Source organism: Paenibacillus enshidis (assembly GCF_042136365.1).
Classification (GTDB): domain Bacteria; phylum Bacillota; class Bacilli; order Paenibacillales; family Paenibacillaceae; genus Paenibacillus; species Paenibacillus enshidis.
Genome location: NZ_JBHHMI010000013.1, coordinates 57,672 through 115,342, shown reverse-complemented (window position 1 = coordinate 115,342; position 57,671 = coordinate 57,672). Strand labels below are relative to the sequence as shown.

The window sequence follows — 57,671 nt, the reverse complement described above, 5'->3', positions numbered from 1 at the left end:
TCCATAACCCATTTATTTTCACTCCTCTTTCGAAATAGAAAGCTAACTGTAACTATTCAGGTTCCTCGTAAACAACAAATCTCTGAAGGAAGCGATGGAGGATGCCGACGTACTGCCGAATTTCCGGGGTACCGCCGTTCACTATGCATGGCCCCGTATTTTCAGCACGACCAATGCGACCATGCGCTCTGCAACGTCCATCATCTGCGGGAAATGATCTTCGTGCTGGAACAGGAGAAGCCGTCCTGGGCCAAAGCGATGATCAACCTGCTTCTGGAATCCAAGGCGGTCGCACAATCCGGAGAAGCGTGGACGACAGAAACGATCTCCCATTTGGCCGCACGATATGATATGATCGCATTCTGGAAGTGGGACGTCTGGAGGATGCGAAACAGAATCTGCGAGTGGTGCAGCCCGTCGGCAAGCGAGGGAAACCGAAGCAGAGCAAACCGAAAAACTTGCTCGATCGGCTTCAAACCCATCGGCTTTCCGTACTGACTTTCTTATGCGACCCGAGTGTACCCTTCGACAACAACCAAGCTGAACGAGAGATACGGATGATGAAGGTACAGCAGAAGATTTCCGGGACGTTACGCAGTGAGCAAGGAGCCAAGGTATTCAGTCGTATTCGTAGTTTCATTTCCACTGCGAAAAAGCAATCCCTCTCCATCATCGATGCTCTTGAACGGGCCTTCCGAGAACAGCCGGTTCTGCAATAACCCTTTCTCGATTCCCGTCGGGGTGCTCCGCACCCCTTATTTGCGTTGTGTCCAACTGAGTACCTGAAAGTTACAGCTTACTTATCTAATTCACTTAAAGAGTTAATTGAAACAGATAACAGTCTAATTAGGCACACACAAATAAATAACTGAGCAATTCAAGATGATATCTACCCGGAAATACATGCTCAGCGATTTTCGTTCGTTTTCACTGGGAAAAAGTTCCTATTATACAGTGGGATAATGGGGCTTTCTTAATTTAAATACACCTCCCCCTACACCATCGTGTAGCACTATAATCCTATCCTGCAGATCCGCCACATATTGCGAAAATTACCCAACTAACGGCAATACTGATGCCCACCAGCAACCGTTTACGCCAGGTAACACTGGCATCGGGTCGTCCTGGTAACAACAAAGCAGCCACAAGTGGCTGCTCCGTTGAAAGCTTCAAACCCGTTCAAAGATTGGTATTTGTTCGTATACAGTTCCACTGACGTCGAGCATAATATATTCACATTCCTGTGCTTCTGCCAGTGTGAATATCTGTTTCAAATCTTCGGGAAGATTTTCAGTAGAGTGTATCACCGGTATAAAAAATCCTCATCCCTCTTTCTCAAACACTAAGATGTCAAGCGAGTTGTCATCTAATAGTTGGATTGTTTTAGAAGAAAGGTGTTCTAAGTTAATCTCAAGCATTTTTAGTATTGATGCTTCCACATGAGAATCCTCCCGATTTATGTTATTAATATTTGAACATATTAATAATCACTAGAAGTCCATAGCAATTTGATCCGTAGATACGCGATAGGTCTTACGTACATTTTGTTTGGATTTTACTGTACTGGATTTGCTGCCGGATACACTTAAATCCACTTTTTGTGAAGGTACCGGCTTACAGGTCAATTGATACAACCATCTACGAAACTGCACTTCGTCGGAGGACACTTGCTCAGCATGCCAGATTAACGCACAGTTTCCATCGTATTGCTGCAACGTAAAACCAACTACTCCTTGTGATACCTGTTCCTCGACAAAATGTATCTGTTCCTGAAATCGATTTAAGGTATCCTGTGGAATATGATCTGCTGCCCAAAGAAGTAAGGCTTCGCGCAAAGTAGCAGTTGTATAACGGACTATTGGGTTCTGATCCTCAGTAGTCGCAACCTCCTGTGCTGTGGTAATAGGTGTAGTCAGATCCAGGGTTGAATGAAAGTACGATGTAAAAGTGGTTTCTTGGAATTCAGCAATCCAATCCTTCTTACGAACAACCCGTTGTCCTTCTTCAGCATGCTGCATGACCATTTCCCGGCGCGCTGGCTTTGGAGTGACTTCAACCTCGGTAAGCAGCACAGCAGCTTTCTCCGCGGGTTTCTTTATCTCAGAAATCATCGAGAAGATGTCATATTCCTCGGCTGCTTGAGCTGCAGGAAGTTCAATTGGTGCAGCAGGTGCAAGAGCCTCTGCATCAATCGTCATGGTCCCCCAGATCGATTCAGCACTTTCTACTCCCTCAACCTGATTACCAACAAACCTTTTGGCCAATTCCGCCGCAATACTGCCTCCGCCGGCAGAACTGGTCAACGCACTTAACCCATCCTGACTAAACTTCCCTTCCAGAGCCATGGCCGTACTCATCTTCGCCGCCATTAGATTCAGCGCCAGCTCCTGCATTGTATTCTTATAAGCACTGTATAGTGTCAAGCAGAGATTCTTTTGACCGATCCGGAAATGCCGTCTTGAAGCTTGGCGAATATCGTTGACTTTATAGCCCGTCTGATAGAAATACAATGTAGGGAAGCCAAGTAAATCAAGTCCTGTTGATACTAACTTAGGGTGCGTAAGTAATACCTGCACCCCTTCTCGCTCTCGAGCGGCGATCCATTCCTCGCGCTCTTTCCCGGGTACTGTAGAACGTAGAATAGCGGTTTTGATTCCTCGCTCCTGCAGCAGCATCTCCAACCGCTCATGAGTCCCACCTTTACCAGTAAATACGGAGAATATACAGACTTTTCGGCCTAACTTTAACTGTCCCTTAACGAATTTGAGCAGCTGCTGCTCTTTAGGATAGATGACCCTATCACTCAATCGATAATGATCAGGTACAATGCAATCCCCTGTATCCGGATGGTAGATTCCATTAAAATTAAAAGGGAGATCCGGATAGCTAAGCAGCGTGTTAACCAGGCTACCTAATAATAGCGACTGTCCTGTGGCTCGAAGATCCTTGTCAATCTGTTGTCTTAACAAATTTTCAACCATGTTCAGATTTGCTTCGAGATACCAGGGCGGAGCTACAAGCCGCATACTTTTACAGATCTTCCGCTTCTTCTTTCCCGCTTTTCGCTCGATTCTGGCCTTGCCGTTCATAAAGGTACGGCTGCCTTCCATCGAGACATTTACAGGCCCTTCTTTGAGCTCTGGTAACACCTCAAAGATATCTCCCATCTGAATGAAACAGGCAACATCACTGAGGAAGTCCGTAAATAGCTGCGGACCAATCGAAGCCAGCTCCTTGACGCTTACTCGCTTCGTTGTACCGTTACTGGAGCTATTTAACGTGTTATCCTTTTTGATCTTGACCGTTCTCTCTCTTACCCCGTACAAATCAATCCATTTGGACACCTCACCCCACCGGAAACCATTCTCGATCATCCGCTGCGGGAACATCCGAAAGAATAATTCAAACAGACTCGAAGCATACCCGTTTGATAAGGTACCCGTCATAGCAAGCGAATACTTGGCACAATTCATAAATACATGAAAGGCATGTGCTTGAGCGCTGCCACCGGCAAGCTCATGGCACTCATCTCCAATACAGAGGTCGAAGGAACGTTTAAAATACCTTTTCATGAGGTCAGCTGGAGATACTCTTCGTGGAGCTCCTCCGGTTGCTCCTACTAACTCTCCGCTTATATTACGTTTATCTCTGTTTTTAGCCTGCCACAACGGGCTGCCGCAAAGTTTTTCTTTAAATTCAACCCGTTTCATCTTCCGCCCATCGGGGTCCACTTCATAGTGAACGGCTGAAACCTTTTTAATTTTATTTGTACATTTCAAATTATAGGTACGACGCACGGGTTTTCCGTGTTTATCAAAGAAATCCTCATCCTCCATAGGAAGTAGACTGTCGTCTACCTCCTTCATGAGTTGTCCACCACATTCCGGGCATACCCAGCCGCTAAAAGCAGTGGTAGGATAAAAGGTGTCTTCAGCGCCCTTGCGCTCTACTTTTTTCTTGTAGGTCCGTTGGACTCGCTTAGCTGCCAGCTCATACGTAAATCCCAGCTTTGCAGTATCTCTAGCAATGATATAGACCTCGATTTTCCGGGGCTTTTGCTTGAACACCCCTGAATCCTTTAGGTTCAGGACGTCCTTGTAGTTATTTAAAAAGGTCACCTGGCATTTGTCTTTCAGCAGCATCTGGATTTCCCGTTTGGTCTTTTTGACCAAGTGATTCGGCACCATGTACAAAACCCGACCTACTCCCTGAAGCATGGTCTGAATTGCAGCATAGAAGACCCCGATGGACACGGACGTTTTTCCCGTCCCCATCTCCCCGCAGACCAACAATCTGCGACTTTTCTGGAATCCTTTATAAAGTGCAGTCACGACATGAGCCTGGGCCGCAAAAAGCGGCCGCTGGATCTCGTCTAGAATAGGGAGATAAGGATCGTTGACTGGGTGGTGAACCGGGATATATTCTTCGTTCAGACGACGGATTAAGTCGTTTCCAAACATCCCCAGATAATCACCGATGTTATCAACCTGATCCCAGCTGGTTAATTGAGTATTCATAGTTATCTCCTTTTCTCTCATCAAATGTGTATAGCTCCGGAACTAAGACCCATGCTGATGATCGTATCCAGGTCATCCTCACTCGCCGTTAATTTATAGGCTTGCAACAATGGATAGTCCTGATCAGAGTCTTCCACATGTAACTGTTTCAGTTTATCTTGCTCACTTAGTTGATCCAGCACGTACGGGATCCACTCAGGAAGCATCGGCGTTTCGTAATGCTGTTCAATACTCCAAAATACCTTTTCGTGGAGCTCTCCATCCCAGACCATCACGATGTATTCATCCCCAATTCTTTCCATTGTCTGTTCTTTAGTAATGATCCCTGTAACAAAGGTGTCATCCTCCCGATGGGACAGATGCTTATAGCTTCCCTTGCTTGTAATGCGAATACCAGGTTCATCCTTCTTTTGTTCACCAATCGCTCTGGCATGTCTCAAGCGAAATGATGCATCCTCTCGTTTAGCATGATGAAACTGCGCAAAGAGAGCTTGAACACGTGAGTCAATATCGATTACGACGGCAAACACCAGTTCACCGCCGTCAGCTTGCTGTTCATATACCATTAGAGACACATGGACTTTAATGAAGATGTCTTTATGAGAAAATTCAACTGTTTTCATTTTGCCGGTCCCCTATCCGTGGATGACTTTGATATTTCCGTTGCGATCCACCAGTTTAAATGTGATTTTAAAGGTTTCGGTCTCCGTTTGGACGATCTCATGATCCGTTTCATCTGGCTCTCCGATCGACGCTACCTTCTTTACAATCCCTTTTAGAACATGGATGAATTCTCCTTGCCCGACTCTTCCGTTCAGTTTTCCAGAAGCCATTCGAAGTACCCGGTGCATCTCTTTGTCTGGAAGAAGGGGCTGCAGCTTCGCAGCCGGTCTTTTCGGGCTGCAAAGCTGCATACTACGTTGAACCAGTTGAGAAGAAAGACAAATCTTCCGCAGTTGATCCACGTCTGCCCTGCTGGAACGGAAAAGCTTCGGCCGGACATTCCCCTCATACACCTGGTACAGGGGAGTATACTCATCAGGAAGCTTGACCAGCGGGATCTCTCCATCCCGAATGGCGATCAATCGTTTAGCCTCATCCGTATCGATAAAAATGGATTTTCGCCTTCTCCCGATGATATACACCTGTTTAAATGTGGAATCGTGGGATTGATACAATCGGATGTTCTCCAGGTTCGCGGCAAGGATGCTCGCGATGCTCTTCTCCAAACGATACAAAGGGATATTGTAAATGAGCACCCCCCCGATACTTAGAGCGGGAAGCAGATGCCTTAAAAACCGCTTCTCCTTCCGTTCAGATTCGCCCTCCTGATCACTGTCGGCATCGTAAGGTGGATTCAAGTACAATAGATTGTAGAAGTTCCGCGTCAGCCGGCATTCTTCATATCCACCGAATAAGGCATGGGTAGCTCTATCGCGGAGCTCCACATATTTGTTCTCATTGGGTTCAATCCCAAAGGTAACGGCGCTGCTCCCCTCAGCTAGTTTCTCAAGTGCCCGACCACTTCCAGCACAGAGGTCAGCAATGGAAAAAGGGCGCTCCGGATAGTTCAGCAGATTCCGTAGACCAATCAGGTCTTCCTCAATGGTTTCAAAATTGCCCATACGAATTTTGTTATTAATAATTCGTGAGAACATGCCTTTCATTTCATTCATGATTGTTGACCTCCATAAAGAAAAGAACTGTTTCCACAGCTCTTTCGTAATTTGGCAAGCTCAGTTTTGGGAGATTGCCTTATATATTTGAATTTGATATTAGATATGCATCAACATATGTCTGGTGAGTACTAAGTATATATCTACCAATCAAAGTTGATTCGAGACTAGCACCCGCGTTTTCGAACAGAGCTCGGACAACACTCTTTTATTGATCCGTGCAGCTGCAAGCTGCTGCTCCATTCGGTCAAGTACCTCGCCAATTTCCTCAAAAGCATGCTGATTTGATTCAACTTGCGACTCATATGATTTAAAGTCGCTATCGACTTTGTGAGCATTAATGTCACTAAGATGCACGAGTTCTTGGACCATTCTCCCTGCCTCATCCCCAATGTGCTTAGTTACAAGCACAACCAAGTCGTTATGGTTCCGTAAAAATTCAAGATTTCCATCAGGCAACCAAATATTCATAGGGTTTGTTCCTTTCTTATAACGAAATTGGACGGATCGGCAGGATAATGAGCTCAATCGACGGCACCTCTGGAAACGTGACAAAGGCAGGATCTAGTGGTCCCTTTACCGTAATGGTGACCTGTTCCGATTCGGTCACAGCTATTGCCTTTTTTGTGAATAGGCCGTTGAAGATGACTTCAGGAAAATCATCATCGAGGAGCACATCTTCAAAAACTTCATTAATTTCAACGTAATCGGATTTCCCAAATATCGAGAATAAGCCCATGTCATTACGCTGGAGCGTTATCCGATTGTCAGAACAATCCATAGATAGTGCCAAATGCAGGGTTTGATAAAGTTCTTCCCGAGACATCGTAACCTGATGTCCTATCTTTTTCTGAGTAAAAGCACGTGCAACATTCGGAGGCGTACCATCCAGCAAGCTTACAAAATACATTAAATTTTCAGCTCGAAGGAACATCCGTCTGTCCGTAAGTACTAATTCAATAGCATCGTTGGATTTGGGGATAACATCCACAAAGCGCTGAAATAACAGTGCCGGGACTAAATACGTCTTAGGCTCATGGCTCCCCCACTCTACATCCGTAATGTAACGATAGACTCGGTAGCGATCGGTGCTTAAAAATGCGATCCTTCCCTCATCGTTGTACAATTGAATGCCGGTAAGTACCGGTACATTGGCATTAGTCCCCGCAAATTCAGCTGCTTCTGCACCTTGACTCAAGTGCTTTAAGCTGAGTTTGTAGGTAATCCCAGTATTAATATCTGGAAGAAGCGGGTACTCATCCGCTGCAAGTACACGCAACTTAGCTGTGCTCTTCTTTTTACTGTGATGGATTTCCAGTTCCATTCCATCTTTTGTAAACTTCATAGTACCTGAAGGTAGCCTTCGGATTAGTTCCATTCCTTCCTTGGCCGGTAAAAGAAAACTGCCATTATCCCCCTGATTAACAATGTCTAGGACCTGTAGAACACCTTGTTCAATATCCATAGCCGTAATAAACAGCTTATCCTGAATGATGTCCAACTTAATACACTGCAACAGAGGTACATGGCTATTTTTGGGTATAACCCTAGCACAAAGCTGAAAAGCCTGACTCAGGCTGTTTTGTTCCACCGAGAAATCAATAACCTGACTCGTTTCTTCTTCCTGTTGTGAGTTTAACTGTTCTAATACTACACTCATTGTTGTCCTCCCTAATTGTGGGCATAAAAAAAGCCGGAAAAATAGAAAAAAGCATACAAATGCATGCTAATCTACTTTTCCGGCTTTGACTGCCTCTGGATTTTTCACACACAGAGTGTCCCTCAGTGTGTTCCTATTCTCTATCACAAAGACAGAGAAAATAAAGAAATCTTAATATTCGGTATTATACCACTTGGTAATTATTTGATACATACGCCTATTACGTCAATTTATTTATATTTTAATCGCAATAAGGTATGTTTTCGTGAAAATAAAGCTTACTGAGTGGTATAAACCATACCTCTTCTTTGCTGAGCTTTACGACAGCTTAAAGTACGCAGTTATTAAGGTTTTTTTTTCTTTTTGATCTGCTCCAGCAGCTCCTTGCGCTTTTTACGTCTTGCTTCAATCAATTCCTCCTGGCTTTTATCTGGAATAAAAACAGGACGCGATATAAACGGTATGACTTTCTTCTTTTCTTTCATACGCTCACTCCCTTCAAGTACTGAATCTAGTACTTTCCGAAAAATGACAGGAATAAACGAAAAGCCCCGGATTTCTCCGGGGCTTTTAAAAGAATTTTTTAAAGTTTACGAATTAATTTCAAGGCAGCTTCAACCTTTTCTTGGGTTATTGCCGACCTTCTTTCCAACTGCGTTAGTCTTTCATGCCGTTTTTCACGACGGCTATTAATAATTTCTTCCTGGGAACGTTCTTTAAGCCATATTGGCATCTGTTTCATGGACATCATGGCCGTCCTCCTTTAGATTAACACGATGAGATTGCAATACCAAACAAAATGCATGTATTAATCTACGAATCTCTTTTGACTCTATTATACCATTTTCGTCATTCAGGAACAATGTGGCAACATAATCATCGTCATCATAGTGGAAACTCCATACCCAATATTCGTCATACTGCATTCTCATCGTGAAAGCGAGAATGTTTCGCCCTGGGTAGGGGGTATGTTTTATTATCCCTTCCTTACTTGGGTTTAGGGCTGCTACAACTGCTGCATACCGAAGCTCGTTGGAATCGTTGATGGACAACGTTTCCTTACTTGCCCCGGACGTTCCCTTGTCCATAATCAGACGAAGCTTGTCCCCATCAATCCAATAAATGGTGAATGGTAGTATAAAGTCCAAGTCGTGAAGGGAAAGACGCTGGTTAACGAGACGATAAACATTCGTATTTACGGATTTTAACAGTTTAACTAAATGAGAAACAGCTTTTTCATATTCGCTTATTTCACCTTCATAGACGCTGATGGAGGCCTTATAGACCTCAATATCAGATTCCTGTGCTTCAATTACATCTTGTAAGGTTTGAATGCTCCCCTTTGCGATCCCTGCAACATGAGATAGAGCTGCATCCGTCATGTTACTCGCAAGTGCATCATATAAACCATTAAACGAAAAGCCGGCATAATCAAAACCAATAAACCGCTCCCAGAATTCGTACTCTTTCGGCCTTAAGGCTTCCAGAGCCCCTAGATGGAAAGCTGGATCATGGATGGTTGCCATTCGCTGCTGATATTTTTTCACTTGGAAATAATAGATACTGAGCAGGAATAGGATTACTACCCCTGCAACACACAAACCAATTGCCCACCAAGGCTGTGCCTTCACATAAGCAACCATCCAGGTTAAGCCACCACCTATAATCGGGAGAGCACTCAGCTTCAATTTGCTCAATACTGTTGCATATTTAAAATTGCCTGCTAAATTTTTAATGGTTTCGGTATACGATTTCTTTTTCCATTCCTGTCGATGATTCATCTGATCCCGCATCTTTTTGATGACAGCATCGAAATCATCCTTAAATTGCCCCAATACTCCATGATAATTGAACTTAGCATCTTCTAACAATCTATTCACCTCTGCATCAGGTTATCAGCCAAATCTAAACCATCATAGCTATATGAACTATCTAACAGTTATTATAGCCAACTCCCTATTAAATCCAAATAGCATAAGAGCAAAATGCTTTTACATTTCCCTTCTTGAATTCGCCACAACGGCCCCTATTGAGATACTTGTTCCAGGCTAAGCAAATATTTGCAGCTACGGAACATTGCTTCTATTGGAGACATGGATACTGGCGCTTTTTGTTGCCCCTTTTCCGTGATAATTGCCCCATACATACGTGGAGCAAGCCAACCGATACTGTCCGCACTGAACCACTCGTACTGTGTGAGTAGTCGGCTGCTACCACCACAGAAATGAAAATTCTGAGATGGGAATAGCTGAAACACTTCATCGAATACTTGCTTCCGCTTTCGTTCGCTCATCCCTACAGTACCTCCAATTCCAATGACGGCATGGTCTTCATTGACCATTTGCCTCAGTACTTCAAGACTACCTCCTGCATGCCAGACGGGTATTGGAGTCAGTCCAGCTGCCCTTAAGTATTCCTCGTTCCTTTTGCTTGAAATTGGATCACCAACAATGTCCAAGTTAAACCAAGCATACAATCTTTCTCGGTTGTCGAATATGAATTTGGCATAATCCTCTAACAAGATGTCTGGACACGGGACCCCTCTCTTCTTCGCCTTCCAATTGGTGAAGGCACCACTATCAAGCAGTACCTTCAGACCTAACTGATCTACATGCCGCTTCCAGGCATGCTGGCTACGAATATGGGCATAAGTCAACAAAATGAACTTCGCTCCTGCAGCTACAGCTACCATCAAATCTTGCACACTCTTATCACAGCCGGCAACAAAGTATCTAACTCCACGCAGTGTAAGGCGAACCAGACCCGTTTTTGACCGTGTTATCTTCCCTTGAGATGCAAAAATTTCGATTAAGACTCCCAGTAAAGCGCTATTTGCACCCTTCGTGTAGACTTCGAGATCCTTTCTGGTCACTGTTCTTTCGTAGTAGGTGAGCTGTAGAGCTGCCCGGATCTGAGTGTACTTCAATACGATGTGCCGTTCACTTCCAGCGGCACGTAACCGCAGCGTGAACTGATCTCTCCCCGCATACATGTTGGCTTTACCGTTCGCCGTTAAAGTCCTTCCTGTTGTTTCTAGCCTGCGTAAGAAGGCTCTTAACGTTGACCTTGCGTTGATCTCATACATCCTGATTCCTCCTCAAATAGAAAGACGCCTTAGACATGTCTTTTTGTCTAAGGCGTCAGTTTGCCGGCCAATTAAGATTGGGCTGGCTTTCTCTGGATAAAGTTTCTTACTTCATCCTTTTGTATGTAGTCCGGCATCATCCGCAGGACCACGGTATTAAAAACGCTTGATATTTCTGTGCTTTCAAACGAGTCTAGCAGCCATGCTGCAATGATGCGTAATTAAAATGGAAGGTCATCATCTGGAATATCAATCGGTTTGCCGTCATCGGAAAACGGATCGTTTTTGCCCTGATCGTGCCCTCTGTTGTTGCTGCCACCATTACTTCCACTGTTTCCACCATTGCGGTTAGACTCCAGGAAACGAACATTGTCAGCAATTACCTCAGTCACATATACACGCTTACCTTCATTGTTTTGATAATTTCTGACTTGAATACGTCCTTCAAGAGCGGTTAATCGCCCTTTCCGGAGATAATTAGCACACGTTTCTGCCAGCTGCCGCCAAACCACAACTGGAATGAAATCTGTCTCTCTTTGTCCACCTTGCGTTTGAAATGGACGATCTACGGCTAGCGTAAATTGAGTTACGGCAACGCCCGCAGGGGTGTATCTCAGCTCAGGATCTTTAGTTAATCGGCCGATCAATATTACACGGTTCATCAATTTAATGACTCCCTCTCTTTAGCTGCTTTAAACAGCAGCTTTATTCGATTTTGACTCCACCAAGCAAATGATCTGAGGGAGGTAGCCGGAATCGGTTAGATCATCTATTCCCTTACCAATTGACATATCCCAGATAGCTAAAGACAGCTTCATGTCGGTTTTTTTTGCGAAATATTCTACACATCGTTCCAAGGTTTCAGCGACTTTTGGGTTTACAGCCGCATCCGCATCAATCGCTAAAACGACATGTTTGCAACCAAGTTCTTTTAAGGGCTCTATCGCAAGTGAATACGCGCCAACCCCAGGTAAACCAATCACAGGCTTTTGAAGAGCATCAGCTGCCTTGTCCGCCTTGATTGGGCCTTCTGTGATCCAAACCTCGTCACAGCTTGCTATATCACTAGCAAGTTCACCAGTCCAGCGATCTAGCAACTGAACCGGCAGTGCCAGGTGATACGGCAGTGGGCCACCAATACTAGAGCCACAAGGCTTATTGCTACTACTCCACCACTGGTATTTGTCTTCCTGTACAAGTTCAATTGAAATAGACTCATACTCTCCCCAGCCTTTAACTGATTTTTTCTCTTTTTCAGTAAGCGTGGCTTTAGTGACTACATTATTGATATGCAGTTCACAATACGCCATTCTAAGTCCGTTTTGAGATTCCATCTCTTCTACTATCGTCCCTTTTAATCCACTGCTCGGGAGTAGTTTAACCTCAATCCCGCTAGGCTTTACACCTTTAAAACGCAAGAATAGACGAGGATGATCCAGACGGATTTGAAAGCCACTTACTTCATTTCTTATTGATCTGAAAGGGATCATCATCCCTTCAGCACCAGCCATAGTCCAATATGGACCGTTCTTTCCATTTGATTGATAAAAGCCAGGAACCCCGAGAAGTGAATCCATATTCCGTAGGCGACCACCTATTCTTATAGGCACCTTGCTTTTAATATCAGCGGAAAGACTACGATACTGACGTACCCGAATCATTTCATCGGTCATTTTTCTCTTCACAGTAAGATTCTCGTAATGAAATGGATTAAGATTCATTTCTGAGAGCATCGTCTGATAAATCAGATCTAGATAAGGAAGATCCTTTTTCTTCACATCCCCGGACTCTTCTGGAGTTATTGGTTCAATTGATGTTTTGTCCACTTTGTGCTTATACTGTCTGCCAATGGTGGAATCGTGATATTCATCTGAAGGAATGCGCATGCAATAGACGATACCTTCTTTAGGGTTTATTCTGCACCAGGTTTTCTCTCCACAAATTGGACAAGATGACCGGATCTCGAACCACCCAGGTCTATTCGTTTTTCTTAGCTTCATATTTTCTATCATTTTGATCACTCCTTTTTAAATGTTGTCCCATCCCGCCAAGAAGGGACAATGAAATATAAAAAGGCCCTCTCCGATGGATTCGAAGGGGCCATTGTTGTCGTGAAAGTAAAAAAAGGCATACCAAATAGGGTATACATTTATCCTTCCATATCTATATGCCAATTACGGCTCTTGTTCTTCGTTGCGCGAAAGGAACGAAGAAAATTCAAAATCAATTAATTAATTCGATTATAGCAGAGATGCAACTAAGGGTAAATAAAAAAAAGGACACTTGAAGTGTCCCTTTTTTGCGTGCAAATATGAAGTTGAATTCATTATAGCATATAGCAAAAGTATAAGACAACAACTATTTAGTTTGACGGTCCCTGCCATAATTTCGCTTGTTTTGTCGGTTACAGGTATGATATATTCTTAGTGCGTGCAGGAGAGTATAGGGCGAACTGTCTGTTCATCCCTTATACCTTTATTTTGCTGCACACATTTAAAATGTGTGTTTTTTTACATTAAAATACATAAAAAAAAGCCCCTAATCGCCAAACATTTAAAGTCTATCGGCCGCCAAGCGTTGGACTAAAAATGTCACAGAGTAGGAACTCACTTAAAAACATTCTATGAGCATTATACCATAAGTCTGTTTGAAAAGTGAAGTCCCTCCTCTTTATTCGATCTGCCTTATTTTATGAATATGAGGAGTTTTGTTATGATGGAACAAAATCTGAAAGGGAATCACTTTAGGTTAAGTTACTATAGATACCGACCTACTGGCGAATCAGAGACAAAGAATCGCCGCGTTGGGGATTCCGAGCAGCTATATACCAAAAAAGAGCTCGAACGGATTTACCTTAAAGAAGAAGATGTTCGTTCATTCAGTTTGGACAAACATGGCCAGACCATCCCATATATGGACGGTAATATTACCCTCCTAAGTAACTATATTTTAGATTACTGGGGACATTTCCTATTCGCCGAAGGGATAGCATTGTATATGCACCTTAAGCGATACTGTTACGGAGAGCTCGATTATTGTTGGCCGGATCTCGACCTCATTGGTAAGAAAATGCACAAGTCCCGCAATACACTCAAAAAGTATTTGGCCCTGCTCGAAAAATATGGATTTGTGGTAATGTTCAACTGCATCAATATAGACAAGAATAATATGGAAGAGAGCCCACTCTTTAAAGTAAGAAAGCAGGTCCCCTTCCTTCCACAAGATTTATACGATGGGCTACCTAATGAGCTCAGAGTGGATCATGATAAGTACATGCAAAAACTGGTGAATCTTACGAACCATCCTGCGGAGCTGGAACGCAGCCTTGATTATAGTGTCATTTACGATCAGGCATTGGAAAACGGAACGGTGGTTAGAAAGCATAGAGGGGATCAGGAGCTAGGTGAACAACGTGAGTCTAGAAAGCGGCTGCTGGAGGATCAGCAGACCGATAAAGATAAAGCGTTATGGGATTCACTTTGTGAACTTCTCCTCACCAAAGTATCAAAACCCAGCTTTGACACTTGGTTCAAGCATTGCTTAATTATTCGGGATGGCCTTACACACACCTTGTTCTGCCCCACTCCATTCGTGACTGAATGGATACAGGCTCGATATGTAAATATGATTACATTATTCCTGCAAGAAATTGATGCAGAATTCAAAGAGCTTAAAGTTGAAACGATTTAGTTACAACTACTCATGACAAAGTCACAAGCTTTTTCGCTGCGATAAAAGAACTCCCAGCAGGAGCATAAAGAATAGAGAGTTTCATGTTCCAAGCAAAAGAGCCTTCCGAAACCGGCAGACGGATTCGAAAGGCTCTTAAAATCTATATGACAAATTTTTGCAAGTCAAAGACTTAATTTTTGTTATTTAACATACCTAAAATAATCTCATCTATACTTCTAGCGAAGATATCTTGTTCAGATAGCCAGTCATTGAATTCCCAGCTCTGTTCACACTCATTACTAAGTTCAAACAATACTTCCAGCAGCTTCTCCATTAAAGGATTATTCATCTGTATCCTCCTCATCTTCAGATGGGTCCACCATCACAGCCTCTACTTGCCCCAATTGGACGAACCCACTCCTTAACGATCAGGTCCTCTACCGAAAAATCTTTCAAACTTACTGTCAATGTAAGAAATAGATTGCTTTAATAGCACTACATCGGTGAATACATCAATCCCCGGAATCGGGATTAACGTGGCAAGCGCAGCTAATCGAGCCTTTCTCTTAATCATTGCTCTGCATTCTTCAACCATTTTCATCTATTCATCTCCTTTTTTTAGACGCAAAAAAGAGACATACGTATTTGTATGTCTCGTGGCGCGCACTTAAATAGACCTATTCATTTTACCTACATGTTCTCCGCTGGATCACTCGTCTGCAGAGAAAACTAATTAATTGTCGTGATGCACATCATTATACCATAAGTCTCTATGAACCTCCACTACTTACGCTTCACTTAGAAGTAAGGTCTCTTACCAGCCACACACTTACTTTCTGCAAACAATTAAGTTGGCTATTTGCTTTCGCTGCCGGCAGCTGAAATCTAACGGGGTGGTTCAGTAAGCAAATCTGTTGCAAGTGGGTGGGCAACATCCGTAGATACTTGATCATTTTCGTTTCGCGAGTATAGGAAATTGTTGAAGGGGGTTCGACAGGGGTAAGACAATTGTTGGGTTTACATATGCTATGGATAGGCAGTAAAATTAAAACACGCAAGGCGGTAGAGTCGAAGCAGCTGAACGCTTATCGGTGATACTACATGGTGCAAAAATTAAAGAAGATAACTTTGATTCTTCAGTGTGCGGCCTGGTCCGCAATGCTTTGTTACTGGCTAATCCGAGTGATTCTTCTTTTGACACTCGGACTCTAATTCGGAAATAAGAGAAGCTTAATCCTCAGCTCCAATCTACCCCGTGTTGGACGTGGATCTAACTTTGGAAGGTGAGTTTCCACGCCCAGATCCTACTCGGCGTTCAGCTAGCGACCAGGGGAGAGGTATTAAGCTTCTCTTTCAAAATTTTTACCCATTACATTCACTTATAAACGCAAAAAGAACCCCTATTGGAAGGTGGGGGTTCTTTTTGTACCGATGATCCTAATGGGTTCGGACTCCGTTAGGATATTTTACAGTTTCATTCTAAACCTTTCTAACCGGTAACGTCAACAGGTTTTGTAAGACAACGCAAGACAGCGTCTTTTCTAGGGTTTTTGCTCATTCTTCTACGGATTAGCATAGGGGATGATGGCCCATCTGCCCCGACTATGACGATCACTTTCTTTTGGGTTTTTCTTATCCGTAGCGATTCCCTGGCGTGTATTGATCTCCGTAGAAACAGTCAAGTTCTCAGAATAGATTACATCCTCGTACGCCCAAACTGGCCTGAAAATCGGTAATATGCGAACAATGTACGGATACGTGATTTCCCATCTGGATGAAGCTTTTGCTGTGGATTTGTTGTTACTACAGCCTGAATCGGAATTCGTTACTCCACCGTTTACCATACAGCCGGTTGATGCGATATTGTTCCCTACGTCCACATCCGGAACGACTCCCTCCGGATCGACGTGAAGGGTCATGTTATGCAGCCGATTTCACGGCCTGTCCATTTCACAGGACCGATGCTGATTTCCTTGTTCGCTGGCATCGATGTAGTCACCGGCTTTGAAGTCCTCACCGACATACTTCCACTTCAACCACAGCTGATTACTATCGGTCAGCGTCAGCTTTGTTGGGATGTAGTCCATGGCCTTCGGTATCTTCGGAAGGCTCACCGTCTGCACCACCGTACGGCCGTAGCCGTCATCCATGACGACATCGATCTCGTCGCCGTACGCTTCAGCCAGCTCCGCATAATCGACCTGAAGCGTGCCGCTGTGGGCTTCTGCTGATGTGTTGATCAGCTTCCCTCCGGTCAGGCTGATGACGTTCTTCAGATCCGGAAACGCGCCTTTTGCGGTCGCTACAATGCGGATGTTTCGTTCAGCTACCCCGTAGCCCTTATAGTCTACCTTCAGCTTGCCGTTGGCCGCTGTCGCCCTCAGTGTCGGCCACGGCGTAACCTCGTACATCGCCTGGCGTTCGTCCTCGCTAATCTTCCGCGTTTCGGTGAACTTGATGCCCATACGTTGCACAATTCCGGAAGTTCGTAAGAATGGCGACATTGCGACAGTGTATAAGAACTGGTTACCATCTTTGAAATCAGGGTCATTCACTGATTGAATGAAGTTATTGCGATAATAGGCCCGCTGATTGTCCCCTACGCTCTGATTGGCCATGATCGCGTCGAACAGATCGCCAAGCGCCGCCTGACTCTTGAAGACCAAGCCAAAGCCGTTTTCCTTGTCGAAATTCGGGTCATCTGCTTTACGCTTCACATTGAACACGTCATAGTTTCCGACCTTGGTCGTAGCTCCGTCCGGAAAGATGATTATCCCTGTCCATCTGGCCAGCTCCCAAGGGACGCATAACCGTAGCATCCAGAGCTGGTATATAGGCATACAGGTTAAAGTTATCTTTTCCGTAATCCCACGCACCAGCTACATAAGGTTTTAGCATCGGTTCTGCAGCTTCTGCAGAGGCCTTAAACGATGAAAAGAGAGTAACAAGTGCCATTATTACAAGGGATATGACTCGTTTCATAGGCCGCTACCTTACAGAGACTGAGCTGCAGCAATGACCTCAGTGAGGGTACCTGCCGTACTGTGCATCTTTCCTTTTTTGGTAATGATATGCGATATAACAACATCGTTCTTTACATCGGTGAACTGGTTGGACAAGTAGTAGCTGTTCACGTCCAACGACAGTCCGTAATTCTCAATATGATCTTCCTTCGCATAGATTTTGGAGAACGAGATCGCCCCGGCTCCAGCAGGATACGTATAGGACTTCCCTGGAACAAGCTTTACTGACTGCTTATTACCTTCAAACGTTGCGTAGGTCCCTTCAGGAACGACAAACGTTACTTGGCCATTTTTGTACTTCATGTTGTTCTTGAACAGGGCTTCGCCCAATTCGGTGTACTCTTCCCATTCAAACGGCTTGAACACGGGCCCTGGTTCCTCAGTCTTCGGTGTGTCCGGGTTCGTGGCTGCGAATCCTGTCGTGATCGTCACCAAGGCTTTGGCTGCGTTCCAGTCCACCTGAGCCCCCAGCGCTTCAGATACAAAGCGCAAAGGAACGTAAGTACGGTTGCTCTTCACTTTAGCCGGCACGTCGAGCAGAATACGCTCAGATCCGCGGGTCACAATTGCACTGTCAATCTTCATAGTGATGGAGTTATCCCCCTGCTTGATCAGCACGGTCTTGTCCTTGTAATCCACTTTTGCTCCAAGAGCTTCAGATACAAAGCGCACAGGAATCAGCACACGGCTTCCGTCCATCACCGGCTTACCATCTGGGAAGACGACTTTCGTTGCATTAACCTGTACCGTTATTGCTTTTTCCGCAGGAGAAGCCACCGATCTTGGGATGAACGTTCATAACTGCGCATGGAGACACGCTTCTTTAGCTGTTATGAGGAATTGCGCTCGGCATGAGTGCTACTCATTGCATTCTCCATAATATGGGAAATCAAACAAGAAAAATCCGCCTCTCAGATTTTGAGAAGCAGCATCTCAAATATTCATACGCCGCTTCTCAAATTTTGAGAGACGGCCTACACAAATTTGAGAGACGTCGATTCTCAAATTTTCAGAGGCGAATTATCCACAGAAATACCGCCTCTCAAATTTTGAAAGACCGTGTCTCAAATTTACATAGTCGGTTTCGCTTCTCAAAATATGAGAGACCTCCTCTCAAAATTTGAGATAGCCCCTCTCAGAATTTGAGATAGCCCTTCTCAAATTTTGAGAACAAATAAATACTTAATTAATTATTCCTTTTTATTAAGGTTTAAAGAATAATATTTACATCACCATCAAAATCATAACCATCCTGGAGAAGGCCAATGCCACCCCAAATAGAATCCTTAAGCTCCAAGAATCTATATAGGATGACTACTACAAAGTATCGCTAAACAGTGAACGAATATGCTTTACTGGTAGTATAGAGAGGTTATCAGCATGTATAGGAGCTTGCATTCCTGCTGGCTGGGGGGGCGAGTGGGAAACGGCTGGCCCTCCCCAACAGCAAAATTATGATTCATTAGCCGTTGGTAGAAGCCCGAGGACATGTATAGGACATCAAAATTAGCGCATAGCGAATCTTTCAGGTGAGGAGCCGGATCATCGAGATTATAGCGAAGCAGGCGGACGTCGTCGTCGAGAGGGATAGCGACCGGGATCGTTTTAGGAATCGTCAGAAATGCTGGCGGACGGCTTGATCGACCCAATCGTTTCCAAGGCTTGGTTAGGGGGGCAGGGTGGAAATAGATTCTGAGCAGGAGCGGCGTGAATTTACCGTCGAATACGGAGACCCGTCTACCGGCGAAACGCACTTAAATCTCGTAACGGCAGCCGATATCGAAGAGGCCAAGAGCTGATTCGCCGCCGGCGCCCCGAAGTTTTCATTCGTGCCGTCACGATTGTTCCGGACGTGAGTCTCTGACGGACACAGCGTACATGTACCTCACCCTCCGCTTAAACTGACACGGCGGACGCTATCGAAAGTATCTTGGAGCGCATGGAATTCTAACGAACACCGATTCAGTCACTTGGCTAGAATGCCCTCTTCTGGCGATGATTCGGAGCAAGTAAGCTCCGTAATGTTCGTTACAGAATTCGGAGGAATCGTTATTTTTTTGAGCTCTGTTGGCAATCGCGTTGCCTGAATAATTTCATTGTGATAACATAAGAATAGAAATAAGGGAGGCCGCTAACCTCCCTCAGGACAACGAGGTGTGCCTCACGGCGCGCGTTTGTTGCTAAGAGCAAGCAAAACCCACCGAAGGCGATCAACCTTTAGCGGTGGGCTTTGCCTTGTCACGTCTTCTTCTGATCCATCTGTAAACTTTGCGAGAGTTAAACCATAGGTTTAACTCTCGCAATTAATCTCAAGATCCAGAAGCACGCATCAAGGGCAGTCATGGCGTCGATCACCTCCTTCATGAGAAGGCTGCGCCGTGACTCCCACCGTTGTCCAATCCAAATTATAACACAAAAGAAGCCTTGGGCAGATCCCCAAGGCTTTTATTTTTTACGTAGCTGCCGAAATAATTACCTCAAGTTTGATCCAGCTAAAATCATCTTCGCCCCGGATAAGCTTGACCTCCCGGAGATTTGTATTCAGTGCAGTAACGATACCAGTCAGCACCTCATCATCAAATGGGTTGAACACAGTCACAGTAACCGGAGTACGGCGGTTATATGACTCGATCAGTGCCTTCTCGATGAGTTGCACCTCCTGGTCATCCAGGACCGGCTTGCCGCGTCTCTCCTGCTCCTTCATATTTGCTAGATATGCTTCCTTGAACTCCGGGAGAATAAATCGTGAACTCTCGAATAAACCATTCCCTTGCATTTTCTTTGACATTACATCTCCTCCTTAGTATTGCGTCCAGTAATCAATGGAACTAGTTGGCTGTTGGAACTTCGGTTTTATTGATTCCCGCTCCCAAGCCTCTATAATCAAAATTTTCTGGGTAGAAGATTTATCTTCCCAGGTAATGTAATTGACCTGTTCCAGCCCTGCGAGAGCCTGCTTAATCTGTTCCGGCCATCGCCCGGTCTTGATCTCAAGCTCGCTTATATTCGGCATGCGCCGGTTCTGAAGAGAAAAATTATTCAGGATTCGCAATAGCTTCCGTTCTATATCTGATAGCATGTTGACCTCCTATGCTGTCTTGGTTATGGGTTTCCATGCCAGCACATTGTCCTCTTTAAAAGTCCGTGGCTGGCCGGTATATTGACACGTTGCCCGGATAAGCCCATCCTTCATACCATGTATCTCAATCCTACGCTGAGACAGCCTCCCTGTCTGATCCATGTAGATAATTTCAACGATCTGACCGATGTATTTAGATGTCATACCCTCATCCCCTCACGAACGTATGTTTTCATTATATACGAACATTAGTTCCTTTATCAATAACAAATATATCCATCCCACAACTTACCGCCTCTATTCAATGCAGTCGAGCGCTATAATTGAATCTGAGGTGTTTCTATTATGTTTTTACAACCAATGTTATTGGAGACAGCGGCAAGGCCGTTCAGTCATTCAGATTACATCTTCGAGCCAAAAGTGGACGGTCATCGTCTTATATTTTCGCAGCAGTCCGGTATTGTTCGACTATATACCCGTCACAACAATGACTGTACAAAACAATACCCTGAGTTGCACTTACCGTTTAATGATGATGTTATCCTGGACGGTGAGGTGGCTTGTGTCGATCCGGCGACTGGTTTAAATGATTTCGAAGCAGTGATGAGCCGCTTCAGCACCAAGCAGTCAAGAAAAATACAACAACTCACATCCACGCTTCCTGTCACATTTGCAATATTCGATATATTGCAGTATCGGGGGAGGGATTTACGAAAGCTTCCTCTTATGGAGCGCAAGGAGATATTGCACGGATTGTCCCTTCCTTCAAGAAATTTTGGCATTATCCCTTATATAGTAGGAGCAGGAGAAGACCTTTTCGCCCAGATCGAGCTTTCGGGCATGGAAGGCATGGTGTGCAAGCGTAAAGACAGCCTGTATGTTAGCAGGCGGTCCAGGGACTGGAAAAAGGTGATTAACTGGACTCATGCTGACGTTTATATCACTGGATTCAAAAAGGCTGAATTTGGCTGGCTTGCAGCCGTTCCCGATCTATCCGGCAAAATGCGTAGTGCTGGAATCATTGAATTAGGAGTTGGACCAGAGCACAAACAGGCTTTCCGTGGCGTCTGCCAGCAGCTCGTGATTGGTGAGGACAAAGACTATGTGTATCTTAAACCGCGAATAAGGGTAAAAGTTAAAATGAGGAACTGGACCAAATCTGGCTTGTTGCGTATCCCAGTTTTTGATCAGTTTATAGTTTAAAATTCCGAAATCCAAAAATTGAATAGTAGTGAAACATAAAAAAGCCCGCCAACCAATTAAGGTCAGCGGGCTCTTACCAATGCTTTAAGATTAACTTATATTACGATAAATTCTACACGGGTGCCGTCCGGGTAGTCCTCCAGTTGATTGCCTACCCAGCTCCCTGCACCACGGTTGTCTGATGGACTTATGTATTCGATATCGGCGTTCTCACCGCCTTCAGCACACATGGCCATCGGCCATTCATCACGATCATAGCCCTTTTTGGTTGGTATACCCTCCAAGGACTCTTTGCGGTTTTCCTCAACTCCGTACCGGTCGATTGTACAGACTGCTTAAGCTCCATCTTCAACAGCATCCTTAATGTGCTTGGCTGTCTCAGGATACCGATCGGCAGGGAATTCGAGTTGCACCGTGTCCTCAGATGAGACAGTAACAGCTGGCTCTTTGGGCTGTGTACCGGATTGCTCAACGAAGAAATCTCCGTTTATTATCGCTATCCCGATACCTACTGCAAATATAATTGCTATGATTGCGTTTTTCCAATTCCCTTTTATATGTCATCCCACCAATGAAATTATGGTTAAATACGCGGATGACTACCCGGACGGCACCCGTGTAGAATTTATCGTTAAGTGAGAAAAAAGCCCGCTAACCAATATAGGTCAGTGGGCTTTTTGTATGTTTCTGTCTATTTAATTTTTGGAATTATAAAGGAAAGTCCATTAAAATCAAGTTCCTCGGTGCTTAAATCCGAGGGCAGTCACTATTAATGGAGGGCGGGAAGTCTCTCAAAAGTTTTCCCGCCCAGGCCGCCCCAGCATAAGGCCTCCGGATGAGGGTTCCTTTTATTACGCTTGACAATCTCCATAGCAGTAGCTATGGCATTTGGTGCAGTAACCGTTCCGGATTTTTGTTTGCAGCTCCTCGCGGTCTGCTTTTGCCGCGGCTTTTCGACGTTCCGCCTTGGCAGACTCGATCCTGTCGTATTCTCCCCAAACCGCTTGATTAACATCGTCTGGGAGTTGGACGTGAATTTTCGTTTTTGTCGCCATGTCGTTGTATAAATGGATACATTGCTGTCCATCTATGTTGGTGCGTTTAAGACCTTGCCCTCTGTATACATTGTCGTTTACGACAACTTTGTCGATAATAACAAAGTTGTCTGGCTTGGAGTGAGTAGTACCCCAATCGTCTGTCCAAGTTGTCTCAGTTACGTGCTTGGTGTGCATCTCGATTGCAGCACCTTTTGCTGTTGTCCAAGTGTTAATTTTCATTCCGTTCATCTCCTTTTTTTATTGGCTTCCGCCCAAGCAAGTCACTGCTTTGCGTGCGGTCCCCCAAGCTCATACCATTACAATGAGATTAACTTATGAATTTGTTATACTGATTCAACAATTGATCGAGCTCCTGTGACAACTTGATCATGACTGGAGAAACCAATTCATGATGCAAGGATGTCGTATGCATTTCAGTTCTTAGCTCCTCAATTTTCTTCTCCAGCAGCGTCTTCCTGCTGCTCGGGAAAAGACAACTGATCAAAACGTCCCACCATTTTTCGAATGCAGCGTGTATACGAACCCGTTCCTCACCCGTTGGATAGGGTCCCCATTTTGTACCGCATACCAGGTACGTATTAGTCATTCTCTTTGCTTCGAGCAAATCCTCGATCCAGGATTCGAACGCTCTTGCAAAAAGTTCCTGCGGGCGGTACCAATAAGCTCCCCTCTCTTTGGCATCAAGGAAGAAATCACTGTAATCCGTTTGGATGAAGTATTGATCCACCTTAACCCCTTCTTTTCGTAGGATGTGTACAAAATAGTTTCCAATTTTTCTTAATTTAACAGAAGTGTACTTAAATACACATCTGATGGCCTCGAGAGCTTCAGTGACATTATTATCGGCTTTGTTCAGATACCGTTTTAACCTTGGATAAGTGTTACTAATCTTCAAATCTTCTGGTACGGTCACTTTCAAGACACCATGGCCTTCTATAATTTTCTCCATGAGTTCTTCATATGCATCAGCAAGTGCAGGGAATGCTGAGCCCATGTCATCAGAGCTGCCAAATCCGGGCTTACCATTCGCATATCGCTGCGATTCTGCATAAGCGTAGCAGTCGATTGCATGGCCCCATTCGTGTGCCAATGACCCGCCCCCCTTGTATTTAGTCAGGTTGATCACTCTAGAGTAAGGCTCGAAGTGCGCTGACGCTGTACCACTACCTCTGGCACCAAAAGCGATGCCCAGTTCAAATAGCGATATTTGATCCCGAGACAACCCGAGAATTTCGGCCAGATCCGTCACGGCATTTCCAAAGCACAGTAGATGGTATCTGCCTGCTTCGTCATCCATCCAGTTCCCAAATTGCGCCCCGCGGAACCGGATCTTCTCAACAAGATCCTCAGGCTTTTTGATACCTGAATCAAGACCAGACAACCGAACGACTTCATCAGGCACCATACGTCTCCAGGCTTCTCTTCTTTCATTCCGTTTGACCTTCTTAAACTCTGACCAAGCCCAATTAGAACCCTCTTCAGAATAAGCCCTCGAGAGAATGAGCGTAAATCCGCTCCTTTCGGAGCGTCGGGAAGCATACAGCATGGACTTGAAGCGTTTGCCTAAGGACATCCATTTCTTGTTGTCATTCAAGTTTTTCCTGCATTCCTCTCGGATGTCAGCTATGACAGTCTCAAGATCCGGTTTACTCCGAACCAAGGACAGCTTTTCAGCAAGAACATGGATCGCCGTTAGATACAATTCTCTTTGCTCAGGTTTGTCCTCTGGGTGTGGAGCTACTCTCGCCCAAAGTAACTTCATCGCATACGCGGTTTGAGAATCAACACCGGCTTTACGGAGCTCTTCCATGTCGAACGTGATCAGGTTCTCCTTACGCACTGCCTTGAATGCAACAGCTGGGTCCTCTAGTTCGGCATTTCTTAACCATTCACGATCAAGTTTTACCCCAATACTTAGGTCTTTCCTTGCTCCATGCAGGTATTCGCCTGCATCATACGAGAAAGATTTCCTCTTTTTGGATGTCTCTTCATTGAAGTTTTCCATTTCCATAGTAAATTGTGTCATTATTTTCTTCCTCCAATAGTTCCCCGCGGTCAGGCGGGGACGTGTAGTTAACACACTCCCCTGACCGGGATCGCCACTGTGGAAAACAAAAAAGGAAGAAATGGATATACGAGTCCCGTATACCTTTTCTTCCTACTTCATTTGCTAGTAGTAGCTTTGTTCTTTGCTATGCGATAGATAGCAAAGAAAATCAATGAATCTTTATTATCTATATAATATATCAACCCTAGTCTTGACACAAGACCTTATAACGTTCAGGATACTGAAGTTGCTGATAGTGATTGAGAGTAGCATCTAACTGCTGAGATTTTTCTAGTACACGAGGATCTTGCAGCCCATATTCGGTAGCTAATTGATTTAACTCAGCCCGCTGCACTTCAATTATTTGTCGAATATCGTTCATATAACAATCCCCCCATTTATCCTTTTTTATTACATTTTACGGATCGTTAGCGAACTTAGAAAAAAATTGTAATTTGAAAGTGAGAGATGGAATGAATTTAGCTGTCCGTTCAATCTACTGGGGAACGATGAAGGCTGGATTGAAATGAGATTTCTGGAGTTTTAGGAGATATAGTAGGCTGAAAATTGTATAACAGGAGAGAAAAAGCATCTGGAAGTACTCCTGAAGGTAGTTGGCATTAAAGCCGACCTTCAGACATTGCTGAACGGACTGAGAAAGCCACACAAGCATAAGAAAAACCACCGGCGGTAGATTGCTCCGGTGGTTTTTCTTATGGTTATCAGCTGTACATTACCGTCTTCAGCTCCGACGACTCTACGATCACACCAACGGACCCCGGCCATCCCGTGGGCCGCTTGCATCTTCCCCCGCAGATACAATTCTGGAGATCCGCGTCGGCGCTTCCGGTGTCTGCAGCTCCCGAAGCCGCCCAAAGATTACTCGGCATGGCCTGGCCCGGGGCACACCCCGCCTATCCTGAGCTTTGGCTAATACACTGAGGGCCGACTTTATATCCAGGCGGGTTCGTGTGACGTATCACTAAGCTTTCCTGATGCATGCACTACCCGCAGAACCGACGACTCCAGACTACGGTACCTACCGCGTTGATCGCTCGTAGAGGGATGCGGCTTGGCTTCCACATTAACTGCGACGTCTCCGGGGAGTAGCAGTGTCACCCTGGAAAATATAGGTGAACACGTCTTCTGGATTGCCGCTTGCCAACTCCGCGGTACTCACAATATAAGCATTTTACAAAAAGAATAAGCCCCTGCGATTTGCAGGGGCCAATGGGTGAAGACAGGTCTTTATGACCCGTCTCCATGAGACAAGGTCGTAATGCTAAGACCGCCCTCCTGAATTGGAAGCGATGGAACAGCGCCACCGGTAACAAACAGAAGAACACTACTTAGAATGCACACTGCTACTAGACGACTCATCCTGCGCTTTAGCATCATTAATAACCCCTTTCATTTTTTCTAAGTACGCCTCCTGCTGCTTCGCACTGGCTTCCTTACGGAAAATCTCCATATAAGCAGCGCTTTTCATGCTCAAGTCTTTGTTGTTGGAGGCTATAGACTTTTCAAACGCTTCAAGTATCCACTCGATGCCATCACCGAACCTTTGTTGATCAAATTCATATACCCCGAGTTCGAAGAACAATAAGCTGGCCCGCCTAATGTAACTGGAGGATTGATAGTAGGTATGATGCAGGCTGGCTCCAGATCGCAGGCCATGAATACGTTCCTGAAACTGAGGGAGAATGTGGTCAACATTCATCTTATGGCGATTAGCAGCCGTCATAATTGTCAGTAATCCTGGCAGCCACTCATCGGGATGCTCATTCAAAAAGTCTATATAATCCAATAATATATTCTGATGCCCTAAAAGGACTAGTAGGTTTAATCTATTTCCTTTTGCAAACATTTGGAAACGTGATACTTCTCTGGCTCCTAAATCGTCCAGATCAGGAAACCAATGAAGGTCTTCATAGCCTGCAATAAATTCGAAGGCTTCCTCGTATCTCTCCATCCACTCTAAAGCATTACCTTTTAACATGAAGCTTTGAGCATAATAAACCACAAGGTGCCGTTCTGTATTCAAAGACTCCTTACTCTTCATATGTACCAGAACGATCTTCTTCATTTCGTCACAAATCTTAAATACCTCGTCCCATCTATGCAATGTGAAAAATACATTGGCCAGCTGCAGCAAGCCATCTAGCATGAAATGGTCAGGTAATCGATTCCGAAACGGGTAATATCGTAAGGCTGACTCAAGATTGTGGCTTAGCTCAACGCCTAGACGTGCTCGGAATAACTTGTATTGGCTAATGGCCAGTCTTTCCGAATGTTGCTTAATCTCGTGAGCGCAAACGCATTCGTAGAATGGAATAGCTGCCTTCTTCTTTCCATCTGCATATAAAGTTTCAGCTAGATCGAAGATATCTTGAACGTGTACAGCAGATTCCATAAGCCGTGATAATACCTCTTGTATAATTTCATTTCGGTCCAGCTCTACACATCGAAGGAGAAAAGCCTTGAGCTTCTTCCAGTGCACCCGACCTTCATCAAAACAGACGATCGTATACAACTCATAGAGCCAGCCTTCTGGCTTTTGAAGAGTAAGGCTAATCAAATCGAGTTGTTTAATCGATAAGCTTTTAGGGGGGATACTTGTAAATGCACTCGTAATGATACCACGATTAATCCCGGATCGTTGCGCCAAATCGTTTAGAGTTAGGTCTTGTCGTTTCAATTCTGCTTCGATTTCTGTAATGAGTGACCCGCTGACTGGGCAATGTAAACCAGGGTATGGATGTTTGTCATTTGTTGAAGTCATCTCATCCCTCTTTTCATCATTTTTAGTATACGTCTTTTCAACAGTAACCGCCATAAATATAAGTTAATGGGAATTGACGTGCCAGCGAAAGATCTTATATGTAAATAGGTTCAATTCCTTTATAAAATTATATTTCAATGGAAAATTATAGCATACATCTATCATCAGGACAATATTTAAAAGAAAAAGTCGTAAAAGAGTACTCCATCCTTCTAATGAGTTCGATTACACTTTCTCTAGAAGGGTCGTGTATAGTTATGTCTTCATCATTTGCAGAACAAATTGGGGCAAAAATTCGTTTTCTTCGCAAATCCAAAAACTGGACACAGGATCAATTGGCAGAGATATCCGGGACGACTGCTTCCTATATCGGTCAAATCGAGCGTGGAGAAAAGGATTTTCGTATACATACTATAGAAAGAATTGCAAAATCATTAGATATGAGTGTATATGATCTATTTGCGACGGGTAATTATAACGAGCTGGAGAAACATAAATGGGTATGGAGTAGCATCTTGTTATTGATGCAGCAGTCAGAGCAAAAACAGTATAAAATCTATCGGGTCATTAAAGAGCTTGCCAATTTTGATGTGGAGCCGGGGGAAGAACGGAATAGCAGTTCGGAGAGTATCGGTCTAGGAAATCATGAATAGTTATTGATAGGTAAACAAAAAAGGTGAAGACTAGATCCCCACCTTTTTATAGTTTACATAATACTAATTATATCAACTTCACTACGATATCTTAAGGCTTTTCCGCTCCCGTTTTTCGGTCCTTCAGCATAGTCTCCCTCTTGAGGCCTTTCAGTAGAACATTATAGGCTTCAAAGGATTTCCCCTCTGTCAGTAGAGCGATAGCCTCCGAATGAATTTCCTGCATATCTTCCAATCTGCAGATTAAGCGATACAATCCCTTCACTCCCAGGTCCTCAGCAGTCGCATCGACCTTTGCTTCATTTATTTCACGTTGTCGAAGCTGCTCTGCGAACTCTTCAAAATCTTCGGTTAGAGAAATATCCCAGCAAGGATCATTCAACCAATTCTCTTTCAAATTTTCGACTTCTTCCTGTGTTTTCATTAGTATGAAATACCTCCGTTTAAGTATAAATTACTGTTTGTTTCAATTCAGAAATCTGCTGAGGGTGCGTACATTTTTGAATCAGAGCTGTAAGTGCACTCGATTGAGATAGAAGGTGCTGGTGACTCTACGTTTGTCCCAGATTTTGATTTCCCATAAGGAATCCTCATAGCTCTTGGAGAGCAATGTAACAGAGTGAACCTCAAAGAATTTTCTTCTATTCACGGCAGAAGGAATGCTCCTTCTGCTATCACATCCATAACGGCAAACCACCATGATGGCTACGCCATGGTGCATAAGCTCCTTAATTTTCCGATTATCTTCACCGCACTGATCGCAACTTCCAATCATTGATATTTCTCCAGAATTATTAGTGGACCCACGATACAACGGGCTCGTCATAGATCATGGATTGAATAACAGGAGATACCCATACCTCATTCCACGTCATTAAGAATTCATTCTGCTCGCTGGCCATGAGTGTGGCCATCATTTGTTCTGCAATAGCTTGCGCAGCTCGGGGTGGAACGGCATTCCCTATCCATTCTCGCCATTTTTGGTCTTTTTTGCTGCCAATGAGCTGGAATGGACGCCCATCTTGTAGATGAGTTGGGAACCCCTGCAGCATGGCCAACTCATAAGTTGTAAGCGGTCGGTGCCAGGTACCATCCTCCGAAATTATGATCCAGATCCCACGTTCGTTGTCATTTGGAGTACGAGGGTCCGCAACGGATGCCGTGCCGGCATGAACATCACAGCTGCCTGTCACCGTCTTACCTGTCTCGTCCCACTCTTGCACACCGTATGTCCCGGCACGAGGACTGCAACCTAATAGCAGGTCCATCGCTTCCTTGGCGGTTCGCTTATCGCTATAAGCCGGCGCTCCGCTGCCAAAACGGGTACCTGTGATACAAGGCGACGGTTCGTTGTTCGGCACGACTCTGTAGACACCTGGATGACGGCTGTCTCTTTCCTTAAGCATAGGATCTGCTATGCAGGTCCCACCATTGGATGGACCAGCTGATCCCGTCACACAGCCCGCAGGTTCGTCATAGCGCTGTACTCGGTAGAGGTTTGTCTTCCCGTTCTCACTGTTGATGTTTAGCTCCATGTTACCTATGTCCACGGATACTGAAGAATCCATGTTGAAAAGACGCAGCTTTGTATAGTCGATCCGTTTCAAGGATCGCCAATCCTCTCCAGCTGGAATAAGAGCCAGACGCAGAGCTGTCTTGAAGGCTAGCTTTTGAATCTTGTGCATAGGGCCACCTGCTACCAAATCACCTGGTAGTGGCAGCTGCTCTAGTACATTGCCAATCGTCTTCAACGGGTGAGCTTCAGGCAAGTGCAAGAAGTTACTCACCTTCGTCGTCAGACGGGCGACAAGGAGAAACCTCTTCCGGGTAGCTCCAAGACCGCCAAACGCTCCGGCATCATATACACGTCGCTCCTGCGGAGAAACCGCATAACCGTGGCTCTCAAGTAGCTTCTCGATCCGCTTAAGAATGAATTTCCCCCGTGTCCTAATGCGCGGGACGTTTTCCAATATAAATAATGAAGGTAAGTCATCCTGAAATGCGTTCAGGCATAACTGAATACCTCTTATGGTAAGTTCATTAAGCGCTTGATATTTAGCGCTCTTTGCTGATCTTTCAGGCAAAAGCCCACTAAACCCTTTACAGGGTGGACTTGTAAAAATGACATCCGGATAAATATAGCCGCAGGCTGCTAATAAATCACGTCCTGTGACCTCTCTCCAGCCTTCCGGCGGCTCTACCCCGTGAAAGGCGATGAATTGCTCCCTGGAGAACAGATCCATGCACACAGACTTTGAGCCGGTGATGGCTTCGTAATTTTGGCAGGCACCTGGATCTGCATCAATCCCGATGATGTTTTCAAAACGACCGGTTTCTCCGCCATATTCAACGAGTGCGTCTTTAAAACCCAGGGAGCCCCCGCCAATGCCGGAAAAGAGCTGAAGATCACGGAAGATACGTTGCCCGTGTGAGTTGTACCTTCTGTTATTAATCACATGGAATCTTTCATTACGACCTTCGTGATAGGATTCCGGGGATACCGGTTGGAAGTTCCAGGACACCTGACTTGTTATCTTCTTTTTCGTTTGTCTCATCGTCTAGTCTGCAGAAAGGGGAGGCGCCTCCCCTAATGCAGAGACACCTCCCTCGTGACTGAGAATGATAACTTTATAATTTGACAGCAATAATTTTTGAAATATCTATAACCATGATGGGTTCCATATAATCCCCGAACCCTGCATAGACAGTGAGTTCCATCAGTCTTGAATCTTCGATGTACATAGAGAACGGCCGAAGCCTTCCTGCGGGGCAAATACTACTAACCGCGTATAGAGTAAATAAGCATTCTTCAATTCTTCGCCTGGATTCGGGGACGTAGAAATCCACCCCCGTAAGCTGCAGCATGCATTCTTTCGTCATGGCAATGGTAGAGATGAACCCCATCCGTGCTGCGAGCCCGCTGATGTCAATGACCGCACCATCGTTTATCTGAGTTTTCCACAAGTACCTACTCATAATGACTGCCTCCAGTGAGCTGGTATCTTATGATGGCATCCGAACGATGTGTCTTCGCGATCAGCGTGACGAACTTCATTTTCCTGTAGTTGGCCAAATTCATCAGTATCGCAAGATCTGCTGAAACCTTAAAGCCAAACAATAGAAGCGGATGGCAACGTCTGATCTGTCCTTGTCGTTTGGCCGTTACCGATGAAAGCATCTCACCGATAAGGATCGTGTCCGGATACCCCGCCTCAAAGACTTCAATAGCCTCGCTAAGCTTCTTGTAAAAGCTTCGGGGTCTGGCGTAGTAAAAGCCATAAGCGGGTTGGAAGCACAACTCATATGTATTGCTTCCCTTCCACCTGCAGATAAACAGGCTGTTTAAATATCTCCCCATTAATCTCGCTAAGATCGTATTGAGATAACTGATAATGGGATACAAGACAATGAGAAGGATCCCGAAATACGCAATATTGAAAATTAGGTTCATGATTTCCTCCTAATAATAAGAAAGAGAACACACTCGTTTAGTACAAGTATGTCCTCTTCTCTTCATCATAATTGCATCATATCCAGACTCATCTGATCGTCTGGAATGATTTTGCCTGCAATGCTGTATTTAAGCTCACTCATCCAGCGGAGATACCGATGATGATGAATGGGGTTGTTGATATCCCGCTGCCGGACCTCAAAGTAATAGAGTCCCCCGGCCACCGGAAACAACGACAGCACATGGCTTTCATCAATTTTCAACCAAATGGATGGACTGGATTCTCTAAAACCACGCGGTTTCCGGACGGGATCCATCTGAATTTTTGCCTGGAACCAGTTAACACACAAGGTAGCGAAGTGCATTCGTATGGTGAAGAACCATTCACTGAGAATGCGTTCCAGCATCTCTGGTGTAGTATCCCCATCAGAGTCATACCAACGTATCCAAAAATAGCTGCAATCCGGAGTATCCATGCGCTGGCGATGTTCGACTTCCAAGGTATGGCGATCAATGTTTTTTGTCCATATCAAATGCTTTCCTTTACGGACGAGCCCGATCTGCAGCAGCACAGGGATAACCTCTTTTGCCGGCCGCTGCACATGCCATTTGAAGGAGAGCTCCTTGATCAGCATGTTCTCACGCCCCGATCCGAAAGCCTTGGCCGATTTGCGTTCCTAACGGAATAAAACCACGATACTTTACGCCAGCTGCCAGGATAACGATATCCTCTCGGGCATGTTCCAGCTGGCTGATCTGTTCGTTCATCATATCGGACCATATCTGCAGCTCTGACCTGGTCAGGCTCAGGACATTGACGGGTACCAAGTGTTGATGCTCAACCAATACCAATCCGTCTCCTGTCATGGAGTAGATCAGGTCCGCGTGCTGCTTGGCAAGCGTAAGACACTCATCCATACGGCTTTCATATCCGCCAAGGTTCATCAATAATATTTTTTTCATCGTTTTTCTCCCCTATGCGATAGCGTTATGCAGACCGATACTCAACGGGACTTGATGCGATTTAAACAGCTCAAGCAGTTGCTCCTCACACCAGTCCGCAAACTCATCGGGTACACGTTTACCTCGGCCACCAACTATTACTTGTAGGGGCTCACCTTTGACAACATCAAAATCAATCACCTTTTTGTTGTTGTCTTTTTTTACGACGGCATACCCTCCCACAATCAGGGAGCGGTTCATTTGAATACAAACGGCTATAATCATCGTTCATAATCCTCCTTTAATACAAAAAAAAGAAGATGCGTGGTATGCACCTTCTTTTCATTGTTCTTATTAAGTTGATTTATCGAGTTGGCCGGAATTGATCCAGGTTGATGTTGGCCTTGAGTGTATCAAAGTCCACAAGCACCTCGCCAAGCACCTTGGAATCTGCAAGATGTCTTGCATATCCGGCGATCAACGCCGCATCACCTACTAAGATTTGTTCGTTTTCAAATGCAGGCACCTGGGTGACAACCAGTGTACCTCCTGTGAAATTTCTTTTGTTGGTCACAAAGAACCCCCCATTTTTCCGATCACGTTGAGACATGTCATCCCTCCTGTGATCTTATTTTATCACGGACGTTCATCATTTTCCAGATATCGCTGGTATCGTTCCCGATCCACAGGGAATACCGTCTTTATGATGAAGTGGCGATCCAATCGTAGAACCACGGCTAAAACAATCCATGGCTCCTTTAACGAAGGACCAATGAGTATCCGCTCTGGATCTTTGTTTCCATTGCGCTCGCCAATATCGTATCCTTCCACGATACGGCCGTTCATGATGGCCCAACAAATATCGAGCTCATCAAAGATGCGATCCTCATACTCATCATTTTGCAGGCGATGCTGCAAGTAATGGTTTGAGATAGTTGTGATGTAGCCGTCCACTTGGTGTATTCCTTTCTGAATCCATTGGAGTTCATCACCCCAATCCTTTTTCATGTGATCCACACGGTGTCAACTCCTTTAATAGTTTCGAAAAAATAAAAAAAGCCCTGAACGCAAAAAAAGGCATCGTCAAATAAAATTGACCATACTCTTTGCTTCAAGGCTTCTTCGATACCACCAAACGGCGGTTTATTGTTCTCTGCTTGATCATGTCAGCAGAGAAAATCAACATGCTTTACTATACTTGCGATTATATATGACTTTCCCACATTCTTCAAGCCACGATGATCGTAGCATCGGTTGTGAGTTTGGTCAGGAACAACTGAGCCTTAACATTGCCTCGCACTTCTGTCATTCCATCGATAAAGACAGGAATGCTTTCCTGCTTGATCTGATATAGTAATTCGGAAAGCTCGAGTGAACAGATGACTTTTTCACTGACGGACAAGGAATAGAAATCTACTCCTCTGTACATCAACTGATACTTGAATAGAATCTGTCCATGACTCTCCTTTTTCGTCATCTGGATGGAGCAATCCTTCAAATGAAGATTGGCTGTGTCAACCTGCTGCTGAGCATACTTGACAGCATCTTCCTTTAAGCTGAGGATTTGCTCCTTTACAGAAGCACCTTCTTCCAGCGCTTCTTTTATATTTTTATAAATTAATTCCATTTGGCCCTTGTTACTGTATTTTTCATTGAGTTTCAATTGATTTTTTAGTTTTTGGATTTCAATTAAGAGTGATTGTTCTTCAGCAATTTGTTCATTCTGAAATTGTGCCAGCTCCTCTTGGTAGTGCATGGTGCTGGATTCAATTTCATCTTTTAACACAAAGCCGCGATCGAGAAGAGATTGACATTCCTTACGAATATCCTCTAGCTTCTGCACCGGACCAGAGTGTTTAAATAGTTCTTGCCATTCTGCAACTAAAGCACGGTATCGCTCTCCCAGCTCCTTGCGTTCATTCTCCATCTCTTGAATAAAAGCAGGCTTTTCCAACGATGATGAGCCGCGAATATCCCTTAGTTTGGCTTCGTATTCTTGTAGTTGACTCTTCAGAAGCTGATCATCCTTCGAGATGGATTGCTGAAGCTTCATCGTTCTGAGTCTATGCTTCCTATCTTTTATATACTCTTCTGTTTCGGATAGCTCCTCCGTCAGATCCTGGAGCTTCATCATGAGGGGTGAGATATCTGCATCTGGAGACGGCAACATAGAAAGAATGACATTACTGAATCTGGCTGCCGGAAGCCCCGATAGGTACCCTGGGAGAAAAACACTCAAAAAGGTATCTATGGAGCCAAAAAGTTCGTCAATGCTTTCTTGTGTGACGACTTGATGATTTCGCCTGATGGTAGTCCTCCTGCTCGCGGAACGGGAGATGACTTCATGCCGGCGTTGCCCGGCATACTGGAATTCCCAATACGTAGTAACCGTCATCATCTTGGTCCCGGTATTTTTGTACCGTTTCGTCACATTGCGTGTGTTACCGCTAAGGTCACAGCCACCTAGGCACCAAACGATCGCCTCTAATAGGGCTGTTTTCCCGCAGCTGCGTTCACCCTGAATGAGATTCTTTAATCCGAAGGTGAAACTGTGGTCAATCAAATTTTTAAATCCAGCAAGTTCAATTTTTTGGAGTTTCATTGGGTTTGCCCAACATGCGGGAGGAAAGCCCCCCATAAACCGTTGGGCTTTCCTCCCTTCTGTTATTTTAAAAATAAAAATGCCCTGATTACAGAGCATGCCAAACAAATGGCACACCTGTCTCAAGGCTCTTCGAATTCATTGTTCTTCGCTTGATCCATGTCAGCAAAGAAAATCATTATGCTTTAGTATTACTGTTAGTATATTACATATTTTTGGGATGGTAAAGTTTTTGCGTTTTTACCAGGCTTCCTTTCGAATGTATCACGATTGTTAGACAGTGCTAGATGGTTATAGTAGAATTATAGCAAGCGATATCGCCGTTTAATGATTCTGTGAAAAAACATGGTAGATTGGCCAAATACGCTGATAGAGTGAGATTTGTACATAACATGATTAAGAAATGGAGAAGAAAACATGAATACAGAAGAGCAGATCCAGGAGCTTTTTGGCGTTCAACTTTTTACTTGGGATGAAGTGGAACCGAGTGAATTGGGGTTTCAATTTAGAGATGTCGTGTTCTTCATCGAAGAGCTGAAACAATATGATCATACATGCCTTGAAATTAATCTTGAGTGGGATATTGATGTTTGGAGTATAGACGGAAAGAAACTCACTTCATTTAACCTTTTCCAGATAAACGAGTTTAGGAAACTGCTTCAACAGGATAATACCAAAACTAAAGAGGTAATGGGACTGATGAACACGGAACTTTTGAAAACTAAAGGTTTCCATCTTAAAAAATTTGAAGACGGGATGTTCTACACTTTAGTCATACATGATAATGAACAGGTCAAGAAGTTGTTCGAACATGTAGGAGAAGACGAAGTAGGTTTTGATTTTGATCTGACGGGTGTTCAATGCACTCTTGACATTAAAGAAGACATGAGTTTGGCTCAGTACCTTTTCTCCGTAGGCGAAGCTTATGAGGAGTGGTTTGTCCACAATGAACTGACGATACCCGAATTTGAAGAGATTCTAAAACTTATTTAGAAAGGGAACAAGATGCACATTAAGTGAATCGATATTTCCGGTTCGAATGAGAGTAACTACTTTGTACGAGGTAGATGAACTAATATAATAACAGCCTGATTTTACGGAGGATTAGCATGTATTATGGTTATCGGTATATTGAGAAAGATGGTCCCTATCATCCGGGAGATAGACTGGAGACGGTAGAGGCTATTCATGAATATTTGCAGCTGAACAAAAGGAGCTATCCGGAAATACGCATTACGGACAAAACAAGCTCGGATCTTCTTGTTCATGTTATTGATGGTTTTATTGAGTTCCCAAAGCAGTGGGCGTTAATGGATATGAAAATGGAATTCATTGATAGGGCTGATATTTTTAACGCTGCACAGTTTGCTGAAAGGATCAGGTTTCTTGGATTTGAATCCCCTGGGCCACCATTAACTCGATTGGATGCGCAGAGGATTTTGTTTGAGTGCTATCAGTCTCTTCCTCAAAATTATTAAGTAACAATCCCCTCCCCTTCTCATTTGTAAGCAAGAAAAAGGTTGATCAGCGATTATTAAACTTGGAAGTCACATCTTCTAGTTGAACAAAAAGGAGTAATTATATGTTAACGGAAAAAGAAACTAAGCTATTAGAATATATGGATTATCAAGTAGTGAACAACAGTATGGATGGTTGGTTGGGTAATCGCGGCTATGACAGAGTTTTTGAGTTTGTTGAGGTTTTAAAAAAGAGAAACTCAGAGTTAGATCAGAAGGTGGCTTCTATTTTCATCAAAGCCACGGTATCTGGATTGGGATATTATCAAACTAAGGAAGCAGCGTTCATTCCTGAATATGGAGAAATGTTCGATGAATACGAGAAAGATATTGAAGAATGCACGAAAGAGTATCTGGAAGTAGCTAAAGACTTCATGGAAAGTTACGGTTTGGAAGGCTACGGAACTAAAATCAGTAAATATTTTATGACTGAATAGCTAGGAAAAGGTTACTGTAATTCCAGCCTACGCGGGTTTCAGATGATCGCATCGCCGCGCAGGGAAGTATCCGGATGAAGAACCAGTAGTAGATGCTGCTGTTGCTATTCCTGCAGCTGGCTGACAGCCGCTGCATCGATTGCTGCGGGTTGATGCATCAGGCAGTTACTTCTGTTCCTGGCTCCCAGCCGGTCATCTTGCATTTGAATAAGATTCGACGTAGAGGTAGGGGCCAAATAGCACAACTCGGCCAGAACCATCGAGTGGGGGTGCTGCCAGATCAGGCTCGGCGCCACAGGGGAAGGCGTCTGCTTGCCGTCGTAGCCGACCATCTTCGGCCAGCGCGCTCCCTCATACCCCTGTGACCACGCCAGCTCCCGGACCTGCAGCAGAATGGACAAGTACCAGTCCATGCTCTAATCTCCGTATCATTTCTGCGGCACACGGATCGGTGCTTCCTTCGAAGCTGTCGGCGGCGCCGCTCTCCCAGAATCTTCTGAGTGTGCCGGCGCTGGCTGCAATAAGCTCCTCAACAGACTCCCGTTCGGGGCTGTTCAAGGCGAACGCTGCCGCAAACTCGAATAGATCCGCGTCCCGTTCCGGTTTGACCGTGAAATCATGCGGCCCGGACTGTTCAAGCCGCCCTGCTGACCATTCCCACTGCACGCTGTATCCGTCCTCATCCATCGTACGCTCCAGACGGGCCGCATTTGCAGAGCTGCTAGCCAGGCGGGTGGTGTGCCTGCCGTCATTCCCCCGTCCGGGAATACCGAATTGGCTCTGCTGAGGTGTATCATAACCGGTGCCTGAAAACGTTGCAGCCGTCCTTGCCGCAGCAGTTCCGAATGAACGCGGACACCCGACAAACCCGTTGCGGATGGCAGGTTGTTGCCACCTGCACTTCAGCCCCGCAGGCAAAAATGCGGCTGTGCAGGATTCTCTTCCACAGGTTTAGCTCCTGCCTGACCGGCACCACTTCAAGGGTCATCTCCCGCCCGTCAGGGTGAAGCAGACGAAAGGAGATGCGCCCCAGCTGGATCCGATGCGGATTCTGGCACAGCCAATGATATGCATCCCCCGGGCTTCATCGGGTAACCTGCCTTTCGCTCATAGGCTTCATATTGTTGGTACTCCACATCCTGTTCGTCATATACATGATGTCCTCCGCTGTAATGCCAGCAACAGTTCGACTGTGTTCCCTGCACCATCCGGGTCAGCACCGGATGGTGCCGCTCAACACTCCGCTTTCTATTCACTTCGCATACAGCCTCCTCTTCGAGACATGCGACCGAGGGGAACCACGGCATTCAATCCGTCATCACTTCCTTACTGCCGCGCAACATCTCCCTGTATTTGCCCGGTATAATGTCCTTGTATTTGCGGTACACACGAATAAAACTGTTATCATGCTGATTGCCGCCGGATCAGCAGCTCGTACGCCCTTACTCTCCTTCAGCCTACCGTAGCAAGCGGCAAGCTCCTCGCCTGCTTCCGCGAAGCATCGGCGACGGCCAGCAGAGATGCATTGTGCAGAAAACCCGCCCTTCTTGCCGCTCCGTCCTCCCGTTCCTATCCGAGCCGCTTCAAACCTGCACACAAGGACTCCATATATTGCACCGCCACCGCCGGATGCCAATGGTCTTCCCCAATCTGCCAGATCAGCTTATCCATCACCCGCCGCCCGCTCTCTATTGCCCGCTAGCCTGGCCAGCAGCCCCGTTTCGGGCGGAAGCTCCGTCTCTGCAGAATGCCCCGGCACCCCGCTGAACAAGCTCGCCTATCCATACCCTTCATATCGCCTGTAGCTTAAAGCGGTCTCCGCATCAAACATTGCCTGCCGCAAAATCCCCGGTCCTTCCCTGCAGATGCAGATTCCTGCCGATACCTGAAACTTCAGCGGCCGGAAAATTACTACCGGAGCCTTGGCAAGTATCGCCTGCTGATCAGCTGCTGGCCGCTCCAGTCCTTGAGATACCGGTTCCACTTCCCGCTGATCTCCCTCTGTACCGTAATATTGCCGGTGTAGATGTCGGCGAGCAGCTTGGAGGTCGACTCTGATTATGTCCGCAGGCTGACCGGCGGGGCGTATGACGGGTATCCGGCAGACATGAGTACCGTCTCGAACTCCGGAAACACCTGATACGATAGAGTCCACTGGCGGATGGTTGGATAGCTGGGGCTGTTCGTACGGAGAAAGCGGGAGAGCGGCGGAATTGTCGACGCAGCAGCGTGATAGATCCTGAGTCCTCGGAGCACAGTTATCAGGAAAATCTGGTGTGCCAGCGCGGATCTTCGGATGAATAGGAGAGTGTGAAGCTGAAGGCGCCCAGCGGGATGGCAGAGGCCAACTGGCGAGATCACCGCGGAGTTGCCGGGTACTGCAGGTAAATACCAGGAGGGTCTGACGCGCGACCAGGATCTCCGGAAGTGTGGCAGAAGCTACAACTTACAAGCGAACGTCAGGAAGACGGAACGCCGATACTCAGAGTGTCGCCGGTATTGCAGACATCAGAAAACATGGTTTATTGAATCGTGGCACCGGTAACCGGCACCACGGAACTTGGCAGATGGGGTGGATCTTTATGATGCGTGCGCTGTGGCGGAAGCTTTAGAAGCTCGGGATAGCGGGGTGTGCCACCGGTCCAGTCGTGCTGGGTAATCTTCGGGCGGCTGCGGGAGCTGCACCTGGAGGCCCGACGCGCAGAAGCTACAAGGGGACAGTTTGTAGATGAGCATTTTCTGGTTCTCGCTGACATGGAGGGTTGTGTAGTTGACTTGCGCTTCACCGGGAGACGAATTCCCCCCCAATAAAATAATATAAGCAGCCGTTTATAATCGACTGCTTAAGTGTTCTTTTACTGTGCTTGAAGCCGCTTCTCTTGTGACAGCATTCTAAAAATCTTCTTGGCCTGGTGGTTCTTTAAATCATCTTCAGTCAAAGGCCTAAGGTTTTTGTGTATCCGTCGCTCTCCTATCAAAAGGATTTCGTTCATTATGCCGCGTAATGAGTTTTGTTTACTTTCCTTCTCTGTCATAAGATTCTCTAAAACACAGCGCTCATGGAAAAGGAGAATACTAGATATTCGATCATTCAACTGATAAATCGAAGTTTCTCTATCATCTTCATCTTCTGTCTCGTAAACAGAGCTGCTGTTAGCATAATTATCCTCAACCGCCCTTATAATGTAGCCGGCCATATTACTGACTTCCATGTTTCGTTTTTTAGTATAAACATATTCGATATTATCCCGAATCCGCTTCTCACCGTACTTCTCGATCATTTCCTTGGCGACTTTCTTAGAAACCTCAAATCGAGCAAGCAGCTCTGTAGTATCCTCATGAGCAATGAATTCTTTATCGTTCAACCCCTCAATGGTATGCTTAGGGTTCGAAAAAATGTGGAAAATAATACCGACGACTCTTGCCCCACTCTTAATTTCCTCAAATGTATATTTGATGTCGGTTTTAGCTTCCAATTCAGCTTGAGCAGATAATATAATACGGTTTTTGATGTGACTGTATTTTTTATACGTCCCAGGTTCCAGCTCGAGCTTGTCCCTTAGATTTTCAAGAGTAAAACGTCGCTTACCCAGTGGAAGATATTGTTTAAGCAGCTTGTATAATTTGGATGAATATGCACTCTTTAAGTACAGAACGTTACTCAATTTAAACTTGGTAAAGTTCTCTTTGAGCTGCAGCAAGTACGGCTTTAGAAGCTCTGAGAATTCCAATTCAATCAACCCGCGACCGTGATAATATCGCGCTGCTGCTACCCAGTTCGCAGATAATGTTGAATTTTGATTTTTTTCATTGATAATAACCCGTTTCTCCTGCAGGCCATCGATAACCTCACGGACACGTTTATAAAAGTTCTTCTCCACGATATCGAGCTTTTCAGCAATGTCTCGGACTTTGAAAAAGTGAGTCTTAAATTTCGTATCTTCCGGATGAATTCTTGAAGCCAATATGTATATAATCCGTTCTTCATATAGAGTAAGATTGGTCTTGGCTTCAATTAATGCATTCGACTCGGAAACGATGAAATGATCCGAAATCTCATCTAGCTCAAAATCAAATTCAAGTTGCTTATGTTCGCTCATTATCATCGATTCCTTTCATCATTTTTCACGTTAATTCGATTGTACTCCAGTATAACAACTTAATACACTCCCTTTTGTGTGGCATTCCATAACAATAAATAGCCCAGTATCTAGTAATTAATCACCCGATTTCTTTGAGTATTGAGCCTTGAAAAACGGTTTCTGAGCAAAAGGCCACATTAAGGGGAGTATTCTAGACATAAGAGGGATGTTTAGCTTTAAAGGCCACACCAAAGGGAGTCAGTCAAATCAGTAACAACAGTTAATTATCACTGAATTAAACCGGAGTTATACATAAGGCCACACGGAGGGGAGTTATTTTCATCTGGTTTGAGATTAAACTACAAAGGCCACATTAAAGGGAGTATTTCTCTACGTATATTATTTTATGAATTATGAAGAGGGTTCATTTATGTATAGCAAGCTAAAAGGCCACACCAAAGGGAGTAAATTACTTATCGGAGTATTCACTTTAATGCTTTACCCACATAGGCCACATGAAAAGGAGTATTTGTTGAAGTGTAAATAAGCCATTTTTAACGGCGAACCCCTTTTCGTGTGGCCTCTTTCCTCCCCTTTTTGTGGCCGCACACTCCCCTACCTGTGGCATCTTAGGTTTTCGCTATGTGGCACTTTACTCCCATAGGTGTGGCCTTTAACTCCCTTCTATGTGGCCTTAAATATCAATTTTGCCCGAGTCTACAGGATTTACAGGCAAGATAAAACAATAAACATATAAAACATATATTATTAAATATTAAAAATAGAAATATAAAATAGATGTACAGACTCCATCTCATATTTATTAAGTTTCGAAAAATTTACCCCGTTACGTGTGGCCTTTTCTGGTAGAAATATCGTAGGTTTCTCCAGATGATTTCGTTTCCAGCATTGATTGACCACACTGCCGGTTAGACAGCTGGGTAAAGCTGTTGACCATGACCTTAGCGTGATCAGATAGTCAAAGATGTTAATATGACTTCCCAAAGCAATCGAATTAATATAAGTACAAGACGCGTCAGATGCAGCTACAACGTTGCCTGCAGCCCCTTTTCTCCCCTCGCAGGATGAGAAATCAACGACCACCAGCATCAAGAAATGTTCAACCGCTATGCCATCCTCGGAGGCGTCTCTGCAACCAGAACGCTGCCATCCCCATCCACTCTGGCTCATTATCTCCAATGTTGGTGCCAGGCGAGTAGTATATTTGGATTTTTCTCGATGGATTGCAGCAGCAGGAGCTTTCGCGCCGGGCGGGCACGTGCTACAGTGAGGTGCAGGGGCAACAGGTGCCTGCACACGGGCGAGCTGGCGTGCGGCCCGGGGGGCGACGTGTCGAGGGTTATGAGCCGCTGTCCCTGTCAGTGCCCCCCTAGGTGTATTCCACGGCGGAGGACGCTATGAGCACCACAGCCACCGGATGCACGGCCACACGGCCGTGCTTGTTGAACTCGAGCGCGGCGGTCAGGTCGAAGGACGCGGCGGAGTCCAGGCGCAGCGCGCCATACCCCCCACGTGTCGAGCATTTGCGATCCGGCGTGGCGACGAGCCCGCCGAGCTGGGTCAGCTCCGCCCATTGCGGGCCGCCGAAGATGTTGACCAACTTGTCCGGCCAGTGTTAGGTCTCCGGGGCGGCGCTCACCCGGTAGCCACGTAGCGGTCAGGAGGATGTGATCCACATCCAGCGGACAAGGATGTCCTCTTCTCCCGGACCCATGTACAAACGAGGCATGGAGGAGAACCACGATGTCTACGGCAGTTTCGATGATTGCCGTAGACATCGTGGCCGATGAACTCCCTGATGTGCATAGCGCGACCCTGATCCCTGGACGACACGCAGCTGACGCGCTGGGCGTGGTCAGCGACGCGGAGTATAAGCGGGAACAGGTCCGGGATCCGTCGCTGCGACAACGTGACTGTCCGAGGTTGGGGCCATCGGCTTCTCTACGAGGATCGGAAGTCCCGTTTGCACCGCTTCGATGGCGAGCGCGGCATGGGTCATGGGCGGGGCGGATCTCCTTGAGCATCGCGAGGGTGCACCGGTGCGTGATCAAGTCGGTGGCGTCGTGGATGGGTTTGTGCGCGTCGGGCAAGTAGCTGGCGACGTTCACGGTGAAAGTCCGGCCATCGGCGGCAACGCGATCAAACGCTTCCCGGTTGCGGCCCAGCACGAACACACAAGACAGCTCCGAGTAACACAGGTTGAGGACCGCGACCAGCAGCTCACCCAGAGCGTCGATCCCGCCGACGATCGTCAACGCTGTCCGTTGGGCTTCGCCGTGTGGATGGGTCAGACCGCGCAGGCTAGAAGCTCGGTCAGGACGCCCGCCGGTTCGTCGTCCGGGACCTTGACGCACCAAGTAGCGGGGACGGGCACGACTCGATCAGCGACACCAAGGGTCGTGACGTCACCGCCGCCGTCTTTGAGCGTCCCTACCAACTCTTGCCCGATCGGTCCACCTCCGACCGGCAGATGGCGACCTCTGCCACCTGCACGAGAGCGTCACTGTGTTCGATCTCAGGCTCGAACAGGTCCTGGATGGGTTATGATTGCATTGCGCATGGCGTGACCTTCATGTCATGGAAGCGCGTGTGCTGCTTGCATCGACGAAGCTATGCCCGGTACCGCCGATCGCGGAAACCCTTCGCTGTTGTGACGCGGATCACATCGGCGGGCGTCAAACCCAACCGCCACAGCTCTGGATCAGACTAGACGGACGGCGTTCCGACCATCCCGGCCCCGTGGTTGCGCTGAGTACGTACAGGCCGCCAGTCGAGGCCGCCCAAACGCGAGACACGCCGATCTTTCCGCAAAGCATAACCGCTTTGTTCGTATGAGAAACCGGATGACACCAAATAGCGTACCAAAAAACGCTGTATCAGTTTGATTTTCAGCTATCGGTCGAGGAACGGCGGATCCGGCATCTGACCACACTTTGCTTTGTGGAGCATCAATAGAATCTCGTCTTATTAGGGCCGCCTGGCGTTGGCAAGACACACTTGGCTGTGGGCATTGCCCTCGTTATATGGGTTACCCATAGATAGCTCGAAAGTCTAGATTTGTATGAAGTCCTCTATACGTTCGCACGTACTCTCATGAGCAGCTAGATACTCGATCAGCTCTCTGTAGCAGCTTATTCAGACTGTCTTCATGAGCCAATCGCTCTTTGTTTTACAATGCTTGTGACTCCCGCAGCTTCTCCATCTGCCGCACTCCCTCCAGGATCAGGCCGTCTGTAAAGATACGGCTTCCCGCTGGTATTCCTCCATTTCTGCCAAGGCTTCTCCTGTAGCAGCCGTTCAGCTCAAGGGATTTCGTCGCTACCTTCAGTGCAGCTGACTACCACCCACAGGCAAGATTAAGGGTCGACTACGGAATCTCATCCTTCTTCGGCGCTTCTGGTGCCTTTTGTACCTGTTTCCAGGCTCTCAAATACTTCGTAATCGTGCTGTAGCTCCCTCCATTCAGCCTTTGTCGCACAGGTACTACTTTCGTCGCAATCTAGCGGCAGACCGCCTCTGCAGATTCAAAAACCTGTTTCTTCGTGATTGAACTCATTTCCATCGTTTTTCCTAGTTGGAGCCAGTAAAATTACAAGTTTAATTTAATTTGTAATATTGCATTACATCATAACATTAATTTACAAAATTACATTACAAATTACACTATCAGCTGCAAAAAAAGGAGTGTGCGCCAGATGGCAACACACTCCGCTTCGGCAATGTCGACTAATAAAGCTCCATGTTTCCACTTGCCGTGGACTTCTACCCGTGACAGCAGCTCGTCCACCTTCTGGTCCTTCCGATCCTGGACAGCTCGCACATTCGCCCAAAACCTCATTGACCTGGTCACCGATTCCCCTACCGCCGCCGCGACCCGCTCATCGATGATCTGATCGATCTTTCAAGATTAGCGAACACCGCGCTGCTGTTACGCGTAGCGACGGCAAGCCGTCACTAGCTACACAAAACCCTAGAATACTCTCTCGCAGTGGCATTTATGGCGCTCTCGTAATCGGCTCGACGATCCAAGCGATCCACCAGCGCCCGAAACCACACAATTTCCATGAACCGTATAGGACCGGTAACCATGTCAGAGATATGACGGCCTCCGACTCGGACGACGACCACGAGGGTATAACCATAAAGGCTCTAAAAAAATTAATTTTCAGAAAGTTCAATAACAGTAGCCGATTTAAAAGCTTGAATGAATTGTTTTTTTAGTTCAACAATTTCATTTCCCGAAAGAGTTCCATATGTTTCCTTTCTCAATAATTAGCCACTCTATGAAATAGTAATCTATTTTATCCATTGGACTCTCCTTGTCCAAAGAAAGCATGAATGCTCTCATAAAAAGGTGCCTCTCTCTGCTTGTCTTGAGCCAACTCAAGGCCAAGATTGATCAGTGCTTCATCCAGTCCATGCAGCTCACGGTCCTTCAGAAAGCGCAGGGACAGCTGATGCAGTGGCTTTGTCACATCACAGTAATGATCCGCTACCCCTTCATCAAAATTCCGATGGCTTTGGAAATTAATATTTTCATACCGATCTATAAGAAGATGGAAAAACTGTTCTTGTACATCCTCCGGCAGCTCTTCTGATAAGAGAAGTGCCCTCAGAATGGAGTTGTCATCGTGCGGTAGGCCTTCGCTTTGGAACCAAGAAGCGACACCGGCAAAGGTGATTTCAAAATTCATCATGTAGAAGATCTCGTTAAAAAGCTGCGAATTCGTGGCTTTCATCTTCATTCATTCCTCTCTGTTCTATCTAATGGAAATATCAGTAATCTTAAATTTGGCTTTTTTGTCCGGCTTCATGGTTATGGTGATAGCATTTGGGATACTGGTTGAATCAATCTCCGGTGGAGAAGTTGCAATGTATTTATACTCCTCCAGCCTCTTTAGGCTATCGTAATTCGCTTGGTTGATAACCGGCTTGCCGTTGTAGAGCATATCTACTTTATTTCGACTTCCCATTTTCGCGCTGGTCCCATAATATTCTATGATACCATAAACCACGACAATTTCATCAGATGCCCGGTTTTGTACTTCAGGTACCACGACTCCCCCTACACTGCCGCCGAGATTAACCCCGCCGGAATCAGAAAACGGTTTGCCTGTTTCCGGATCGATCCCACCATTCTTATCGAAAATGGTGAGGTTGTTAGCCCTCATAATAATGATGATATCCTTCTCATACGAGCTATCCGTACCGTAGCCGGCTCGTGCAATTCCTCTTGCCACATCATATGGATTCTTCTGTGCTAGAGCATTATGATATCGTGGATTCTCCAGCAGGAAGTCTGAGTGGTTAATAAAGGACTCTACGTCAGATTTGTACGATCGAAACTTCCCTTTGATCTGATAAGTATTACCGTTAGCATCCTCTTCGTTCGTATCAGATTCGCAAACCGGTCCTTTCCAACTTTTGTCCGCTTTGATGCCGAAATAGTTTTTACAATTTGGTCGTTCTCCCCAGCTACTTTCATAAGCAGCTTGTGCAAGTTTTACACTGGCAGGAACGCCTGTTCTGGCTTCCTCTGCCATAGCAAGAGCAGCATATTTTTTAATGAAAGGCTTCATGTCATTAATTCCCGGGACATTCGGCAGCGGCATGAGCACGGGCATATCCAAATCAAAACCAGGGTTATACGTCCCTCCAGAGTTCTGGCTCTCCCCCATGTACACACCACTGACGTAAAGCATTGGTGAGCTGCTGTAGTCTGTATTCGTCCCGCTGGCTTCAGACACAAAGTCCACATCTTTCATCTTCTTGCGAGCTACTTTATTAGAGTAATCAAGAATGTCTGAGAGGTATGTGATGAAAGGCATAGGGTTTACGGGGGCGCCCTTCTCTTCTGGTATGTACTCAAAGTGAAGGTGTGCCCCTGTCGATCTCCCCGTATTGCCGGACAGCCCGATAATTTGCCCTGCATGCACCTTGTCCCCAACCTCAACAAATGCCTGGCTAAGGTGAAGATATCGTGTACTGACCTTCAGATCCTCTGCACCCTGGACCACGATATAAATCCCCGCATTCTTGATACCTGAAGAGTCCAAATCGGTTGGGAAGCTAACGGTGGTAATTGTCCCACTTGTAGCTGCTTGAACAGGTGTTCCTTCAGGAATTCCAAGATCCACGCCATTGTGCATGGTACGTACCTTGGTAATGGGATGTACGCGCGATCCAAACTTGCTTGTGACCAGCCGGGATATATTCGGGTAGTATATCTGGGGAGGAACAATCTTTTCCGAAACAAAAGACTCTTCCACCGTAGATGATATAAATGATTGGATGAACATGATGAATATGAACATCAGAAGTGCAATGAAGCCTACAGCAGAGCCCAAAATGATTAGGATGATGTTTCTGCGTTTCTTGGCTTTCTTCGTATTCTCATATTGTAATTCTTCATTCATGTGGTACCCCTCCTATTGATCTTCCGGAGGGTTTTGATTTTTCCGGGCAAGGATTGCTGTTTGAATGAGTGACTGGACCATATCTCTGTTCGATTGAGTCATGGGTGCGATCTTGGCGGTGTCACTAATAACCTTGTGCGTATGCTGCTGGTTAAGGGATTCTGTAATATCTGTCGAAATATTTCTCCTCACAACCAACTTTTGCTCTGATCCCACGTTCAAAGTCTCGGAGCTGGACTGATCCTGGGCCATGACATCCTTCAATACAGCGTAAGCCTTATCGATTTTCGTCTTGAGCTCCGAATTCGAGAATTTGACCTGATCTACCTTTAGCTCAGCTTTAGGCTCCACATGGACAGTCTTTGATACTTTCAGATTCTTGAGGTCATCTAAAGAAATCAAGTTGCGGAATCCTTCAGCGCGGGCCGCCTTCGTTTGCTTTGTGTCCAACACGGTATCTACATTGGAAATGATCCGTATAAGCGATCCGGCGCGGGACGTATCTTCCTTTCCTTGACTGTATAGGGTAGCGCTCGCTCCTACCATTTTGGCTAAACTAGAAATCTGAGTGGCACGATCATTTGAAGTGGCAGCTGTAGTACCGGCTGAGATGAGCTTTTTTATGCTAGCTACTCTTGATGGTTCTGCCGGCTGATTCACCTTGAATGGTGAGCTCTCCTTCACGTCACGCTGTGTAGTTGCAGCTGCACTGGATGCGCTGGATTGATCCTCCCCCGTAGCCTTTCGATATTTTTCATTAGCGCTATACAGCTTATCCTTTGTCTGCTGGAATTCTTCCATCCCATTAAAGTGAATCATCAGATCCGCACGCTTGGACTTATCATTCATGGCCGCTTTGATTTCGGCAGCTGTATGTAAGCCTGCATGCTGGAAGCGCTCGTTCATCTTCTCAACGAACGGTGTGTCCTTGATAGGCTCGCCCGTTTTTTTTGCTACATTAACACTATCCTTCCGCTCTTTGTTATAGCGGCTATACAGTTGATCAAAGGCAAAGCGGTCTACCGATTGCTCCATTTGTTCATTTCTAACGAATTTCTTTGCGTTTCGAATTTGAAGCATGGCTTCTTTTGGCCGTTCACTCATGAAGGTCCGGGCTTGATTGATGGAGGCTTCATTTCGGAACATGGTTTCAGCTGCTTGTTCATCATTCATATGCGGCTGCAGACCTTGCGTTAGCACGGCGTCCTTCAGATTGCCCCCAGCCTTTTTGACAGCTGAAAGGCGTTCGCTTTCCTTATTCCAGTCCTTGTCCAATCCCCTGAATGGATTTTTAACGCCATTCTGCAGGTTGTTATGGACTTGCTCTACGAAAGGACTATATACCAGCGGGGCGCCAGTTTCCAAAGAGAGTTTTTCCGCAGCATCCTTTTCTCGTTGATAGCGGAGCATCATGCTATTAGCGACGGCATCGTTAATGTTCCTTCCCCCATCCTGCAAAACGGAGGGATTAAATCGTTTAGGCACGCCATTCGTCTTCATATTTGCATGTCCTAGGAGAGATGGCTTCCCAAGGGTGCGATTATAGAGGTCGTTCCCCGACCGACGTTTGTAAGTCCGAGATACAATAGATGGCTTTTTGCTTTTTTCTGAACTCGAATAATCCTTTTTGGAAAATGGATTTCGAAAGTTTCCATTTCTCTTTCGTACTTCCCAAAGCAATGCACATAAAAGAAGAACTTGAAATCCCATTGCAGCAAACCAGTTATGGGTTACATTAAAGACGGCAGTATATAGTCCTTGTCCTAAGACTAGTGCAAAGCTGAGAAATAACATGTACAGGAGGGTAGACCCAGCTGCTATCAACACACCACCAATTTGTTGCTGGATTACGGACATGCCCACACCTTTTCCGGGCAGCAAGGCCAGAAAAAGGGTAATTGTCGTCTTGGCCGATCGAACGATGGATAACATACGTGTCCAGATGGTCATTACTGATAAATAAATGTAGAGAGCCAAGATAAATCCAGATAGAAATGCATTCACAAACAATAAGAGAAACTTGCCTGGTACTCTTCCTGTTTGAACGCCAGGATACTTTTGTGCAGCCGCTTCAAGCGCAGCATCACGTTCATCCGTGCCTGGTGCATGTGATAGCACACTCGATAAAGTCGAAGCATCTACCTGATCCGTATCAAATTGCAGCATGGAATATGGACGAATGACGACCTGTTTCCAGACTTCTGTGGACAGTTGCGTCATACTGGATTTTGAATTTCCACTATAACTTCCTGTAGTTACGGTAGAGTAGGCAGCCTGATTTATATCCCCAACTGCATTATTGATGTACTTTAGTGTGTCTCCCAAGAAAACGAAAAATGCCATGATGAGAACTAATACCACAGTGAAGGAAACAATCTGTGAGAAAACATCCAGTAACCGACTCCGAAGCAATAGATAGCAAATATATATGATCATGACTTCAATGAATATCGGGAGAAAACTCCCCCATAATCCGGTGCCCCAGTTACCAAAGGAAATTCCCGTGACATTTTTGATCACGTTCGAAACGGTATCGATGAGCAAATTGAAGTAACTGAAAGCGAATGCTTCTTGCGCGATAAAGGTAAAGGTCTTTGCAATAAAAACATGGATTAGAAATAATATGCTAATCACAACATCCCAGAAGCTGTTTGTAGCATCCTTCGCTTTGTCTACAATCTCAAACATGCCCCGTTCCGGTGAATGAGTCTCAACGCTGTAATGATCCAGCGGATAGTCATTGTAATTGGAACTGCTACCATCGCTGGGCAACATTTTACCAATGGAGCTGGCTGAAGCCGCTGCCGGCACGAATAATGATAATAGTAGTATGAAGCAAATGACGATGAATGCTGACCGCGATTGAAGTAGACGATGCCTTCTAATCAAGAGGCATCCCCCTCTACTGCCATTTCGCTGTCATGGAATGCCTGAAACTTTTCTAAGATTGCCATTTCATCTGTCTTTGCATCTTCCTCGGCATTTTCTTTCGGTCTAGTATCGAAGCATTCGAATAAGTGTTCGAACACCACGTCAAACGTCATGACTCCGATTCTACCGTAGATATCCTGCATCAGACATTGACCATTCTCCAGGTTGCGGATGGTATCAATATTCTCCTGTGTATGTTCAAGTCCATAGTAAGACAGGGTGCTTTTGATCTTGTCAACGTCGCTATCTCTAAAAGCAAATTTTACACCAATGTTCGTAGCGAGATCGTTAGGAATATCCGTTGGGTTTTGAGTCACGAACGCTCCGCCGCCATTCAAGCTACGACCGGTACGGACATTCTTATTGCCAATGGTCTTTCCTCCAGTGGTGTTTAGGAAAGACCATGCTTCTTCGAATACACTCAATTTAAAGTAAGATTTATCTTGAAGCAGAAACTGGTTCGCAAATCTAGAAATGATAAACATGATGCCTATACTCATTTTTTCGCTGAGTGAGTAGTTTTCTTTTAGCGTGTCTGGGTCCGGCAACACTAATTCCTGAATTTGAAGGATGTTAATGGCACAGTCTAGATTAATTGTTTTAATCTCTTTGCCGACATCAGCGAATAGAAGTTTGGCAAAAGATAATTCTTTAAAACTATCCAAGATTTCAGCAGATATTTGTGCTTCAGAGCGTGTTTTTGTTCCAACGGTCTCAGTCCCAATCACGTAGAGTTCGTCAATGCATTTATAGAGTCTCGGCTCAGGACGATCGGCAACTCTTTTAACAGCTCTAGAGATATAGCTGTATTCTATCGAATCTGTTTTTACTGCAGCATAGTAAGACAAAACCTCAACAGCAGCCTCTTTGGCAGATTCGAGATCTTTCAACATAACGAATGGGTCTAACTTTCCTTGATCCTCAACGCTGGATGATAATGTTACAACCTGGACTTCTCCTATATCTGATAATTCGGTTAAGTGGTTTGGCCAATCCGTCCGCTCGTCCTTTGGATCAAACATCAAAACTTTGCCACCAAGCATGGCAACAATATAACTTACAAGGTTGGTTGCCACAGATTTACCACCGCCAAGTGTACCGGTGAACGTAATACTTGGACTGCGGTTAATTTGGCTGGGAAGTCCCGGATCCAGATATACAGGTTTTCTACCCGTTGTACCAATGTAAATACCTGTGTCATCGCCCAATTCCTGAGTTGCTCCTATCATGGCAGCAGCCAATGTTTCAGGAGGTATACGATGGATATAATCAGATACGTATCGCGGGGAGCCCGGAATGAAATCATTAAAGAGTAGCCATTGATCGCCCGCTGGCTGTACGACCTGAATGTTTCCGATGTCTTTGAAATGATCCTGTAGGATCTTGGCGTTGCTCCGCAGGACATGAGGATCAGTGTGATGGATACCGAAGGTAATGTGTGTTAGGAACGTAGGATTCTTCCTTGTTGTGTATTCGCCTTCGAGATAATGCGCGCTTTCTGCTTTGTCCTGCAGGTCTTTGGGTACATTTGCATTAGCTTCACGGATATTTTCGATTTGGTTGTCAATTTCAAGTCGTTTTTTCCCTAGTTTACTGAGAGCTTCTTTGTGTTCGAGAACTTCTACCTTAACACTCATTTCTATCGGAAATGGCAGGAATGTTGCAAGGTAGAGCCACTCTTGTCCTGGAATATCCTTCTCATCCCCTAAATCCGAAATGGTGAGATAGGTATGATAGATGTTCTTCTCTTCAGCTGCATGAGGCTGAGTAATCATGATGCGTCTCGGGTGTGATGTATCCGTTTCCCCTTCCGTGAGGGTAAGCACCTGCCGCGGATCGTATAGCATGGTCGCCAATCCATTGCGAAGACCTTTCCTCTTAGATGGGCTCCATTGTCTGGTTTTGGTAGATCGCAGATCTGGATCAGCAATCCCCCACCAGAAGTTCCGCTTCAGCAGCCATTCCGTTGTGGCTTCATCCCCGCGCTTAATTTTGATCTTCCGGCTCAATCGATCAAAGATCTGGTTTTCACGTCGTAAGTAATCCTGGAATTCATACTCATAGATTTCAGGTTCGTTAATCCCGGATATCATCTCGAAGAGACGCTTAGGATGGTGCCATATTTTTTTGGCTTCAACCACTATGTTTTCCACCTGATCAACGAGATCGTGATTTTCTCCTTTGGGAAGGTAAATCGCGATATAAGCCTTGTACTTAACATTGTTCGTATTAATCCCCGAATCGTAGATATCCAATAAGTATTGTTCGTGACTCTTAATATATTGTGTTCCCCAATCCTTCAGGGGCCCTTTCATTCGATTACGGAGCTGTTCATGATGAGAACGGATATCGTGAACTTCTGGGAGCCAAAGGATATGGAACTTGTCACCAATAATGCTCAGAAATGAGGTGATGCTAAGCAAACGGTCGATTTTGCGCTGGTCACTTATATGATCGTTATAGTTAAAGGATGCAATTTCATAAATTGCCCAGGCTTCCCGCTCTTGGGTGATGATAATGTTGCCCTCAAAGTATTGGATGGGGAACTCAATTTTCACCTTATTAATGTTTTTACTAGTGATAGCCATGTAGTTTCTGATCCCTCCAAAAAAAGAGCGCTAAGAGCGCTCCTGATGTTTTCGATAAACGACGGACGTGTCATAGGAGTATCTTCGTTTAATCTTGATGGGTTTGTAGCGAGACAACTTCTTTGGCCGAAGGAAGTAATAGATCATACCAAGCAGCCAATTATGAGGAGCCTTGCCGTCAAGCTTTTGTTTGACAATAAACCAGGTGAGCAAGCCCGGTAAAAATGCATATTTATATCCTAGGGGAATAAACACGAGTATCTTACCTATAAAATGAAAAATGAAAGCACAGGCAAAAAAGGTAAGGACTACTCGTAAATTTGCTGGGATCGGGAGCTTCTTTCCTTCAAACGCGTACATGACAAAATCCAGATTCCAGATTTTCGTGTAGTTTGAGACGGTGACCGTTGGACGTTCCTTCATCTGACTCATTATTTAAAGATCGACCCAAAGATCGAGCTGCTCAGTGTTTTAACAGAAGTCCAATCAGTGAAATAGGCAACAACAAGAAATATGCCTACTGTACTAATAACTTTAATCCAATCACGCTTAATCAGTAGAAATATCAAGATGACCACGATTATCGCAGGAAGAACAGGGCCTGTAATTGAATTGAGAAAGTTAGCAGTATTCTGACCGACATTAGTGCCGTTTGCATATATAGGAGTGGTGATGAAAAATGTAGAAACCGCGAGCGTAGCCGCCATAATGCCATGATAAAACTTAGGAAGTTCTTTCTTTTTTGGTTTATTCATTTGAAGTAGCTCCTTTCTTTTGATCAGAAATAGGGGTAGTAGATGGATCACTAGACGATGCAGTATCTTCGGGCGATTTTTGTTGTGGCTGCTGGACGGATACCACATACATTTCATTTCCAGAAATCTGAACCGTCATCGACCATTGATTTTTAAATTTTTCTTGAAATTTGTTTTCGACTATGACGGATGCGTCAATTCGATATTGATCAGATTGGACGTTGCTTTGTAATAAAGAGAAGTCATCGATCTTTACAAATGTGTAACCTGTGTCTGAGTACGAATCTGATGGTGCATTCCCGGGTAAATAGAAATACTTCAACTCGTCGAGATTCCCGGTCAGAAGTGCGCTCAGTGCGGAGGAAAGAAGCTTTTTCCCCTTTTCGTTCAATTGATTGTCTCCGACCATTCTGAACTCCTGTGTATCTTTTGACTGTTTATCCGCTTTTGGTATTTCAGAAGAGAATCTCGGATAATCCTGAATGACGAGTTTGCCATCTGATGTTTGGGTCACAGGCACCACAAGGTATGATTTCGTGGTTGTGTCGGCAGCAACTGCTGGGTTCTTCGTGTCATTCTCATCAGGCATGCTGGATTGTCTCCGAACAACCACAGTAACCTCTGTCAGATCAGGCGGTTGAACATGGCTGCCGTATACACTTGCGGAAAGAACTGTACTCTTCCCCTTTAGGCTGAACTGATCAAGTCCGGCATCACTATCAATGCCAGTGATGAATGGTTCAAGCCTGGAGTTACGATCCTCAATGAAGTTGCTGTCCCAAGAAAAATACTCCGTTGCGAAATCAACAGCGAACCCTTTCACGTTATCTGGAACGGCGGGTTCAAGGGTTCCATAGTTATTCACGACAGTGACCTCTTCGGGACCTTTAATAAACTCAACTGCTCCTTTGATTAAAAGAAGAATTGCCACGGTCCAACAGATGGCCCGAATGATTTTCCATCGGCCTGCAGTTTTAGGCAAACGTTCTTTGATGTTTTTGTCTCTCACCTTTTTGGTTTTAACCTCAGTGGAGTCAGCTTTATTCTTTTTTTTGCCGAACAATTTCTATCTCCCACCTCTGTCACTTTTCTCTCTTCGTACCCCTAACGATCCAATTAAGATAACTAAAACAATGGCCACAATTGCGAAGTATTTGGTGTCGAAAGCTAAAAACCAATCTACCGCTTCTTTAACTCTTGCAATTAAGTCGGGCGTGGTTTTCTTAGCCCCAGCAGCAACCGTATCAATCACATTGATCACCCTCTCATGGCTGTTGCTCTGCTCCTTGGATGGAGAGTGATGATCCGGATCGGGAGCCAGGGCAGACTCTGGTTTCGAGATCGATGGGATTTCCTTTTGAACTTGGTCCGCAGGAACCTGAGTTTGTGTTTCACCAGTTTCTGGGGTTCGGATGAGAAACACACCTAATATCAGGATGATTACTAATCCTATGGCAACCATCATCAGATTACCTTTTCGTTTCAAGGTGTTCACCACTCTCCTGTTCATAAGTTTGAATGAAGGACACTATGAACGGTCTATCATTTCGTCACCAACTCCAATCCTAAACATAAGGGATTCCATATAAAGAGAATCCATCTGACCTAACTAAGTAATTAATTAATTGATTAGAACTAAAAAAATATTAGACCTCATCGTGACATTATCATGAAGTCTAACAATTCAATCAACTAACTAAATAAATAGATATCCAATTAGTATATTAGCATATGAAACATAATTTTTGGAAATATTTTTTTAAGCTATTTCAGAAGCCCAGAATAGGCGATCATTATGTCTTGCATATTTTTTCCGACAAGGACTTTTGTTTGGTTGGGAAAAACAACGGCTGCTGCTTTTCGAATGTTCTCAAGTCTTGTTTTATGGATGGCCGTTGGAACAATAAATGCAATGTATCCATTCCGTATAATGTCATTTGACGAATACCTAAATACTTGCTGATATTTCTCAAGCTTGGATCGTATCGATACTTGTTCGCTGTAAATTGGTGAGCGATAGATGGGCTCGGTCGAGCGATCTAATTCCACAAAGAATAGCTGCTCGCTGTAGCGGAGTATTGCATCAGGTCTTACTAAGTAGTCTTCACTATCGCTTGTGATTGCTTCAGAAGGATGCCAGTCCCAATCGTGAAACTGTTTTGAGTCGGAGTCCGCCTCTTTAATTATTTTGTACTTCACCGTTAGATAGATATTGGCTAATTCCCAAAAGTGATCTTTCTTAGCTCGCTGCATATCTATTTCAAGTTTAGACAACTTGACGGCATCTGGGATTTCCAGCCTCCTTTCGACCACTCGCAATCCCTTATTCGTAAGGTACACCCATCCGCCTTTTATACTCCTCCCCTGCTGGCCAGATTCAGGAACCAGAGAACTGTATTCAATAAGCCCTCTTTGCTTTAAACGCGTCCGCATTCGATTCATGCGCTTGATAATTCGAGCTTCATTCCTTAGGCGATACTCATCTTTCTCATTTTCGGGCAACGCATCGAAATTCTTATAGAAATTTTCCGGACTTTCTTCAAAGTAGTATTCCATGATGGCTTCCCTTTTCATGAATCTGCATTTATACAGATCGATGAGAAACGTCCATTCTATGTCCGATAGCAAGTCTATTGTTTCGCCCAAAGAGTACTCGTTCTTCTCATTTTCTTTGTTATTCGTACTCATAAATTTCAATCCTTTCTATATTCGGGAACCTGAAAAGTATGTGGGGGTTGAATAAGACAAACTTTACACGGTTAGTCGGGAAGTTGTAAAGGGGAACGAACACAGATTACAGCTAGGTTAAGCGGGATTACTTAAAAAATATTTAGGTAGGTGAAAACAGAGGATATATTCTAAGTAATAAACCAGGGAATTGATATATTTAAAATCAACTAATCAGCCAGAGGGTGCACCAAGCGAAAACCTATGCTTCTGACCAATTGATGGGACAACATCAATCCACCATTGCTTTATTGGGATTATATGGTATATCTATAAGGTACATGTATATTCTTACGACTAGCTATTTGTGGGTAATTTGAGGAGGCACAGACATCTTTTTTAGCTCTTCAAACAACTTTCATACGACGTGTAGATGTCTATAACCAACGTTCCATAGAACAGGAAGTAAAGAGTCCTATCCCCTTCATCAAGAAAAAGGTAGGTGTCTCCCTCTACTTGCTCGCATGTAGAGATATACATGTCATCCTTCCGATAGAAGTCCCCTTCCCCTTTATTCTTGGTTATGTGAAGCCTAAATGAACTTGGATGCTCGAGACTTTAAGTTTGCCTTCTGCCGGTTGCGAGAAGTGCCCTCCCACGGCACATCGTAAACCTGCATCTGCGGTGCGGATGTTCCAAAATCGTTGGTGATCCAGCTTCATGAATGCGAAGAATGCGGACGGGTGCAGGACAGGGACAGCGTTTCTGCCCAGTTAGTTTTGCAGCGGGCTTTGAACATCGTAGCGT

61 protein-coding genes and 3 pseudogenes (1 of these 64 only partly in view) are annotated in these 57,671 nt (G+C 45.2%); 12 read left to right on the top strand and 52 right to left on the bottom strand.

The genetic code is table 11. The features are described 5' to 3' along the window. Positions 1-12 carry the start of a hypothetical protein gene (locus tag ACE41H_RS15760; RefSeq protein WP_375356377.1) on the bottom strand. The gene continues 282 nt to the left of window position 1, outside the view, so the window shows 12 of its 294 coding nt (coding positions 1-12); it begins with the start codon at positions 10-12; the stop codon falls past the left edge of the window. Positions 13-147: 135 nt separating this feature from the next. Here ACE41H_RS15760 and ACE41H_RS15755 point away from each other — a divergent pair, with 135 nt between their 5' ends. The 3 genes and pseudogenes from ACE41H_RS15755 to ACE41H_RS15745 all read left to right on the top strand — a co-directional run bounded on the left by ACE41H_RS15755 (position 148) and on the right by ACE41H_RS15745 (position 719). Beyond that, positions 148-498 (top strand): hypothetical protein, encoded by a 351-nt coding sequence (locus tag ACE41H_RS15755; protein ID WP_375356376.1) that lies wholly within the window; start codon positions 148-150, stop codon positions 496-498. Further along, positions 459-554, top strand: a pseudogene (locus ACE41H_RS15750) (IS66 family transposase); the annotation flags it as partial. The gene ACE41H_RS15755 and the pseudogene ACE41H_RS15750, both read left to right, overlap by 40 nt. A gap of 3 nt (positions 555-557) precedes the next feature. Continuing rightward, positions 558-719, top strand: coding sequence for a hypothetical protein (locus ACE41H_RS15745; RefSeq protein WP_375356387.1), 162 nt, complete (start codon positions 558-560; stop codon positions 717-719). 450 nt (positions 720-1,169) lie between these two features. On the opposite strand, the gene ACE41H_RS25295 is transcribed toward ACE41H_RS15745, so the two are convergent. The 12 genes from ACE41H_RS25295 to ACE41H_RS15690 all read right to left on the bottom strand — a co-directional run bounded on the left by ACE41H_RS25295 (position 1,170) and on the right by ACE41H_RS15690 (position 12,950). Further along, positions 1,170-1,313 (bottom strand): DUF5983 family protein, encoded by a 144-nt coding sequence (locus ACE41H_RS25295; protein WP_445974746.1) that lies wholly within the window; start codon positions 1,311-1,313, stop codon positions 1,170-1,172. Between the two features lie 177 nt (positions 1,314-1,490). Then, positions 1,491-4,517 carry a DEAD/DEAH box helicase gene (locus ACE41H_RS15740; protein WP_375356375.1) on the bottom strand — a complete coding sequence of 1,009 codons (3,027 nt, stop codon included), beginning with the start codon at positions 4,515-4,517 and terminating at the stop codon, positions 1,491-1,493. Between the two features lie 20 nt (positions 4,518-4,537). After that, positions 4,538-5,140: a hypothetical protein gene (locus tag ACE41H_RS15735; RefSeq protein WP_375356374.1), complete on the bottom strand. Its 603-nt coding sequence runs from the start codon at positions 5,138-5,140 to the stop codon at positions 4,538-4,540. Positions 5,141-5,152: 12 nt separating this feature from the next. Next, positions 5,153-6,193, bottom strand: a complete 1,041-nt coding sequence (locus ACE41H_RS15730) for a DUF6094 domain-containing protein (RefSeq protein ID WP_375356373.1) — start codon at positions 6,191-6,193, stop codon at positions 5,153-5,155. A 150-nt stretch (positions 6,194-6,343) separates the two neighbouring features. Beyond that, on the bottom strand, positions 6,344-6,664 hold the full coding sequence (locus ACE41H_RS15725; protein ID WP_375356372.1) for a hypothetical protein: 321 nt from the start codon (positions 6,662-6,664) through the stop codon (positions 6,344-6,346). Between the two features lie 16 nt (positions 6,665-6,680). Beyond that, positions 6,681-7,853, bottom strand: a complete 1,173-nt coding sequence (locus ACE41H_RS15720; RefSeq protein ID WP_375356370.1) for a DNA polymerase III subunit beta — start codon at positions 7,851-7,853, stop codon at positions 6,681-6,683. 344 nt (positions 7,854-8,197) lie between these two features. Then, positions 8,198-8,338 (bottom strand): hypothetical protein, encoded by a 141-nt coding sequence (locus ACE41H_RS15715; protein WP_375356369.1) that lies wholly within the window; start codon positions 8,336-8,338, stop codon positions 8,198-8,200. Between the two features lie 98 nt (positions 8,339-8,436). Further along, positions 8,437-8,604: a hypothetical protein gene (locus ACE41H_RS15710; RefSeq protein WP_375356368.1), complete on the bottom strand. Its 168-nt coding sequence runs from the start codon at positions 8,602-8,604 to the stop codon at positions 8,437-8,439. Further along, complete coding sequence (locus ACE41H_RS15705; RefSeq protein ID WP_375356367.1) at positions 8,570-9,724, bottom strand: hypothetical protein; 1,155 nt, start codon at positions 9,722-9,724, stop codon at positions 8,570-8,572. The genes ACE41H_RS15710 and ACE41H_RS15705 overlap by 35 nt, the downstream gene beginning before the upstream one ends. Before the next feature lie 155 nt (positions 9,725-9,879). After that, entirely contained in the window at positions 9,880-10,938 is a 1,059-nt protein-coding gene (locus ACE41H_RS15700) for a hypothetical protein (RefSeq protein ID WP_375356366.1), read from the bottom strand. 221 nt (positions 10,939-11,159) lie between these two features. Continuing rightward, positions 11,160-11,603 (bottom strand): single-stranded DNA-binding protein, encoded by a 444-nt coding sequence (gene ssb / locus ACE41H_RS15695; protein WP_375356365.1) that lies wholly within the window; start codon positions 11,601-11,603, stop codon positions 11,160-11,162. 27 nt (positions 11,604-11,630) lie between these two features. Next, positions 11,631-12,950 carry a toprim domain-containing protein gene (locus tag ACE41H_RS15690; RefSeq protein ID WP_375356364.1) on the bottom strand — a complete coding sequence of 440 codons (1,320 nt, stop codon included), beginning with the start codon at positions 12,948-12,950 and terminating at the stop codon, positions 11,631-11,633. A 700-nt stretch (positions 12,951-13,650) separates the two neighbouring features. Between ACE41H_RS15690 and ACE41H_RS15685 the strand changes: the two genes are divergently transcribed. After that, positions 13,651-14,628 carry a DnaA N-terminal domain-containing protein gene (locus ACE41H_RS15685; RefSeq protein WP_375356363.1) on the top strand — a complete coding sequence of 326 codons (978 nt, stop codon included), beginning with the start codon at positions 13,651-13,653 and terminating at the stop codon, positions 14,626-14,628. Positions 14,629-14,800: 172 nt separating this feature from the next. Here ACE41H_RS15685 and ACE41H_RS15680 read toward each other — a convergent pair whose 3' ends face one another. From ACE41H_RS15680 to ACE41H_RS15665, 4 genes are all read right to left on the bottom strand, one after another. Further along, positions 14,801-14,959, bottom strand: a complete 159-nt coding sequence (locus ACE41H_RS15680) for a hypothetical protein (protein WP_375356362.1) — start codon at positions 14,957-14,959, stop codon at positions 14,801-14,803. Positions 14,960-15,031: 72 nt separating this feature from the next. Then, complete coding sequence (locus tag ACE41H_RS15675; RefSeq protein ID WP_375356361.1) at positions 15,032-15,211, bottom strand: hypothetical protein; 180 nt, start codon at positions 15,209-15,211, stop codon at positions 15,032-15,034. A gap of 1,333 nt (positions 15,212-16,544) precedes the next feature. Beyond that, entirely contained in the window at positions 16,545-17,450 is a 906-nt protein-coding gene (locus ACE41H_RS15670; RefSeq protein ID WP_375356360.1) for a hypothetical protein, read from the bottom strand. 153 nt (positions 17,451-17,603) lie between these two features. Continuing rightward, positions 17,604-18,410, bottom strand: coding sequence for a copper amine oxidase N-terminal domain-containing protein (locus ACE41H_RS15665; protein WP_375356359.1), 807 nt, complete (start codon positions 18,408-18,410; stop codon positions 17,604-17,606). A gap of 623 nt (positions 18,411-19,033) precedes the next feature. On the opposite strand from ACE41H_RS15665, the gene ACE41H_RS15660 reads away from it, so the two are divergent. Then, entirely contained in the window at positions 19,034-19,099 is a 66-nt protein-coding gene (locus ACE41H_RS15660) for an ATP-dependent Clp protease proteolytic subunit (protein ID WP_375356386.1), read from the top strand. 986 nt (positions 19,100-20,085) lie between these two features. Here ACE41H_RS15660 and ACE41H_RS15655 read toward each other — a convergent pair. Continuing rightward, entirely contained in the window at positions 20,086-20,421 is a 336-nt protein-coding gene (locus ACE41H_RS15655; protein ID WP_375356358.1) for a YolD-like family protein, read from the bottom strand. A gap of 12 nt (positions 20,422-20,433) precedes the next feature. After that, complete coding sequence (locus tag ACE41H_RS15650; RefSeq protein ID WP_375356357.1) at positions 20,434-20,712, bottom strand: hypothetical protein; 279 nt, start codon at positions 20,710-20,712, stop codon at positions 20,434-20,436. A gap of 345 nt (positions 20,713-21,057) precedes the next feature. On the opposite strand from ACE41H_RS15650, the gene ACE41H_RS15645 reads away from it, so the two are divergent. Beyond that, on the top strand, positions 21,058-21,915 hold the full coding sequence (locus ACE41H_RS15645) for an ATP-dependent DNA ligase (RefSeq protein WP_375356355.1): 858 nt from the start codon (positions 21,058-21,060) through the stop codon (positions 21,913-21,915). Positions 21,916-22,010: 95 nt separating this feature from the next. Here the strand turns inward: ACE41H_RS15645 and ACE41H_RS15640 are convergent. The 5 genes and pseudogenes from ACE41H_RS15640 to ACE41H_RS15620 all read right to left on the bottom strand — a co-directional run bounded on the left by ACE41H_RS15640 (position 22,011) and on the right by ACE41H_RS15620 (position 27,802). Beyond that, positions 22,011-22,472 (bottom strand): annotated as a pseudogene (locus ACE41H_RS15640) (NucA/NucB deoxyribonuclease domain-containing protein). 294 nt (positions 22,473-22,766) lie between these two features. After that, positions 22,767-23,192 carry a hypothetical protein gene (locus tag ACE41H_RS15635; protein WP_375356354.1) on the bottom strand — a complete coding sequence of 142 codons (426 nt, stop codon included), beginning with the start codon at positions 23,190-23,192 and terminating at the stop codon, positions 22,767-22,769. Between the two features lie 88 nt (positions 23,193-23,280). Then, positions 23,281-24,999, bottom strand: coding sequence for an LPD1 domain-containing protein (locus tag ACE41H_RS15630; RefSeq protein WP_375356352.1), 1,719 nt, complete (start codon positions 24,997-24,999; stop codon positions 23,281-23,283). A gap of 226 nt (positions 25,000-25,225) precedes the next feature. After that, positions 25,226-25,402, bottom strand: a complete 177-nt coding sequence (locus ACE41H_RS15625; protein WP_375356351.1) for a Spo0E family sporulation regulatory protein-aspartic acid phosphatase — start codon at positions 25,400-25,402, stop codon at positions 25,226-25,228. A gap of 963 nt (positions 25,403-26,365) precedes the next feature. Next, positions 26,366-27,802 carry a DNA-binding protein gene (locus tag ACE41H_RS15620; protein WP_375356349.1) on the bottom strand — a complete coding sequence of 479 codons (1,437 nt, stop codon included), beginning with the start codon at positions 27,800-27,802 and terminating at the stop codon, positions 26,366-26,368. Between the two features lie 257 nt (positions 27,803-28,059). On the opposite strand from ACE41H_RS15620, the gene ACE41H_RS15615 reads away from it, so the two are divergent. Next, on the top strand, positions 28,060-28,455 hold the full coding sequence (locus ACE41H_RS15615; RefSeq protein WP_375356348.1) for a helix-turn-helix domain-containing protein: 396 nt from the start codon (positions 28,060-28,062) through the stop codon (positions 28,453-28,455). 91 nt (positions 28,456-28,546) lie between these two features. Here ACE41H_RS15615 and ACE41H_RS15610 read toward each other — a convergent pair whose 3' ends face one another. The 10 genes from ACE41H_RS15610 to ACE41H_RS15565 all read right to left on the bottom strand — a co-directional run bounded on the left by ACE41H_RS15610 (position 28,547) and on the right by ACE41H_RS15565 (position 35,549). Then, the gene (locus ACE41H_RS15610; protein WP_375356347.1) at positions 28,547-28,879 is read right to left on the bottom strand and encodes a hypothetical protein; all 333 of its coding nucleotides are present in this window, start codon (positions 28,877-28,879) and stop codon (positions 28,547-28,549) included. A gap of 370 nt (positions 28,880-29,249) precedes the next feature. Further along, entirely contained in the window at positions 29,250-31,010 is a 1,761-nt protein-coding gene (locus ACE41H_RS15605; RefSeq protein ID WP_375356346.1) for a DNA cytosine methyltransferase, read from the bottom strand. A 73-nt stretch (positions 31,011-31,083) separates the two neighbouring features. Continuing rightward, positions 31,084-31,431 carry a hypothetical protein gene (locus ACE41H_RS15600; protein WP_375356345.1) on the bottom strand — a complete coding sequence of 116 codons (348 nt, stop codon included), beginning with the start codon at positions 31,429-31,431 and terminating at the stop codon, positions 31,084-31,086. After that, on the bottom strand, positions 31,424-31,906 hold the full coding sequence (locus ACE41H_RS15595) for a hypothetical protein (protein ID WP_375356344.1): 483 nt from the start codon (positions 31,904-31,906) through the stop codon (positions 31,424-31,426). The genes ACE41H_RS15600 and ACE41H_RS15595 overlap by 8 nt, the downstream gene beginning before the upstream one ends. A gap of 65 nt (positions 31,907-31,971) precedes the next feature. After that, on the bottom strand, positions 31,972-32,541 hold the full coding sequence (locus tag ACE41H_RS15590; RefSeq protein WP_375356343.1) for a hypothetical protein: 570 nt from the start codon (positions 32,539-32,541) through the stop codon (positions 31,972-31,974). Positions 32,542-32,545: 4 nt separating this feature from the next. Next, positions 32,546-32,869, bottom strand: a complete 324-nt coding sequence (locus ACE41H_RS15585) for a hypothetical protein (protein WP_375356342.1) — start codon at positions 32,867-32,869, stop codon at positions 32,546-32,548. A gap of 12 nt (positions 32,870-32,881) precedes the next feature. Further along, complete coding sequence (locus ACE41H_RS15580) at positions 32,882-33,133, bottom strand: hypothetical protein (RefSeq protein ID WP_375356341.1); 252 nt, start codon at positions 33,131-33,133, stop codon at positions 32,882-32,884. 79 nt (positions 33,134-33,212) lie between these two features. Next, the gene (locus tag ACE41H_RS15575) at positions 33,213-33,458 is read right to left on the bottom strand and encodes a hypothetical protein (RefSeq protein WP_375356340.1); all 246 of its coding nucleotides are present in this window, start codon (positions 33,456-33,458) and stop codon (positions 33,213-33,215) included. Positions 33,459-33,484: 26 nt separating this feature from the next. Continuing rightward, positions 33,485-33,865 carry a DUF4258 domain-containing protein gene (locus ACE41H_RS15570; protein ID WP_375356339.1) on the bottom strand — a complete coding sequence of 127 codons (381 nt, stop codon included), beginning with the start codon at positions 33,863-33,865 and terminating at the stop codon, positions 33,485-33,487. 211 nt (positions 33,866-34,076) lie between these two features. Further along, positions 34,077-35,549, bottom strand: a complete 1,473-nt coding sequence (locus tag ACE41H_RS15565; RefSeq protein WP_375356385.1) for an AAA family ATPase — start codon at positions 35,547-35,549, stop codon at positions 34,077-34,079. 318 nt (positions 35,550-35,867) lie between these two features. On the opposite strand from ACE41H_RS15565, the gene ACE41H_RS15560 reads away from it, so the two are divergent. The 3 genes from ACE41H_RS15560 (at position 35,868) to ACE41H_RS15550 (ending at position 37,404) form a co-directional block, all read left to right on the top strand. Further along, positions 35,868-36,443: a hypothetical protein gene (locus ACE41H_RS15560; protein ID WP_375356338.1), complete on the top strand. Its 576-nt coding sequence runs from the start codon at positions 35,868-35,870 to the stop codon at positions 36,441-36,443. Between the two features lie 116 nt (positions 36,444-36,559). Continuing rightward, positions 36,560-36,928 carry a hypothetical protein gene (locus tag ACE41H_RS15555; protein WP_375356336.1) on the top strand — a complete coding sequence of 123 codons (369 nt, stop codon included), beginning with the start codon at positions 36,560-36,562 and terminating at the stop codon, positions 36,926-36,928. A gap of 104 nt (positions 36,929-37,032) precedes the next feature. Next, entirely contained in the window at positions 37,033-37,404 is a 372-nt protein-coding gene (locus tag ACE41H_RS15550; protein WP_375356335.1) for a hypothetical protein, read from the top strand. A gap of 104 nt (positions 37,405-37,508) precedes the next feature. Here the strand turns inward: ACE41H_RS15550 and ACE41H_RS15545 are convergent, their stop codons facing one another. The 7 genes from ACE41H_RS15545 to ACE41H_RS15515 form a co-directional block, all read right to left on the bottom strand. After that, positions 37,509-37,817, bottom strand: a complete 309-nt coding sequence (locus ACE41H_RS15545; RefSeq protein ID WP_375356334.1) for a hypothetical protein — start codon at positions 37,815-37,817, stop codon at positions 37,509-37,511. Continuing rightward, positions 37,756-38,322, bottom strand: a complete 567-nt coding sequence (locus tag ACE41H_RS15540; protein WP_375356333.1) for a hypothetical protein — start codon at positions 38,320-38,322, stop codon at positions 37,756-37,758. The genes ACE41H_RS15545 and ACE41H_RS15540 overlap by 62 nt, the downstream gene beginning before the upstream one ends. Before the next feature lie 80 nt (positions 38,323-38,402). Further along, entirely contained in the window at positions 38,403-38,660 is a 258-nt protein-coding gene (locus ACE41H_RS15535; RefSeq protein ID WP_375356332.1) for a hypothetical protein, read from the bottom strand. Between the two features lie 521 nt (positions 38,661-39,181). Continuing rightward, complete coding sequence (locus ACE41H_RS15530; RefSeq protein WP_375356331.1) at positions 39,182-39,388, bottom strand: hypothetical protein; 207 nt, start codon at positions 39,386-39,388, stop codon at positions 39,182-39,184. 871 nt (positions 39,389-40,259) lie between these two features. Further along, positions 40,260-41,504 carry a replication initiation protein gene (locus ACE41H_RS15525; protein ID WP_375356330.1) on the bottom strand — a complete coding sequence of 415 codons (1,245 nt, stop codon included), beginning with the start codon at positions 41,502-41,504 and terminating at the stop codon, positions 40,260-40,262. Between the two features lie 1,372 nt (positions 41,505-42,876). Beyond that, entirely contained in the window at positions 42,877-43,107 is a 231-nt protein-coding gene (locus ACE41H_RS15520) for a hypothetical protein (protein WP_375356329.1), read from the bottom strand. 255 nt (positions 43,108-43,362) lie between these two features. After that, positions 43,363-43,506, bottom strand: coding sequence for a hypothetical protein (locus ACE41H_RS15515; protein ID WP_375356328.1), 144 nt, complete (start codon positions 43,504-43,506; stop codon positions 43,363-43,365). A gap of 548 nt (positions 43,507-44,054) precedes the next feature. Between ACE41H_RS15515 and ACE41H_RS15510 the strand changes: the two genes are divergently transcribed. Beyond that, positions 44,055-44,342, top strand: a complete 288-nt coding sequence (locus tag ACE41H_RS15510) for a hypothetical protein (RefSeq protein WP_375356327.1) — start codon at positions 44,055-44,057, stop codon at positions 44,340-44,342. A gap of 147 nt (positions 44,343-44,489) precedes the next feature. Beyond that, positions 44,490-44,549, top strand: a pseudogene (locus ACE41H_RS15505) (hypothetical protein); the annotation flags it as partial. 325 nt (positions 44,550-44,874) lie between these two features. On the opposite strand, the gene ACE41H_RS15500 reads toward ACE41H_RS15505, so the two are convergent. The 11 genes from ACE41H_RS15500 to ACE41H_RS15450 all read right to left on the bottom strand — a co-directional run bounded on the left by ACE41H_RS15500 (position 44,875) and on the right by ACE41H_RS15450 (position 56,885). Further along, complete coding sequence (locus tag ACE41H_RS15500; RefSeq protein ID WP_375356326.1) at positions 44,875-44,985, bottom strand: DNA-binding protein; 111 nt, start codon at positions 44,983-44,985, stop codon at positions 44,875-44,877. Between the two features lie 180 nt (positions 44,986-45,165). After that, positions 45,166-45,357, bottom strand: a complete 192-nt coding sequence (locus tag ACE41H_RS15495) for a hypothetical protein (protein WP_375356325.1) — start codon at positions 45,355-45,357, stop codon at positions 45,166-45,168. Between the two features lie 451 nt (positions 45,358-45,808). Next, entirely contained in the window at positions 45,809-46,204 is a 396-nt protein-coding gene (locus tag ACE41H_RS15490; protein ID WP_375356324.1) for a hypothetical protein, read from the bottom strand. A gap of 63 nt (positions 46,205-46,267) precedes the next feature. Then, on the bottom strand, positions 46,268-47,923 hold the full coding sequence (locus ACE41H_RS15485) for a glucosaminidase domain-containing protein (RefSeq protein ID WP_375356322.1): 1,656 nt from the start codon (positions 47,921-47,923) through the stop codon (positions 46,268-46,270). A gap of 12 nt (positions 47,924-47,935) precedes the next feature. Further along, positions 47,936-50,812, bottom strand: coding sequence for a CD3337/EF1877 family mobilome membrane protein (locus ACE41H_RS15480; protein ID WP_375356321.1), 2,877 nt, complete (start codon positions 50,810-50,812; stop codon positions 47,936-47,938). Continuing rightward, positions 50,809-53,442 carry an ATP-binding protein gene (locus ACE41H_RS15475; protein WP_375356320.1) on the bottom strand — a complete coding sequence of 878 codons (2,634 nt, stop codon included), beginning with the start codon at positions 53,440-53,442 and terminating at the stop codon, positions 50,809-50,811. The genes ACE41H_RS15480 and ACE41H_RS15475 overlap by 4 nt, the downstream gene beginning before the upstream one ends. Before the next feature lie 30 nt (positions 53,443-53,472). Beyond that, a complete protein-coding gene (locus ACE41H_RS15470; protein ID WP_375356384.1) occupies positions 53,473-53,865 on the bottom strand; it encodes a TcpE family conjugal transfer membrane protein in 393 nt (130 codons plus the stop codon). Positions 53,866-53,873: 8 nt separating this feature from the next. After that, the gene (locus ACE41H_RS15465) at positions 53,874-54,197 is read right to left on the bottom strand and encodes a hypothetical protein (RefSeq protein WP_375356318.1); all 324 of its coding nucleotides are present in this window, start codon (positions 54,195-54,197) and stop codon (positions 53,874-53,876) included. Beyond that, the gene (locus ACE41H_RS15460) at positions 54,190-55,260 is read right to left on the bottom strand and encodes a conjugal transfer protein (RefSeq protein ID WP_375356317.1); all 1,071 of its coding nucleotides are present in this window, start codon (positions 55,258-55,260) and stop codon (positions 54,190-54,192) included. Before ACE41H_RS15460 ends, ACE41H_RS15465 begins: the two co-directional genes overlap by 8 nt. Positions 55,261-55,263: 3 nt before the next feature. Beyond that, complete coding sequence (locus ACE41H_RS15455; protein WP_375356315.1) at positions 55,264-55,683, bottom strand: hypothetical protein; 420 nt, start codon at positions 55,681-55,683, stop codon at positions 55,264-55,266. Between the two features lie 278 nt (positions 55,684-55,961). Next, complete coding sequence (locus ACE41H_RS15450; protein WP_375356313.1) at positions 55,962-56,885, bottom strand: replication-relaxation family protein; 924 nt, start codon at positions 56,883-56,885, stop codon at positions 55,962-55,964. Positions 56,886-57,671: the final 786 nt, after the last annotated feature.

Bases quoted from the DNA above. Each gene is read 5' to 3' on its own strand.
- ACE41H_RS15630 (WP_375356352.1), bottom strand. From the start codon at position 24,999: ATGACACAATTTACTATGGAAATGGAAAACTTCAATGAAGAGACATCC.
- ACE41H_RS15555 (WP_375356336.1), top strand. From the start codon at position 36,560: ATGTATTATGGTTATCGGTATATTGAGAAAGATGGTCCCTATCATCCG.
- ACE41H_RS15470 (WP_375356384.1), bottom strand. From the start codon at position 53,865: ATGAAGGAACGTCCAACGGTCACCGTCTCAAACTACACGAAAATCTGG.
- ACE41H_RS15715 (WP_375356369.1), bottom strand. From the start codon at position 8,338: ATGAAAGAAAAGAAGAAAGTCATACCGTTTATATCGCGTCCTGTTTTT.
- ACE41H_RS15755 (WP_375356376.1), top strand. From the start codon at position 148: ATGGCCCCGTATTTTCAGCACGACCAATGCGACCATGCGCTCTGCAAC.
- ACE41H_RS15475 (WP_375356320.1), bottom strand. From the start codon at position 53,442: ATGGCTATCACTAGTAAAAACATTAATAAGGTGAAAATTGAGTTCCCC.
- ACE41H_RS15465 (WP_375356318.1), bottom strand. From the start codon at position 54,197: ATGAATAAACCAAAAAAGAAAGAACTTCCTAAGTTTTATCATGGCATT.
- ACE41H_RS15580 (WP_375356341.1), bottom strand. From the start codon at position 33,133: ATGATTATAGCCGTTTGTATTCAAATGAACCGCTCCCTGATTGTGGGA.
- ACE41H_RS15450 (WP_375356313.1), bottom strand. From the start codon at position 56,885: ATGAGTACGAATAACAAAGAAAATGAGAAGAACGAGTACTCTTTGGGC.
- ACE41H_RS15655 (WP_375356358.1), bottom strand. From the start codon at position 20,421: ATGTCAAAGAAAATGCAAGGGAATGGTTTATTCGAGAGTTCACGATTT.
- ACE41H_RS15515 (WP_375356328.1), bottom strand. From the start codon at position 43,506: ATGACCCATGCCGCGCTCGCCATCGAAGCGGTGCAAACGGGACTTCCG.
- ACE41H_RS15625 (WP_375356351.1), bottom strand. From the start codon at position 25,402: ATGAACGATATTCGACAAATAATTGAAGTGCAGCGGGCTGAGTTAAAT.
- ACE41H_RS15575 (WP_375356340.1), bottom strand. From the start codon at position 33,458: ATGTCTCAACGTGATCGGAAAAATGGGGGGTTCTTTGTGACCAACAAA.
- ACE41H_RS15590 (WP_375356343.1), bottom strand. From the start codon at position 32,541: ATGCTGATCAAGGAGCTCTCCTTCAAATGGCATGTGCAGCGGCCGGCA.
- ACE41H_RS15680 (WP_375356362.1), bottom strand. From the start codon at position 14,959: ATGAATAATCCTTTAATGGAGAAGCTGCTGGAAGTATTGTTTGAACTT.
- ACE41H_RS15615 (WP_375356348.1), top strand. From the start codon at position 28,060: ATGTCTTCATCATTTGCAGAACAAATTGGGGCAAAAATTCGTTTTCTT.
- ACE41H_RS15720 (WP_375356370.1), bottom strand. From the start codon at position 7,853: ATGAGTGTAGTATTAGAACAGTTAAACTCACAACAGGAAGAAGAAACG.
- ACE41H_RS15745 (WP_375356387.1), top strand. From the start codon at position 558: ATGATGAAGGTACAGCAGAAGATTTCCGGGACGTTACGCAGTGAGCAA.
- ACE41H_RS15740 (WP_375356375.1), bottom strand. From the start codon at position 4,517: ATGAATACTCAATTAACCAGCTGGGATCAGGTTGATAACATCGGTGAT.
- ACE41H_RS15560 (WP_375356338.1), top strand. From the start codon at position 35,868: ATGAATACAGAAGAGCAGATCCAGGAGCTTTTTGGCGTTCAACTTTTT.
- ACE41H_RS15710 (WP_375356368.1), bottom strand. From the start codon at position 8,604: ATGATGTCCATGAAACAGATGCCAATATGGCTTAAAGAACGTTCCCAG.
- ACE41H_RS15685 (WP_375356363.1), top strand. From the start codon at position 13,651: ATGATGGAACAAAATCTGAAAGGGAATCACTTTAGGTTAAGTTACTAT.
- ACE41H_RS15730 (WP_375356373.1), bottom strand. From the start codon at position 6,193: ATGAATGAAATGAAAGGCATGTTCTCACGAATTATTAATAACAAAATT.
- ACE41H_RS15610 (WP_375356347.1), bottom strand. From the start codon at position 28,879: ATGAAAACACAGGAAGAAGTCGAAAATTTGAAAGAGAATTGGTTGAAT.
- ACE41H_RS15595 (WP_375356344.1), bottom strand. From the start codon at position 31,906: ATGAACCTAATTTTCAATATTGCGTATTTCGGGATCCTTCTCATTGTC.
- ACE41H_RS15650 (WP_375356357.1), bottom strand. From the start codon at position 20,712: ATGCTATCAGATATAGAACGGAAGCTATTGCGAATCCTGAATAATTTT.
- ACE41H_RS15675 (WP_375356361.1), bottom strand. From the start codon at position 15,211: ATGAAAATGGTTGAAGAATGCAGAGCAATGATTAAGAGAAAGGCTCGA.
- ACE41H_RS15670 (WP_375356360.1), bottom strand. From the start codon at position 17,450: ATGCCTATATACCAGCTCTGGATGCTACGGTTATGCGTCCCTTGGGAG.
- ACE41H_RS15550 (WP_375356335.1), top strand. From the start codon at position 37,033: ATGTTAACGGAAAAAGAAACTAAGCTATTAGAATATATGGATTATCAA.
- ACE41H_RS15645 (WP_375356355.1), top strand. From the start codon at position 21,058: ATGTTTTTACAACCAATGTTATTGGAGACAGCGGCAAGGCCGTTCAGT.
- ACE41H_RS15545 (WP_375356334.1), bottom strand. From the start codon at position 37,817: ATGGACTGGTACTTGTCCATTCTGCTGCAGGTCCGGGAGCTGGCGTGG.
- ACE41H_RS15620 (WP_375356349.1), bottom strand. From the start codon at position 27,802: ATGACTTCAACAAATGACAAACATCCATACCCTGGTTTACATTGCCCA.
- ACE41H_RS15585 (WP_375356342.1), bottom strand. From the start codon at position 32,869: ATGAAAAAAATATTATTGATGAACCTTGGCGGATATGAAAGCCGTATG.
- ACE41H_RS15725 (WP_375356372.1), bottom strand. From the start codon at position 6,664: ATGAATATTTGGTTGCCTGATGGAAATCTTGAATTTTTACGGAACCAT.
- ACE41H_RS15485 (WP_375356322.1), bottom strand. From the start codon at position 47,923: ATGAATGAAGAATTACAATATGAGAATACGAAGAAAGCCAAGAAACGC.
- ACE41H_RS15565 (WP_375356385.1), bottom strand. From the start codon at position 35,549: ATGCTCTGTAATCAGGGCATTTTTATTTTTAAAATAACAGAAGGGAGG.
- ACE41H_RS15690 (WP_375356364.1), bottom strand. From the start codon at position 12,950: ATGATAGAAAATATGAAGCTAAGAAAAACGAATAGACCTGGGTGGTTC.
- ACE41H_RS15735 (WP_375356374.1), bottom strand. From the start codon at position 5,140: ATGAAAACAGTTGAATTTTCTCATAAAGACATCTTCATTAAAGTCCAT.
- ACE41H_RS15605 (WP_375356346.1), bottom strand. From the start codon at position 31,010: ATGAGACAAACGAAAAAGAAGATAACAAGTCAGGTGTCCTGGAACTTC.
- ACE41H_RS15490 (WP_375356324.1), bottom strand. From the start codon at position 46,204: ATGATGAATTTTGAAATCACCTTTGCCGGTGTCGCTTCTTGGTTCCAA.
- ACE41H_RS15600 (WP_375356345.1), bottom strand. From the start codon at position 31,431: ATGAGTAGGTACTTGTGGAAAACTCAGATAAACGATGGTGCGGTCATT.
- ACE41H_RS15635 (WP_375356354.1), bottom strand. From the start codon at position 23,192: ATGAAAATTAACACTTGGACAACAGCAAAAGGTGCTGCAATCGAGATG.
- ACE41H_RS15700 (WP_375356366.1), bottom strand. From the start codon at position 10,938: ATGTATGAGATCAACGCAAGGTCAACGTTAAGAGCCTTCTTACGCAGG.
- ACE41H_RS15525 (WP_375356330.1), bottom strand. From the start codon at position 41,504: ATGAGCGAACATAAGCAACTTGAATTTGATTTTGAGCTAGATGAGATT.